This window comes from Streptomyces sp. NRRL S-31, from assembly GCF_000718775.1.
Lineage (GTDB): Bacteria > Actinomycetota > Actinomycetes > Streptomycetales > Streptomycetaceae > Streptomyces.
Map to the genome: position 1 here is coordinate 1 of NZ_JOCB01000125.1, position 42,931 is coordinate 42,931.

The 42,931-nt window shown below is 73.7% G+C and carries 22 protein-coding genes and 1 pseudogene; 17 read left to right on the plus strand and 6 right to left on the minus strand.

Annotation, left to right across the window (positions count from 1 at the left end; genetic code table 11):
• From IF37_RS0134300 to IF37_RS0134330, 7 genes are all read left to right on the plus strand, one after another.
• Positions 1–260, plus strand: a 260-nt coding sequence (locus tag IF37_RS0134300) for an alpha/beta fold hydrolase (RefSeq protein WP_030751971.1), incomplete at its 5' end; no start/stop codon positions are given.
• A gap of 373 nt (positions 261–633) precedes the next feature.
• Positions 634–1,101, plus strand: coding sequence for an SsgA family sporulation/cell division regulator (locus IF37_RS0134305; RefSeq protein ID WP_052845523.1), 468 nt, complete (start codon positions 634–636; stop codon positions 1,099–1,101).
• A 698-nt stretch (positions 1,102–1,799) separates the two neighbouring features.
• Entirely contained in the window at positions 1,800–2,159 is a 360-nt protein-coding gene (locus IF37_RS0134310; protein WP_052845524.1) for a helix-turn-helix transcriptional regulator, read from the plus strand.
• A 283-nt stretch (positions 2,160–2,442) separates the two neighbouring features.
• The gene (locus IF37_RS0134315; RefSeq protein WP_030751981.1) at positions 2,443–4,137 is read left to right on the plus strand and encodes a cyclic nucleotide-binding domain-containing thioredoxin-disulfide reductase; all 1,695 of its coding nucleotides are present in this window, start codon (positions 2,443–2,445) and stop codon (positions 4,135–4,137) included.
• Positions 4,138–4,251: 114 nt separating this feature from the next.
• On the plus strand, positions 4,252–5,016 hold the full coding sequence (locus IF37_RS0134320; RefSeq protein ID WP_030751984.1) for an MBL fold metallo-hydrolase: 765 nt from the start codon (positions 4,252–4,254) through the stop codon (positions 5,014–5,016).
• Positions 5,017–5,415: 399 nt separating this feature from the next.
• Positions 5,416–6,252, plus strand: coding sequence for an alpha/beta fold hydrolase (locus IF37_RS0134325; RefSeq protein ID WP_030751987.1), 837 nt, complete (start codon positions 5,416–5,418; stop codon positions 6,250–6,252).
• 271 nt (positions 6,253–6,523) lie between these two features.
• Positions 6,524–7,477 (plus strand): GlxA family transcriptional regulator, encoded by a 954-nt coding sequence (locus tag IF37_RS0134330; protein ID WP_030751994.1) that lies wholly within the window; start codon positions 6,524–6,526, stop codon positions 7,475–7,477.
• 11 nt (positions 7,478–7,488) lie between these two features.
• Here the strand turns inward: IF37_RS0134330 and IF37_RS0134335 are convergent, their stop codons facing one another.
• Positions 7,489–9,066 (minus strand): ABC transporter substrate-binding protein, encoded by a 1,578-nt coding sequence (locus IF37_RS0134335; protein WP_030751996.1) that lies wholly within the window; start codon positions 9,064–9,066, stop codon positions 7,489–7,491.
• Positions 9,067–9,532: 466 nt separating this feature from the next.
• The gene (locus IF37_RS0134340) at positions 9,533–12,328 is read right to left on the minus strand and encodes an AAA family ATPase (protein ID WP_052845525.1); all 2,796 of its coding nucleotides are present in this window, start codon (positions 12,326–12,328) and stop codon (positions 9,533–9,535) included.
• 435 nt (positions 12,329–12,763) lie between these two features.
• On the opposite strand from IF37_RS0134340, the pseudogene IF37_RS43990 reads away from it, so the two are divergent.
• From IF37_RS43990 to IF37_RS0134360, 4 genes and pseudogenes are all read left to right on the plus strand, one after another.
• Positions 12,764–13,021, plus strand: a pseudogene (locus IF37_RS43990) (transposase); the annotation flags it as partial.
• A 1,156-nt stretch (positions 13,022–14,177) separates the two neighbouring features.
• Positions 14,178–14,843 carry a response regulator transcription factor gene (locus tag IF37_RS0134350; RefSeq protein WP_079166021.1) on the plus strand — a complete coding sequence of 222 codons (666 nt, stop codon included), beginning with the start codon at positions 14,178–14,180 and terminating at the stop codon, positions 14,841–14,843.
• A gap of 320 nt (positions 14,844–15,163) precedes the next feature.
• Positions 15,164–15,784, plus strand: coding sequence for a GNAT family N-acetyltransferase (locus IF37_RS0134355; RefSeq protein WP_158727435.1), 621 nt, complete (start codon positions 15,164–15,166; stop codon positions 15,782–15,784).
• Between the two features lie 289 nt (positions 15,785–16,073).
• Complete coding sequence (locus IF37_RS0134360; RefSeq protein ID WP_030752008.1) at positions 16,074–17,036, plus strand: LysR family transcriptional regulator; 963 nt, start codon at positions 16,074–16,076, stop codon at positions 17,034–17,036.
• 278 nt (positions 17,037–17,314) lie between these two features.
• On the opposite strand, the gene IF37_RS40075 is transcribed toward IF37_RS0134360, so the two are convergent.
• Positions 17,315–17,809, minus strand: coding sequence for a sigma-70 family RNA polymerase sigma factor (locus IF37_RS40075; protein ID WP_253915934.1), 495 nt, complete (start codon positions 17,807–17,809; stop codon positions 17,315–17,317).
• A 959-nt stretch (positions 17,810–18,768) separates the two neighbouring features.
• Between IF37_RS40075 and IF37_RS41065 the strand changes: the two genes are divergently transcribed.
• On the plus strand, positions 18,769–21,951 hold the full coding sequence (locus IF37_RS41065) for a hypothetical protein (RefSeq protein ID WP_030752014.1): 3,183 nt from the start codon (positions 18,769–18,771) through the stop codon (positions 21,949–21,951).
• Positions 21,952–22,031: 80 nt separating this feature from the next.
• Positions 22,032–23,663 carry a hypothetical protein gene (locus IF37_RS41295; RefSeq protein ID WP_063886435.1) on the plus strand — a complete coding sequence of 544 codons (1,632 nt, stop codon included), beginning with the start codon at positions 22,032–22,034 and terminating at the stop codon, positions 23,661–23,663.
• Positions 23,664–23,860: 197 nt separating this feature from the next.
• Here IF37_RS41295 and IF37_RS0134385 read toward each other — a convergent pair whose 3' ends face one another.
• Positions 23,861–24,796 carry an NADP-dependent oxidoreductase gene (locus IF37_RS0134385; RefSeq protein ID WP_037857762.1) on the minus strand — a complete coding sequence of 312 codons (936 nt, stop codon included), beginning with the start codon at positions 24,794–24,796 and terminating at the stop codon, positions 23,861–23,863.
• A 70-nt stretch (positions 24,797–24,866) separates the two neighbouring features.
• Between IF37_RS0134385 and IF37_RS0134390 the strand changes: the two genes are divergently transcribed.
• The 3 genes from IF37_RS0134390 to IF37_RS0134400 all read left to right on the plus strand — a co-directional run bounded on the left by IF37_RS0134390 (position 24,867) and on the right by IF37_RS0134400 (position 30,608).
• Positions 24,867–25,862 carry a GlxA family transcriptional regulator gene (locus IF37_RS0134390; RefSeq protein ID WP_037857753.1) on the plus strand — a complete coding sequence of 332 codons (996 nt, stop codon included), beginning with the start codon at positions 24,867–24,869 and terminating at the stop codon, positions 25,860–25,862.
• A 161-nt stretch (positions 25,863–26,023) separates the two neighbouring features.
• The gene (locus IF37_RS0134395; RefSeq protein WP_030752025.1) at positions 26,024–26,872 is read left to right on the plus strand and encodes an MBL fold metallo-hydrolase; all 849 of its coding nucleotides are present in this window, start codon (positions 26,024–26,026) and stop codon (positions 26,870–26,872) included.
• A 394-nt stretch (positions 26,873–27,266) separates the two neighbouring features.
• Positions 27,267–30,608, plus strand: a complete 3,342-nt coding sequence (locus IF37_RS0134400) for a right-handed parallel beta-helix repeat-containing protein (protein WP_030752031.1) — start codon at positions 27,267–27,269, stop codon at positions 30,606–30,608.
• An 817-nt stretch (positions 30,609–31,425) separates the two neighbouring features.
• Here IF37_RS0134400 and IF37_RS0134405 read toward each other — a convergent pair.
• Positions 31,426–33,462 carry a BTAD domain-containing putative transcriptional regulator gene (locus tag IF37_RS0134405; RefSeq protein ID WP_052845529.1) on the minus strand — a complete coding sequence of 679 codons (2,037 nt, stop codon included), beginning with the start codon at positions 33,460–33,462 and terminating at the stop codon, positions 31,426–31,428.
• Positions 33,463–34,054: 592 nt separating this feature from the next.
• Between IF37_RS0134405 and IF37_RS0134410 the strand changes: the two genes are divergently transcribed.
• Positions 34,055–35,440, plus strand: coding sequence for an NAD(P)/FAD-dependent oxidoreductase (locus IF37_RS0134410; RefSeq protein ID WP_030752037.1), 1,386 nt, complete (start codon positions 34,055–34,057; stop codon positions 35,438–35,440).
• 53 nt (positions 35,441–35,493) lie between these two features.
• On the opposite strand, the gene IF37_RS0134415 is transcribed toward IF37_RS0134410, so the two are convergent.
• A complete protein-coding gene (locus IF37_RS0134415; RefSeq protein ID WP_216725869.1) occupies positions 35,494–42,810 on the minus strand; it encodes a hypothetical protein in 7,317 nt (2,438 codons plus the stop codon).
• Between the last annotated feature and the right edge of the window lie 121 nt (positions 42,811–42,931).

The following is a 42,931-nucleotide window of genomic DNA, read 5'->3' on the forward strand; positions in this document are numbered from 1 at the left end:
CCGGCGGCTCCCACGCCGCCGCCGCCGCACCCCTGACCTGGTTCACCGACTTCCGCGAGGACCTCCCCAAGATCACCGTCCCCACCCTCATCCTGCACGGCACCGCCGACCGGATCCTCCCCATCGACGCCACCGCCCGCCCCTTCCACAAGGCCGTCCCCCACGCCGACTACGTCGAAATCGACGGCGCCCCCCACGGCCTGCTCTGGACCCACGCCGACGAGGTCAACAACGCCCTCCTCACCTTCCTCGCCAAGTAACCCGCGCCGGCCGTGCGCATCCGACGGCGTGCCGTCACTCCCCCCGGAGGAGGGCCCTCGGACGCGTACGCCCGCGGGCCCTCCTCCGGCAGCCGTCCGGGACGTCCGGACGGCTGCCGGCGAAGGCGGGGACGCATGTCGCGGTCCGGCGTGTGACGGTCTCGCGGCGGTCGCCGAGGGCGCGTGCCGCACAGGGTCCGACCGGTGAGGCGGCCCTCCGGGCGCTCTCCTGCTCCGCCCGGGTCCGGTGGACCGCGCACGGACACCGCGGGCAGTCGTTCCACCGCTGCGTGACCGGGTGGTCACGCCGAACATGACACCGTCCGGCACGCAGGCGGCCGGCAGACCAACCATCGCAAGGGAAGTCCGCCCCATGAACAGCGACAGATCGCATACCGGCCACGAGGCGTCGGCCCGGTGTGGCCCGCCCGCGCTCGTCACCACGCTCTGGCGCCTGTTCGGCCCCGACGGCCCCGCACCCCTGCTGTGCCGGATGCGCTACACCGTGGACGACCCGTACGCGGTGGCGCTGGACCTCTTCGGGGACCCGGACACGGACGTCTGCGTGACCTGGGTGGTGGCGCGGGACCTGCTGGCCGGGGGGACCCGGCGGCCCAGCGGCGAGGGCGACTTCCGCGTCTGGCCCTCCTGCCGGCGCGCCGGCGAGCCCGCCCGCCTCTGCTTCAGCCTCATCGGGCCCGGGGGGTACGCCACCTTCGAGGCGGATCTGACGGACGTCCGGCACTGGCTCGACGCCACGTACGCGCTGGTCCCCTCCGGCACCGAGCACCGGATGATCGACTGGGACGCCCTGACCGCGCACTGGTTCGACCGGACGTGACCTCCTCGCGCCGTGCGGCTCCGCGCGCGCCCTCCCCGCTGCGCGCCCTCCCCGCTGCGCGGCCGCCCGGACCGGGCTGCGCGTTCGACCCGTCGGCCGTCCGGCTGTCGCGAAACAAGCGTCGGCCGGAATCAAGACTGATTCAGGTCGAATGACTTATGCGGGCACCATAGGCGCTGCCTAGCTTGGGATGACCCGCTGACCTATGGCATGGTTCGCACCCCGTGGACCGGGTTCGCACGCCACACCGCGCCATCGCGTCGGCAGCAGGATCACCCGGGCTTGGGAGTTGAGCGCGATGCCGGTTGTCTCCACGGACAGGACGAGCGAGCCCGGGCAGGGCTCCGCACCTTCCCTCCGTCCACCGCGCGGGAACGCCGCCGCCGACGACGCCGAGACCGACGCCTCCGCCGTGGCACCCGCCGGGTCGGCCGGACGCCCGGCACCCCCTGGTGGCCGCCTGGGGCGCTGGGAGACCTGGTCGCGGCCGCGGTCGCCTCCGGCCACGAGAACGACGTACGCGACACCGTGCGACGGGCGGCGACGGCGGGCCGGCGCCCGGGTTCCGTCCTCGTGGAGCACCTCGTGACCCGATCGCGGGCCATCCTGAGCGACGGTCCCGAGGCCGAGCGGCTCTTCACCCTCGCGCTGTCGGTGCCGGGGGCGAGGCCGTCCGCTACGAGCGGGCTCGCACGCGCATGGCGTTCGGCGAGTGGCTTCGCCGGCACCGGCGGGTGCGGGAGGCGCGTGAGCAGTTGCAGGGGGCACGTGATGCCTTCGACTCGCTGGGTGCGCGAGCGTGGGTGCGACGCGCGGACTCCGAGCTGCTGGCGGCGGGAGACGCCGCGCCGCCCCCGCAGCGGATCTCGGCCGGGAAGTTCGGGCTGACCCCACGTGAGGCCGAGATAGCGTGGCTGGCCGTCAGCGGGCTCGGCAACCGGGGCATCGGCTGGCAGCTCGGGCTGACCCACCGGACCGTGGCGAGCCACCTCTCACACGTATACGTCAAGGTGGGAGTCAGCTCGCGCAGGCACCTGCCGTCCGTGCTCGAACCGTGAACGGCGGCATCGCGTGGCCCGCGGAAGGCTCCCGCCAGGGCCCCGTGGCGCCGGACGCGGCCCGCCCGGCCGCGCCCCCGCGGCGCCCGCTCCGGCACCGGAGCCGTCGATGTCGGGCGCGGTCAGTCAAATCACCGATGCCGCGCCCCCTCGCCGGTGGCAGGCTGAGTACGGCGGACCGCCGACGGACGCACATGCGTACCCGCAGCTCCGCCCAGGGTTGCGCCGGCACGCGTCGGACCGTGCCCCGACCAACCGCACCCGGACGAAGGGAAACCCGGAGATGACCAGCCCGGCCACCGCATTTCCTGAAATAGGCGACCGTTCCGAGGATCTCGAGACGGCCGCGGCCTCCCGGCTGACCGCGGAGCAGCTCACCCGGGCCCTGCGCTACGCGAAACCGGAAGAGGTGGCCGTCGGCCAGGTCCTCTTCGACTTCGGGGACGACTCCGGTGACCTGGTGCTGTGCGGCACGGCCCATCTGGAGGCTCTGTGCCCCTCCGAGGCACCCGACTGCGAGGACGTCTTCTTCAGCTACGGTCCCGGACAGTTCGCCGGGGAACTCGGTCTGCTGACCGGGCAGCGGCGGGGCTTGACCATCCGGGTGACCACCGCGGGCACGATCCACCGGGTGGACGCGCAGTCCCTCCGGCTGCTGATGAAGCAGGAGACGGAACTGTCCGACCTCTTCCTGCGCACGTTCCTGGCCCGCCGCCGGCTGTTGCGCCTGGCCACCGAGCAGACGCTGCGGGTGGTGGGCGACGCCGACTCCGCGACGGGGATGGCTCTGAGAACCTTCCTGGCCCGCCAGGGAGTCCCCTACTCCTGGGTGCCGGAGGACTCCCCGGAGGGCGAGGAGATCCGGTCGGCGAACGGCATGGCCCCGGCCGACCTGCCGATCGCCCTGGTCGGCCGCGACGTGCTGCCGCGGGTCACCCCCGGGTCCCTCAGCGAGCGGCTCAACCTGGCCTACCGCCGCACCGGCCGCGGAACGTCGGACCTGGTCGTCGTGGGCGCCGGCCCGGCGGGTCTGGCGGCCGCCGTCTACGGGGCCTCCGAAGGGCTGGAGACCGTGCTGCTCGACGCGGTCGCCACCGGCGGCCAGGCGGCCACGAGCGCGCGCATCGAGAACTACCTGGGCTTCCCGTTCGGTCTCAGCGGCGCCGACCTCGCCGCGCGCGCGGCGGTCCAGGCCCTGAAATTCGGCGCCCACATCGCCAGTCCCTGCCCGGTGGTGGCCCTGGAGACGAACCGGGACACGCACGTGCTCACCCTCGTCGACGGCACCCGGATCCGTACCCGGGCGGTGGTGATCGCCACCGGCGCGGCCTACCGTGCGCTGCCCGTGGACCGGTGGGCCGAACTGACCGGCAACGGCATCTACTACGCGGCCACCGATCTGGAGGCCCAGTCGGTGGCCGGACGCCCGGTCGTCGTGGTCGGCGGCGCGAACTCCGCCGGACAGGCGGCACTCCATCTGGCGCGGCACGCCGCGGGCGTCACCCTGGTGCTGCGCGGCGCCGACCTGGGCGCCCGCATGTCCTCGTACCTGGTGGACCGCATCGTCAGCGACCCCCGCATCACGGTCCGCACCGGTACCGAGGTGACCGCACTGCACGGGGACTCCCGCCTGGACGGCGTGTCACTGACCGAGCGCGGAGGCGGGACGCGCCGGATCCCGTGCGCGGGGCTGTTCTGCTTCATCGGCGCCGAGCCGGCCACCGGCTGGCTGAGCCACGTGGCGCGGGACGACAAGGGTTTCATCCCGACCGACCGCGCGCTGACACCCGCGATGCTGGGTCCGTCGTGGGAGAGCCTGGGCCGCGCCCCGCTGCCGTTCGAGACGAGCGTGCCGGGGGTCTTCGCCGCGGGGGACGTGCGGACGGAGTCGATGAAGCGGGTCGCGGCGGCCACCGGCGACGGCGCCAGCGCCGTCCGCTCGGTGCACCAGTACCTCGCCCTGGTCGCCCGGCCGTGAGACGGCGTTCGGACCCGAGCGGGCGACGGTTCACATGTGCGTCACCGGGGACGGGCCGAGCGCGCAGCCGGCCGCTGCGGCTCGACTAACATGTGTTTCAACGAAGGGATGAACATGTCGCAGTCACTGCGCGACGAGGACATCGTCCGCGTCGACGATCAGGTGTTCCTGGTGACCGGCAGCAACACCAACTGGGTGATCGTCAAGGAGGGCAGCGACGCGACACTCATCGACACCGGTTACCCCGGTGATCACGCCAGGGTTCTCGCCTCACTGGCCGCCGTGGGGCTGGAGCCGCGGGACCTGACCGCCGTCCTGGTGACCCACGCCCACAACGACCACATCGGCGCAGCCGAGCGCATCCGCTCCGAGTACGGCACCGCTGTGCTCATGCACGAGCAGGAGGTGCCTCACGCCCGGCGCGAGTTCCTGCACCAGGTGTCGGTGGGCCAGGTGCTGGCCAATGCCTGGCGCCCGGGAGTCGCGCCATGGGCCGTGCACGCCATCCGCTCGGGCGGGACGGCACATGTGCCCGTCGCCGACCCGTCGCCGTTCCCCGCCCCCGGCGCCCTGGACCTGCCCGGCGCGCCCGTACCCGTCCACACACCGGGGCACACCGGAGGTCACTGCGCCTACCACCTGCCCCACCTCGGCGTCCTCGTCAGCGGGGATGCTCTGGTGACCGCCCATCCGACCTCGCGCGTCCACGGGCCGCAGCTCCTCCCGGGCATGTTCCACACCGACCGTGAGCAGGCGCTCGCCGCCCTGTCGCTCCTGGAGCCGGTGGACGCCGACGTCGTCCTGCCGGGGCACGGGCCGCTGCACCGCGGCACCGTGAAGGAAGCCGTCGTACACGCCCGCGAGCGGGCCACGTGGTAGCCCGCGGCCGGTCCGCCGGGCCGGCCGCGTGATCGCGCACATCCACAAAACATCCACAACACCCCGGGACGCTGGGACGGCGGCGCAGGCGCGACGGACGGCCGCGCGGAAGACCAGACCCCCGGTTCTCCGGTGAGCGGGGCAGTCGTCGTCCACCGTCCGTCGCCGTCGTCGCCGGCCCGGACCCCGGCCCGGGAGCTGCCCATGGACACGTACCGGGCCCGGGAAACGCCTCCGCCGGTGCGGCTGGTGCGGCCGGGTTTCCCACCGGCACACCGGCCGGGAGCCGAGCACGGACGAGGCCCGGCCTCCGCACGGACACCCGGCCCGACGGCCCGTCGTCCGACCCGCCGGGGCAGGCGGACCGACCACACACCACCCTGATGACAGGAGTCACCCGTGACCACCTATCTGGCCGACTCGGCCGAGACGCGCTACGTCGACGGACCCGAAGGCGAGCGTTTCGCCTACCGCCGTTTCGGACGCGAGGGGACCCGCCCGCTCGTCATGCACATGCGTCTGCGGGGCACCATCGACCACTGGGACCCGGCGTTCCTCGATCTGCTGGCCGCGGAGCGGGAGGTCATCGTCTTCGACAACCGCGGCACCAACTTCTCGACCGGCAGCGCGCCGGTGACGATGGACGAGCTGGTGCAGGGCTCCCTGGCCTTCATCGGCTCCCTCGGCCTGACCGACATCGACGTGCTGGGCTGGTCCATGGGCGGCATCGTCGCCCAGGGTGTCGCCCTGGCCGCGCCGGAGCTGGTGCACCGTCTGGTGGTGGCCGGCAGTTCCGCCGGCGGTGTGCCCGACCTGCCCGCCCCGCCGGCGCGTGTCGCCCAGACCACCGGCAAGCCGGACAACGGTGACGAGGACTTCCTCTACCTGTTCTACCCGGAGACCGAGAAGGCGCGGGCGGCCGGCCTGGCGTCGCTGCGGCGGATTGACCACCGGCTCAAGCAGTCGAACGCCGCGGTGAGCGCCGACGCCTTCCGCGGTCAGCTGGCCGCCCTCGGCAGCTTCAAGGGGTACTGGGAGCGGCAGGAGGAGCTGACCCTGCCCGTTCTGGTCGCCAACGGGGCCCACGACGTGATGATCCACGCCTACGCCACCTACGCGATGTCGCAGCGGCTGCCCGACGCCAAGGTCATCCTCTACAGCGACGCCGGGCACGGGTTCCTCTTCCAGCACCCCGAGGACTTCGCCCACGAGGTCAACCGCTTCCTCTCCCTCTGAGGGCCCGCGCCGCCGCCCGGCGCGGGGAAGGTCGCGGCCGAGCCTCCGCGCGCACGGCATCCGCATGAGCGTTCAGCGGCGACCCGCCGTGTCCCCTACCGGTCGGCTCCCGCGAAGGACACTGTGGCGCACGGGCCCCGGCCCCGACAGCTCCGCCTCCACCCCCTGGTCGGAGGCGGAGCTGTCCTCTCGTTCCGCCGCACTCACCGGGCCGGCCACCGGGGGCGCGGCCGGACGACGACGGCTGCGCGAACGGACAGAGGACGACGCCATGACACCCACGCTGAAGGTCGCGGTCCTCGCCCTGGAGCACGCCAGCGCCTTCGACCTCGCGGTCCCCCACGAGGTGTTCGACACGGTGCGCCTGCCCGACGGCCGGCGGCCGTACGAGGTGCGTCTGTGCGCACCGGGGTCCGGCGCGTCCACACGGCGCCCGGCCGGGCACGACCGGGGCGGGTGGGGAGCGTGGGAGGACTCCGACACGGTCATCGTGCCCGGCCGGCCGGTCGACGCCGAGCCCGCCTCCCCCGACGTCGTCCGCGCCCTGCGCCGGGCGGCCCGCATGGGCAAGAGGATCGCGGCGTTGTCGACGGGGACGTTTCTCCTGGCCGAGGGCGGGCTGCTGGACGGCATTCCCGTGGCCGCCCACTGGTCCCTGGCGGACGAACTCGTCCGGCGGCACCCGTCCGTGCAGGTGCGCCTGGACGCCCTGTACGTGGACAGCGGGTCCATCGTCACGTCCGCGGGCGCGTCCGCGGGCCTGGACCTGTGCCTGCACCTCGTCCGGCGCGACTTCGGTGCGGAGGTCGCCACGCGTGCCGCGAGGCGGTTGCTTCTGCCCCCGCGACGGCCCGGGGGGCAGGCACCCTTCGCCGTCCCGGACCATCCGGCGCTGCCCCGCGGCTCGCGTTTCGCGGACCTTCTGGGCTGGATCGACGACAACCTGGCCGCGGACCTGAGCCTCGACGCCATGGCGCGACGGTGCGGTCTGAACGTGCGCACGCTGAGCAGGCGGTTCCCCCAAGAAGTCGGAGCCACCCCCCAGCAGTGGGTGACCCGGGCTCGCGTGCGCAAGGCGCGCGAACTGCTGGTGTCCAGCGACCTGCCCGTCGAGAGCGTGGCACGGGCGGCCGGGTTCACCTCGCTTTCCACCTTCCGGGCCCGCTTCCACCAGGTCGTCGGCCTGACGCCGAACGGGTACCGGGCCTCGTTCCACGACCGGTGAGACGGGACCGCTCAGGCCTTGTACAGCTCCCAGAAGCGGAAGATCGTCGAGGGGTCGAGACAGTAGTCGTAACCGCGGACGTCGTCGCGGACGACCGCGTACTGCTTGCCCTGCCACACCGGCAGCACCGGCAGCTGCTCGGCCACGATCTCCTGGAGCCGCGCGAAGTCCGCGGCGGTGTCGACCCGGTCGCTCCGGGCGGCGGTGCGGGGCAGCAGCGTGTGCGTGATCTCGCGGTTGGAGTAGTGGTTCTCCAGCACGTTGCCCTGGCCGAAGAAGGGCGCGGTGAAGTTGTCGGCGTCGGGGTAGTCGGGCACCCACCCCTTCACGTAGACGCCGAACCTGCCCGCGGCCACGGCCTTCTCGTACTGGTCGAAGGGCAGGGAGCGCACGGTGGCCTGGAACAGACCGCTCGTGTTCAGCTGGTCGGCGATGGCGGAGAGCTCCTGGTCGGTGGCCGGGCCGTAGCGGGAGGGGGTGGACCAGAGCGTCAGCCTCACCTTCCCCTCGATGCCTTCGGCGCGCAGCGCGGCGGCGGCCTCCTTCGGCGAGGGCGAGGAGCCGTAGCGGTCGAAGAACGCGGCGTCGTGCCCGGCGATCCCGGCGGGGACGAGGGAGTACAGCGGGATGGCCGTGCCGTGGTAGACCTGCTTGATCAGCGCTTCCCGGTCCAGGACGAAGGCGATGGCCCTGCGCACCCCGAGCCGGCCCGCCACCGGGTCCCTCATGTTGAAGACCAGGTGCTGCACCTCGGCGCTGGTTCCCTCGACGACATCGACGTCCTTCTCGCCGGTCTGCTCGTCGATGCCGGCGATGTCCTCCGCGCTCAGTCCCCGGTAGGCGATGTCCACCGTGCCGTCGACCACGCTGTCCTTCAGCGCCGTCCGGTCGCCGTGGAAGAACCTCAGCGTGACACCGGAGTTCTTGGCCTTGGCCACTCCCTTGTAGCGCGGGTTGACGGAGAAGACGGCCTTCCTCCTGTCGAAGGAGTCGAGCTTGTACGGCCCGGAGCCGATCGCCGTCGCCTCCTTGCTCAGCCCGTCCGGGTCGTAGACACGGTGGTCGACGATGGATCCCGCACCGGAAGCAATCTTGCTGGGGAAGGTGGCGTCCGATGTCTTGAGACGGAAGACGACCGTCCGGTCGTCCGGGGTGTCGACCCTGTTCAGCGACTCCAGCAGCACCGCCGGGCCGGCCGGGTCGTTGATGCGCAGCACCCGTTCCATGGAGAACTTGACGTCCTCGGCGGTGAGCGGGTCACCGTTGCTGAACTTCAGGCCGTCCTTCAGGGTGCACCGGTAGGTCCGGGCCCGGGCATCGGTGAAGGAGCACTCCTTCGCGGCGTCCGGCTCCGGCTCGGTTCCCCCGTTGGGAAAGGTGAGCAGGGACTGGAAAACGTTGTTGAACAGCAGCCAGGACCCCGGGTCGTAGCCGGAGGCGGGGTCCACCGCCAGTACGTCGTCCGACATGCCGATCACTATGCGCTGACCGCTGTGCCAGTCTCCGAGCCCGGTACCGCATCCCGCCAGCGGGAAGGAGGCCAACAGCATGAGGGAGGGCAGGACGAGCCACTTCTTGGGGGGATTCACTGCACGTGCCTTTTCTGCGGGAGGAGGACGGACGGGGTCGATGGGAAGGTGTCTCACCGACACTCGTGAGCGACTGTGCCGTACGGCGTCCGAGTCTCCCGGTCGGGGCATATGAGACGCACATGTCAGAGGTCGCGTCCCAGCCAGACTAGTCAGCCGGTGCGAGTCCGCGACGCGACGGCGTCGTGGCGCCGCGTGGGGAGCGAAAGCCCCCTTAACGGTGATAACCGGTCGAACATTTGGAGGGCTATGGGCGTTTTGATCTTTCTTCGCAAGGCGCAGGCGCACCCACACCCAGCGATTTCACGCCAATCTCGCTGCCCCAAAAGGCAGCGATGTTGCACTCGCCGTCCGCAAACGCGCGCGCACCGCGCGACCCGTCGCGCCGGTCACACATGTGAGAAGTGATGCCATGCCCGCGCCTCTTCACATGTGTGCGCACCCTGGGATATGATCCACCCGAGGGCTACGAGGAGGCTCCCATGCTGCTGAGAGCGTCGCGGAGCTGGGCCCGGTTGGTGATCCCGAGCTTCGGATACGTCTGGTAGAGGTGGAAGCCGATGGTCCGCGCGGACAGGAGCAGCCGTTCGCCGATCTGCCGATTGGTCAGTCCGGTGGCCGCCAGCCGCGCGATCTGCAACTGCTGCGGGGTGAGCCGCTCGATGCCCCGCGAGGCGCCGTCGTCGCCGCGGACGCTCACCCCGCAGGCGCGCAGTTCCGCCGCGGCGCGCTCGACGTACGGGCGTGCCCCCAGCTGCTCGAAGACGGTGAGCGCACGTGCCAGTTCACCGCGCGCCTCACTCGTGCGGCGCCTGCGGCGCAGCCACTCCCCGTACTCCAGCAGGACGACCGCCCGCTCGAAGGGCCACGTCTCCCCCGCCGGATCGCCCAGCGCGGCACCGAACAGGTCCTCCGCCTCCTCGTCGGCCGCGAGGACCGCCCTGGCGCGGCGCACCAGCAGCAGCACCCGCGGGGACATCCGGCCCTCCAGCTGCCGTCGCACCGCGTCCACCACCCGGGCGGCGTCGTCCTGCTTGCCCACCCGCAAGGCCGCCGCGGCCAGGTCACCGATGCCGTAGTAGGAGGCGTGGTAGTGCACCGGCCGGGGATCTTCTCCGACCGTGAAGAGTCTGCGCAGCAGTTCGTACTCCAGAGGATGGTTGCCCTCCACACCGGCCACCATGGCGCGCACCCAGCGCGCCCGGGCCCCCAGGGCGCGGCTGTCCGCCGGGTCCACCCCGGCCACGGCCTGGTCGATCAGCTTGCGCGCGTCGGCGGCCTCGCCCTTCAGGGCGAGCAGCGCCGCTCCCACGAACATCGCGGAGCGGCCCGCCATCTCCAGTCCGTTCTCCGCGGCGATCCGCCGGGCTTCCTCGGCCGAGGCCCACGCCGCTTCCCAGGCACCGGCCTCGAACTGCGCCAGCGCCAGCGCCTGCCCCAGCGTGGCGTTGGAACCGACGGTCGTGGCGGCTCGCAGGTGCTCCGCCGCGGCGCCCAGGAGCCGGATCGCCGTGGCCGTCTCGTCCAGCACCCAGGCGGCGCCACCGAGGATGGTCAGCTGGTCGACGTCACGGTCGGGATCGGCCAGGCAGCTCCGCAGCAGTTCCAGTACGGTCTCGCGGGCCTCGAAAGGGTCGCAGCCGGCCCGGGTCCAGGCTTGGTCGAAGTCCCGGCCGGCGTCGGAGGGGATGCGGGCGAGCAGGGCTCGCATCTGCCGGCGGTAGGTGTCGTCGCCGGTGCTGTAGACGACGAAGGCCGCGTGTCCCACCGCGGTCAGCGCCGTGATCGGATCCTCCTCCACCACGTCCTCGGCCAGCGGGAGCAGGTGGGACAGCGCGGCCTTCTGCCGCGTCGTCGCCGCCAGGGCCCAGCCCGTCCACAGTTTGGCCGCCATCAGCATGGCCTCGTCGTCCGTCGCCGAGATGACGCCGCCGGCCAGCTTCTCGACCCACAGCGGTTCGCCCGCGTTCATCGCCGACTCGATCGCGTCCAGCAGCCGTCGCGCCCGCTGCCTTCCCTCCGGGCTGAGTTCCGCGGCCCGTTGCAGGGCCGCCGCGGCCACCCGGTACCCCCCTCGGCGGCGGGCCCGCCCGGCGGTCTCCTCCAGCGCCGCGGCGATCGCCTCGTCCGGCACCAGTGTCGCGGCGGCCATGTGCCATGCCCTGCGGTCGGGATCGCCGCCGAGGACCTCGGCCAGCGCGAGGTGCGCCTTCCGCCGCTCGGCGAACGAGGCGGACCCGTACACCGCCGACCGCATCAGCGGATGGCGGAACGTGACGCGCCCGCTTTCCAGACGCACCAGTCCGGCCTCCTCGGCGACGGACCAGGCGTCCACGTTCGCGGAGGCCGCGGAGGCCGCCAGCAGGGCGGCGGGCACGTCCGGTGCGTCCGCCGCGGCCGCGAAGAGAAGTACCCGTCGTGTCCCCTCCGGCAGCCCCTCCAGGCGCCTGGCGAACACCTCCTCGAGCCGTGCGGTCAGGGGAAGCGCCTCGGCGGACCCGGTCGGCGCGGGCGGACTCGACCCAGCCGTGGCCCGGGCCAGCTCCACGAGGGCCAGGGGGTTGCCGGCCGCCTGCCGGAGGATGTGCTCCCTGAGCTGCCCGCGCGGAGGCCGGGGCTGGGCGTCGAGCAGCCGCTCGGCGGCCGTGTCGTCCAGCGGCCGCGCCGGCAGGCGGACGACGTCCTCCCCGAACTGCCGGGGAGCTTCGTCACCCCGCACGCCCAGCAGCAGGGCCACCGGCTCACCGGGCAGCCGCCGCGCGACGAAGGCCAGCGCATCCAACGAGCAGGCGTCGAGCCACTGCGCGTCGTCGACGAGGAGCAGCACCGGCTGCCGGACGGCGGCGTCGGACAGCAGTGTCAGCACGGCCAGGTTGATCAGGAGGCGCTCGGGCCGGTCCTGATCCGTCCGGTGGTCCGTCTCGCCGAAACCGAAGGCGCCCAGCAGGGCGCGCCGTTGTGCGGCCGGGAGGTCACCGGCGCCGGCGAGCACCGGTTCGAGCAGCTGGTGCAGCCCCGCGAAGGCGAGTTCGCGCTCGCCCTCGTGTCCTGAGCAGCGCAGCACCCGGAAGCCGCGTTCCAGGGCCTCCTCCGCCGCCGCCTTCAGCAGGGCGCTCTTGCCTGAGCCCGCCTCACCGAGGACGACGAGTGCCGGAGGTTCCTCCTGGCGGACGGGTGTGAGGAAGGCCCGGAGCCGACGCAATTCGGCCTCGCGCCCGACGATGCCCGTCCTCCGCGGAACGGCACCAGCCTCAGGACCCATGCCTCCTCCTAGCCGGACACCGTCGCAGAGCCGAGCACTACCCCGAACGGGAGCCTAGCAGCCTGTTTCATTTGGCTGCGCCCTCGCTCGGGAGCACGGCCGTCCCTGGGCCGGGCGCCTCGCGACCGGCCGACGGGCTCGTCCGCCGCCCGTCCGGCCGGACCCGGACCCTGCACCGCGCACCCGGAACGAGGCGTCCCGGTGTCCGGAACACACCCTTGTACGGTCATGCCGTCCCGCCGTACCGGACCGTCCGCCGGTACCCGTACCCGCGTTCGCCGCGGACACCGGGCGGAACCGGTGCGCCCGTCCCGCCGGGCGCGGTCATCGGACCGAAGCGGGGCCGGGTGTCCTCTTTCCCCTCTCGTCATCCCATCGGGGCGCACCGCACCAGGCTGCCTTTGCATCGGCCTGCGGGTAGGGCACACTCCGGGTGTGTCGGGCGAGTTGGTGGAACGGTTGGTCCCTGAGGATCTGTGGCACCTCTTTCAGCAGGTGGCGCCACCCGCGCCGGTACGCCCGCAAGGTGGTGGCAGGCGGCGTTACGGCGACCGCGAAGTACTGGCGGCCATCGTGTTCGTCGCGCTGGCGGACTGCTCCTGGAACCAGTTGCCTCCCGGCTTCGGACTGTCCGGTGTCACCGCGTTCCGGCGCTTCAGCGAATGGTCGGAGGCACGCGTCTGGGACAGGCTGTGGGTGCTCGTCCAGCAGGACACCGGGCTGGAGAACGAGCACTGGTGCCGGAGCGCCGTCGGGAGTGTCAGCGGTCGGGTCGCACGGTCCGGCACGCGGCAGGAGACGGTCCCGGGCGGGCCGCGGTCCCAGCCCTGACCCCGAGGACGACGAAACAGGCGGACAGCGGAGCGGACACCGCGTGGAGCAAGCAGCCGGCGGACAGCTTCCACCGCGCGAGGGACGGGAACGGCCGGCGCGAGGGAGACCGCCATCCCCGGGGAGCCGGACGGCGAGGGATGCGGCCGCCGCACACCCCGCGCGGCCCCGGAAGGAGCGGGTCGTCGCCGCGCGGCGGGGGCGGTGCGGGGGCGGGGCGGTGTCGAGGCGGACTGGGGGATGTGCCGGGCCGCTTCACACGGCCTGCGAGCCGGTGCGGTGCGGAGGCGAGGGCCGGCTACGGGACGGGGAGACGGTGGGGGGCAGGCGGCCGCATCAGCTCCGGTGCTCCGCCGCGGGCTGTGTCGTTTGACGGATGCCGGGGACCTCCGGCGCGGCCTAGGGCGTGTCTGACAATTCCCGTCTGCCGCGCGGCGCCATGCACGCACTCTCGCCGCACCGGCCCCAGACCCAAGTACGTCCAGTACGAGGGCCTGGGGCCGGCACGCCGAGAGCACGCACCTGACGCCGCGCGGCCGCCCTTCGGGCGACGACGCGAATTGTCAGACACGCCCTAGCCTTGTGCCGTCCCGATGCGCGGGCCGCGGCGGCCTCGTGACTCACACGTGTGACGTATCTTTGCGGCCCGGCACGATGACGAACACCGGCCGCCTCCACCAGGCCGGTCAGCGGCGGAAGGCACGGCGTGCATACCCTACTCGACAGGCAGGCCCTACCGGACCGTTGGAGTCGTCCGTTCCGGCACACGCGGTATCCTGCTGCGCGGCCGGCTCCGGTCATCGCGCGCGGGCAGACCTCGGACCGGCGTCGCTCGCCCGGCGAGCGGCCTCCCTCCGTACCACACGTCCCCGCCATGCGTCCGCGGACCGCTTGGGTGGGGCTTCGACGGCGCACAGCAGGAACTCGGTGATGGCTCATGCAGGGCTACTTCGCGCAGGCCCCGGAAGCAGCGGACATCCTCGCGGGCGGATGGCCCCGCCTGACATCGGGAGCCACCATGCCCGCAGCGCACTCCGGGACCCGGGTGAGCGGCCCGCCGACCCGGGCGCTCCCCGTCACCCTCACGCTGACGGCCAGTGACGCGCTCACGGAGGAGGGTGCGCAGGTATGTCTGAAGGCCATGGAAGGTGTGCGCGTGCTGCCCTGGGGCGAGCGGCAGGGAGCCCAGATCGCCCTGGTGCTGGCACACGACGTCACCGGGGACACCCTGCGGGTCATAAAGGAGGCTGCCGGCAGCCCGGGCGGCCGTCGGCTTCCCGTCCTGCTCGTGGCGGACACGGTCAGCGAGCGGAACCTGGTCCGCTCCGTCTCGCTCGGCGTGGTCGGTGTACTGCTGCGCGCGGAGGTCGGCTTCGCCGACCTGGTGGCGGCCGCCCGGGACGCCCTGCTCGGACGGTCCCCCATGCCCGCCGCCATGACGCGCACCGTGCTCGACAGACTCCAGGTCCTGGAAGCGCAGCGCTCACGCGCTCCCGAGCTGAACCCGCGGGAGGTCAACGTGCTGCAACTGGTGGCCGAGGGCCTGAGCACGGCGGAGGTCGCGTCCCACCTCAACTACTCCGAGCGGACCATCAAGAACATCCTGCACGAGATGATCACGCGGCTGAACCTGCGCAATCGCACCCAGGCGGTGGCTTGGGCCATCCGCAGCGGGCAGTTGTAGACCAGGTGGAACGCCCGGCTCGCCGAGCGGCCCGACCGAGCACCGCCAGTGCACGATGGACGACCGTGGCCTCCCGGAAAACACGTGTGTCCCGCGACCGCTAGGCTGGGGGTGCACGGGCGTCCCGGCCCGGCACGCGGGAAACCCGCCGTGCCCGCCACCCTCGCGGCACACGACACCCGGGAGTGCACGCCCAGGTCCGTGCCGGACGACCGAATCCCCCGTTTCCCGCCCGATTGCCCCGGCATCCACCCGTGCGCCCCACAGTGCCGCGCAGGCCGCTGCCAACGGGGTGCGACGAACGACAGGAGCCACCCACCGTGTCGACTCCCGCACCGGCTGCCGGTGCAGTCCCTGCCGGCTGCCACACGATCACGACGCGTGGTGGTGCGCAGACCACCACCCGTGCCGCCACGCCGGACGACCACGCGCTCGTCAGTGCGATGCACGCGCGCTCCAGTCCGCAATCGCGCTACAGCCGCTACCAGAGCGCCCGACGCGACCTGACCTTCGCCGAGTGGGCCCACCTCGTCGACCCCGGTCGCGGCCTGAGCCGGATCGCCCACGCCCGTCACTCCCCGTCACACGTCGTCGCCGTGTCCCATCTGCTGTTCACGGCCACGGCCGGCGTGGGCGAACTGGGCATCCTGGTGGAGGACGCCTGGCAGAACATGGGGCTGGGGACGGCTCTGGTACGGCATGCCCTGGTCCAGGCGCAGAGCCTCGGTCTGCACACCGTCCTGGTGATCACCGAGTTGTCCAACCACCGGATGCGCGGTATCTGCCGCACCCTGGGGTCCCGTACCCTGCGTGTCGACGGCGACGTCATGGACCTGGCCCTGCCGGTCGCCGACCCGCCCCTCGTCCAGGACGCCGACCGCCGCTGCCACCCGTCCGCCCAGCATGTGGTCATTCCATGCCCGGCCCGGTCCAGAAGGTGACACGCCTCGGCCCGCCGTCCCCCACGCCGTGGTGGCCGGACGGCCGCCGGCCCCGGTCATCTGCCCCCTCCCGGAAACGACAACGTCCCGGCGACACACGCCCTGGCACACACAAGGACTCGTACATGACAGCATTCCCCGCGCGGGTGCACCCTGTCCCGTCGGTGCGGCCGCACGACGGTCACCGCGCGAGCGGGGCGCCCCTGGGCGCCTTCGGGCGTCGTCTCCGTGACCGCGGTGGACGCCCGAACTCCCCGGGCACGCCGGCAGCCGTCCGGACACCGCGCCGATGACCGCCGCCGGTGACCCACGACCGGGCCCGGATGTGGACCCGCGCTGGCTGCGGGCCTTCCTGGCGGTGGCGCAGGAACGTCACTTCGGGCGGGCCGCGGCCCGTCTCTCCATGGGACAGCCCTCGCTGAGCCGGCATGTGCAGCAGCTCGAACGCGCCCTGGGCATACAGCTGTTCCACCGGTCCCCGCACGGTGTGACGCTGACCGAGGCCGGTCGTCTCGTCCTTCCGGACGCCGAGAGCATGCTGGCCCAGCAGAGCCGTCTGCTGCGGATCGCACGCGCCTACACGGACACGGCCCGGTCGGCCCTGACCGTCGCGGCCCCGCTGCCGAGCGCCGCCGGCGGGCTGCTCGCCGAAGCGATCCGCCGGTTCCAGATCACGCGGCGACACGCCCGGATCGCCGTCCTGGACCTGAGCGACGAGGAACAGGCCGGAGCCCTGGCGCAGCACCGGGTGGACGCGGTGCTCACCTGGGGTCAGCCCGCGCCGGCCGGTCTGGCGGCCCAACCGCTGGTGGAGGAGCCGGTGATGGGAGTGGTCGACGCCGGTCACCCGCTGGCGGGCGAGGCCCTGATGCCCTGGTCGGCCCTGGCGGAGACTGCGTTGCTCTTCCCCGTGCGGGAGCGGCAGCACTGCTGGTCCGTCCTCAGCGCCACGGCGAACGCGGCCGGTACGGAACTCAATCCGGTGCCCACCGCGCCGGCCGCCGTACTGGACCTGGTGGCCGGTGGGCTGGGCAGCTCGGCTGTGCCGGCGTCCCAGAGCCTGGGCGTTTCCTCCCGGCTGGCCTTCGTGCGTCTGCCGGAGCTGTCCGTACGGATGAGCGTCATGTGGCGGCAGGAGGACCGATCGGCGGCCGTCTCCGCTTTCGTCGCGGCCTGCCGGTCCGCCGCCGTGCACCTGACGCGTATCCACCCGGACATCTGGTCCCCGGTCCTGTCGTCGACCGGTGGCTGACAGCTCGGTGCCGTCTTCCGCGGTCCCGGGAGAGGGCCGCGGTCCCGGGAGAGGGCCGCCGGCCCGTGGGCCGCGTGACGTGCCCCCTGCCGTCACGAACGGGAACGAACGACCCGGGGGTGGTGCCACCGGGGCCATGGGGTGCCGTCACACAGCGTGTGAACCGTTCATCGTCCCTCGTCGTGTATCCAGTAAGGCGAACCAGCCACCACGGCATCAAGAGGAGGGACATGCGCGCACCGACGGGGACGCCGTCCGCCGGGGCCTTCGGACTCCGCTCAGCCCGTCGCGGCCTGGGCCGGCGGCTGATGGGCGGGCAGCAGGCCGACACGGCGCCGCAGGATGTTCAGGGCGTAGTGCTGACGCGATTTCACCGTACCCATCGGTATGCCCAGCCGGTGGGCCGTCTCACGCAGCGTGAAGCCGTATAGACACACGTGGACAAGCACTTCACGGTGTTCGCTGGACAGGCCACGCAGCAGCGTGAGGGCCTCCTGGGACGCCAGTACCTCGTCGGTGGGGTCGGGCTCCGGGAGGTCCCGGAACTCCTCCATGACGCTCTCGTACCGGACGGCCGCACTGCGCGTACGGTCGATGACCAGGTTGCGCGTCACCTTCAGCAGCCAGTTGCGCACGGAACCGTCACCCGTGCGCAGCCTCTCGGCATGGCGCCACGCCCGGATGAAGGCCTCCTGCACGATGTCCTCGGCCAGGTGACGGTCCAGCAGCATCCGCTCGGCGTAGGAAACCAGAGCGGTTCGGTACTGCGCCATCAAACCCTGTACGTAGAGCTGTTGAGCGAGGGACGGGGACGAAGGCGACGCCTTCGGAGCCGGGTTCATCTTCATGCTCGTCTTCTCCTGCGTGAAAGCGGCAGGCGGGTCGGAGGTCGACCGTCTCGGGCCGAAGGGCAACCGGCGGTACGGCTGACGGGAGCCGTCCGGTTCGGGTTTCCGCGCCGCCGTCACTGCCGGCGCCGGCCCGGGTGCGCGCACGGTCCGGGCGGAGGACGGCTCCTCACGAGCTCGCCTCCTCCCCGGGAGGCGGCACGGAGACCTGCCGTCCGCCCATCCCATCAGCCAGGTCGTCCGACGTCCAAGACGGGTTCGGCATCGGTCGATGCGCCGCGTGCATCGCCGGGGCGGCGCCGTCACCGGTCGCTCGGCGCCGGTGCACCGTGGTCCGCGGCGTTCCGGGCACCAGCTCACGCGGACCCGTTCGGGAGCGGTGGGGCGAGTGTGCGGCAAGCCCCCGTCCGGCAGAGCCACGCTCTCAGCGCCGACACTGCACACGTGTCGTATGAGCCGCGACAGGCCCCGGACCCGGAAGCGCATACGTACCCGTGCCACCGCGCGCTCCGGACGCCCGAGTTGGGCGTGTCGGTTCGGTAAAGCCCTGGCGTGGACGGCGGTTTCACTACCGGCCACCTGTTAGGTTTGTACAAGCACATGTGCCACTGTGCGAAGACGCGGGTGTGGCCATGCGACTGTAGTATCCGGCGCTGGGCGACACCTTCCCCGTCCTCCCAGCGCCGGTCCGTCCCAAGACGGCGGGCGTGTACCCGCCGCGCGACACGCCCGCCGACCACGGGCGCACTGGCACGGAGCACCTGCGGATGAAGGCGAGTTGAGCCGACCATGACCGTTTCGTTCGGCCGAGCACACCGGTTCACGCTTCGCGGCACACGACCGCGTCACTCGCACCCCGCAGCTCCGTCGACGCGGACCGCCTGATGGTCCGGCGGGTCAACAGGGCGCAGGAGAAGAACCCGGACGCCCCCGCCGGCGCGCAGGCCGCCGCCTTCACGGTGACCGGCGTGAAGGGCGTCCACCTGGTGCACCGCGAGGAGGACCTCCCGCCGGCGCTCGCCCAGGCCGCCGAAGCCCTGCACGATGCTCCCGGGCAGGCCACCGTACTCGTCGGCGCCCTGCCCGCGGACGAGGAACTGGACGCCTTCGCCCGCGCTCTCGCCCCCCTGGTCGGCGGACTGCGGGCGAGGGGCGTACGGCTGCTGCGGCTGGTGATGTCCCAGGGCGCCCTCGATCGCCGGGCGGCGCCCTCGCCGGCCCGGCGGCTGTGCGAGGACTGGGGCCTGGAAGTGATCGCGCCGAGCGGACCCGCGCTCATCGTGCCGGGGGGTTCGCTGTTCTCCCCCGACGGCAGCACCTCGCCCGGCGGCTGGTGGCTCTTCACCCCCGGTGCGGTGCCCCGCCGGATCGGCGCGCGCCTTCCGCGCCCCGACTGGGAGAGCCACCTCGCACGGGTGCCGGCCGTCGTGGCCGAGGACCACGTCGTACAGCAGGTGCCCGCGGGGCTGCTGGTCCGCCCGGCGTCGGCGCCGTCCGGCGGCCCCGAGTCGCTCGGCTTCGCCGTCCCGGTCGATCCCGGCAGGCCCCTGCTGCTCGTGGGGGCGCCCGACGCGCCCGACGCGCCCGAAGTGAGCGCCGACGCCATCGCCGATGTCCTCGCGGCGATGCGGAGCCGCGCACGTACGAGCGTGCGGCTCGCCCCGGCGGACGGACGCGATCTGCTCGCCCTCGGCCAGGAAACCGCGGACACACTGGGGCTGGAGGTCGACGTCACCAGCGGCCTGCCGCTGCTGCTGACCGCGGACCCGCTGGACGGCGACGCGCGCACCGTGATCGTCGGCCCGGACGGCAGCCCGGCCTGGGAGCCCTACGTCGAGAGCGTCACCTGCTTCCCGGCCGGAGCCGACCGGACGCCGGAGCCGCGCATGGGCGGCCTGCGCTCCCCCGCGGCCTGGCTGAGGGAGGGTCCCGAGCCCGGCGTCTTCCTCCTCGACGACCGCTGGCAGACCACACTGACCTGGTCGGGCCTGTGGGTGGGGCGCCACGGCGACCGGCCGCCCCTGACCGCCGCCGGGCCGGCCGACGGCGACGTGGTGGCCATCGGCCTCGGCGTGCCCGGCCGGGCCATCGACGACTCGCTCTGGCCGTCGCTCGACCGGTTGTTCGCGTCCCTGGAGGACGAGGTACGGGAACGGGCCCTGATCCAGGTGCACGGCAACACCGGGGCCACCGGCCAGCGCACCCTGCGGCGCCTGGCCGTACGGCACGGCATGGTCCTCGCGCCCAGAGGCTGGTCCGGCGCGGGTGCGGACACCGCCCATGTGCTGCGGGCCCCTCTCGCGGACCACCCCCGGCAGCCCGCCGTGCCGGTCTCCGGCCCGCCGGCCGAGTCACCCGTGCCGGAGGCCCCGCCGATCGCACCGCCCGTCCAGTACGTCACCACCACGGGCGGGGCCGGTCCGGCCGAGTACTCGCTGAGCGGCGCCCCGGGAGCCGGCGCCCCAGGAATCGGCGTCCCGGGAGCCGGCGCCTCCGAGCCGGACGCGCCGCGGTCGACGCACCTCCCCGAGGCGCGGCACGCCACCGCGTCGGCGGCGCCCGCCGCCACGCCTCAGGCGCCGGCGTCCTCGCCGCTCCTCGACCCGTACCCGGGCGGCACCGCCCGTCCGGGCGGCGGCGAGGCGGTGCCGGCCCGGGCCACGGCCGGTCCCCCCGTGCCGCACCCCTCCGGCGGCGACCCGCACACCGCGGACCGGCCGGCTCGGGAAGAACACCCTCCGTCCCAGGCGGCCCTACCGGCCGAGCCCTTCGCCGCACGGGCCACCAACGGTGACACGGGCGACGCAGCCGAGCCCTTCGCCGCACGGGGCACCGACGATGACGCTGGCGACCTGCGAGCCCATCCGGACCCCACCCCCGGCGTGCCGACCACGACCACCCCACGGACCACGCACCCCACCGACGGTGACACGGGCGACGTACGGGTGAGCCCGGGACCGGAGACTCCCGGCCACGGCCCGGCCGGTTCCCAGCAGGGCGCCGGGCCGGCGGAGCCCGTGGCCGCGTGGCCGCCGCCCGCCCCCTTCTTCCCGCCTTCCGCACCGCAGCCCACCGGGCCGCTGCCGGAGCCGGAGCCCTTCACCCCCCTGTTCACCGCCTCCGCCGGCCTCGAGCCGGGCGGTGCCTCCCGGTCCCCCGGCGGCACGGTCCCGCGGACCCCGGGAACCGCCCCGGAGGAAGCGCCGACCGCGCCGTCCGAGGCGCCCGGCAGCGTCTCCGAGGCGCCCGGGCAGGCCGTTCTGCGCGAGGTGACCTACGTGCCCGTACTGCCCAGCCACCGCAGCAGCGCCGCCGAGCGGCAGTGCCTGCGTTCCTACGTGGGCGCGGACTGGGAGCGCCACGCCAGCGCTGCCCAGCGGACCCTCACCGCACTGCCGGGCCTGCGCCCGGCCGGCGGCGAGGACGGCGAACCGCTCGACGATCTGGCGGCCCTGTACGCCTACCTCGGCGCCGGCGAGGGACGCCTCGGCGAACGGGAACTCGCGGCAGCGCTGGACCGCCGGGATCCCGACGCGGTGGCCTACCTGGCCTGTCTGGCCTCGGGACTGCGCAGGCTCCCCTCCTACCGGGGCGCGACCGTGCTGACCGCCGGCGTCTTCGACGACAGCACCGCGATGCTGCTGCCCGGTGAGGAGGTCGGCGCCGCCGTTCCAGTGATCGCCCGCGCGGTGGACGAGCCCTGGTACCCCACGCTGGCGGACGACCACTACCTGATCTGGTCCTCGACCGGGCGCAGGGTCGGATCGCTGGTGGAAGCCGGCCCGGCCGCGTCGACCGACGTGGTCTTCGGTCCGGGCACCCGGTTCCGGGTCCTGGAGGTCCGCAGCCGCGGCGAAGTGAGCGTGGTGGTCCTGCGGGAGATTCCCCCAGGCGCCCCGCCGACCGCCCCCGGCATGCTCGGCACGGCGGACGTCCCGGTGCTGGAGCGTCTGCGCGCCCTGGCCGACGAGCCCGCCGGGCCGGACGGCGGCCCGGACTGGCCCGCGGGACGACGCGGCGTCCTGGGAATCATGCCGGACGCCTCGCCCGCCGCCCCCGGCCGGTGACCCTTTCCCGAACCCCGTCCCCACCGCGCCGACGGCCAGGTGCGGACGGTCTGCCCCGAACCCCCTTCGAAGGAGCACGGATGTCATCGACGTACCCGGCGTCCTCCGGCGCCCCGCCGTCCGCGGCGACAGCCGACGCGCGCGGGATCCGGCGCGCCGTGGCCCTGCCGTCCACGGACGGCATCGCCGCACACCCGCCCCTCCCGCAGAGCGCACCGGCCCGGCCCGGGACCGTCTCCGGCGGCGACCCGGGCACGTCCCGGTCCCTGTCCGCGGTGGTTCCCGCCGCATCCGGCCCCACCGCCGGTGCCGACGCACGCGGACGGCAGGCGGACCACGCGTCCACCGGCTCCGGCCGGGCCGCGCCCGCCGCCCGTGCCGCGGCCGCCACACCCGGTGACGAGGAGCCGGAAGCCACGGCCGAGCAGGGCCTGGGCGGCACGGCCGGCGCTCACGGACGCGCCACCGGCCCTCGCGCGGGCCGCGCGGCCGCCGCCCACCGCACCGGCAAGCCGTTCCTGATGGCCGCCGCCTTCGCCGGTGCCGTCCTGGCGTCGGTACCGCTGATCTCGCATCACGGCGGCCGGACCTCCTACGAGGGTCTCGGGAAGCAGGTCCCCGTCGCCTCCGAGACTCAGGGCGCGGCCGGCGACGGGGCGGCGACCGTCACCGACGGAACGCCGGGCCTCGTGCCGCTGCGGGACCCCGCACAGGGCACCGCCGGCCCGGTACTCCCCCAGGTGGCGCCCTCGCCTGCCGCGGAGGGGGACGACACTCACGGTGCCGTCCACGCTCCGCCGAAGACGGCCGGGCCCAGGATCGAGCACGAAACCTCCGAGGGCGCCGCACCCCGCCCCACCCCCGCCGCCTCGGGCACGCACGGCACGCACGGCGGGCACGGCACGCACGGCGGGCACGGCACGCACGAGGGGCACGACGGGCGGCCCGGCACCCTGGCCGGTCTGCCGCGTCCGTCGTCCGGCACGGCCGCGGCCCCCGCGTCCCGGCCCTCCGGTGCCGGGCTCGGCCTCCTGACCGGCGCCGGGAAGGACGCGTCGGCACCGGCTACGCGGCGTGCCGGGAAGCCGAAGCCCTCCGCGGCCTCGGTTACGGCCACGGTTCCGGCGGCGAGCAAGCCGGCGACGACGACGGCCAGGGCGACCGGCGCCACGACGACCAGGGCCACGCCCGCCAGGACCGGAACCACCACGGCCGGGACCACCACGGCCGGGACGACTACGGCCGGGACGACTACGGCCAGGGCCGCCAGGGCCGGGACCAGCACGGCCGGCTCCGCCGCGACGCCGGTGCGGGCCGCCGCCAGGACCACGCCCGCGACCGCGGCCGCCGCCGCGCCCGCGACCGTCAAGCGGGAGTGGAGCACGCGCGTGGTGAGTGCCACCACCGTCCTCGGCCCCGGGGAGAGCGTGGCGTCGGACCGCATGAAGATCACCATGCGGACGGACGGCAACCTCGTCATCACCGACGAGAACGGGACGGTCCGGTGGTCCTCGCACACCGAGGGCACCGGGCACAAGGCCGTCTTCCAGGACGACGGTCATTTCGTCGTCTACACCGAGGCGGACGGTACGGCGTGGTCGTCCGGCACCGCCGGCAACCCCGGCGCGCAGTTGGTGATACAGGCCGACGGCAACGTCGTCATCGAGTCGGCCGGCGGCGCCGTCCTGTGGTCGGCCGGTACGCAGCACTGACCCCGGAACGGGGCGTCGCTCCGCACCAGGCGGGCCCCCCGTCCGCGGCTCTCGCGGACGGGGGGCCCGCGTGGGCGCCGGAGGACGACACCCGGCCGGCTCTGCCCGGCCGGGTGTCACCGCTCCTTCCCGGGCACGGCGTGTTCGAGGAGTGCGGCACCGTCCGTGCCGCCTCCCGCGCGGGACGGACAGAGGCGTCAGGCGACGGTGACGACCGTCTTGCCGCGGCCCGTCCTGGCGGCCTGCGCGGCACCGGCCTGCTCCAACGGGTAGGTGGCGTCGACCGTGGGGACCAGCCGCCCGGACGCGGCCAGCTCGGCCAGGGCGCTCATGCCGATCCGGTCGGCCTCGACGAACAGTCCGGCGGCGCGGACGCCTCGGCGGGCCGCCTCCGGCAGTGCGTCGGCGAGGGTGTGCGGCAGGGTCGTGACGATGATGCCGCCGGGCTTGAGGCAGTCGAGAGCGCGCACGAGGTAGTCGCCCCCGACGGCCTCCAGTACCGCGTCCAGGTCACGGACGGTCCGCGTGAAGTCGGTGGTGGTGTAGTCGATCACGTCATCGGCGCCCAGCGAGCGTACGAAGTCGGCGTTGCGGGCGGAGGCCACGGCGACCACATGCGCGCCGTGTGCCTTGGCGATCTGGACGGCCAGGTGGCCGACGCCGCCGGCCGCGCCGTTGATCAGGACGCGGCTGTCCTTGCCGATACGGGCGGTCTCCACCAGGGCCTGCCAGGCGGTCAGCCCGGCGAGCGGCAGGGCCGCGGCCTGCACATGGCCGAGATTCTCCGGCTTGGGCACGAAGGCGCGGGTCGGCGCGACGACGTACTGGGCGAAGGCACCGTGGCCGTGCGGGAAGGGCAGCATCCCGAACACCTCGTCGCCCACCCCGTACAGGGTGACGCCGGCACCGACGGCCTCGACGGTTCCGGAGACGTCCCAGCCGAGCACGAACGGCGGTTCGCCGATGAGCGCGCCGGCCTCGCGGTTGTAGGTGTCGACCGGGTTCACACCCGCCGCGTGCACCCTGATCAGGATCTCGCCCAGGCCGGGCTCCGGAACGGGAACGGTGACGGGCTTCAGGACCTCGGGGCCGCCGAACTCGTCCTGGCTGATGGTGAGCATCGTGTCGTTCATGCCCTCCACCGTCTGCCCATCGACGATCACCGGCAATGGCCGACAGGTCAATAGTCGATAGAATTCTGCCATGAACGATTCCGGGTGCGCTCCGCACCACGTAGCCGTCCTCGCCCTGGACGGGGTCTACCCCTTCGAACTGGGCATCCCGGCCCGGATCCTGGGTGCCGCCGAAGGCCGCTACGACGTCCGCGTCTGTTCGGCGGACGGCGGTCAGGTCGCCACCAACGCGGGCTTCACCGTCATGCCCGAGCACGGGCCGGACATCCTGGAGCAGGCCGACACCGTCATCGTCACCCCGATCGAGCCCACGCGTCTGACCCGCGACCTGCCCGCGCCCGTCGCGGCCGCGCTCACCCGGATCCGCCCCGGCACCCGCATCGCCTCGATCTGCACCGGCGGGTTCATCCTCGCCGCCGCTGGCCTGCTCGACGGACGCCCCGCCACCACCCACTGGGAATGCGCTGCCTACTTCCGCCGCTGGTACCCGCACATCCGCCTCGACGAGGGCGTCCTGTTCGTCGACGACGGCACCGTCCTCACCTCCGCCGGTGCCGCCTCCGGCGTCGACCTGTGCCTGCACCTCATCCGCACCGACCACGGCAGCGAACTCGCCAACCGCGCGGCCCGCCGTTGCGTCGTACCGCCCTTCCGCGACGGCGGGCAGGCCCAGTACATCGACCGGCCCGTCCCCGACGACCCGGCCTCCTCCACGGCCGCCACCCGCCAGTGGGCCCTGGAGCACCTCGACGAGGCGCTCACCGTCCCGCGACTGGCCGAACACGCCCACATGAGCCTGCGCACCTTCGCCCGCCGCTTCCGCGAGGAGACCGGCCTGCCACCCCGTCAATGGATCATCAAGCAGCGCCTCGACCGTGCCCGCCACCTGCTGGAATCAAGCGACCTCGGCATCGACCGGATCGCCACCGACGTAGGCTTCGCCACCTCGGCCTCACTGCGCCAGCACATGGGCGCCGAACTCGGCGTCTCCCCGCTCGCCTACCGCCGCACCTTCCGGGCCGCCGCCGCGACCGCCCGGTCGGTCCGTGCCGAGGCATCCGCATAGCACGCCGGCCCCGATTGGCAGAGTCCTGGCGCTACTTGGCCGTCGCTCCGTTGCGTGACGTTCCGTCAGGCCGGACCGTGGACCCATGAACGATACGACGTCGACATACCGTTGCGGTGGGTTCCAGGCGACCGGCACGACGCGGCAGGGGCGGTGAAGTGATGACTCTCGGCTATGACGTCCTGGTGACCCTCCCCCCGCCGGCGGTGCTGCCCGACGGCACCTCCGTACGGCCGGTCCCGGCCTGGTCCCCGATCTCCTCCACCCTCATCCACGGCGAGCGCGACGCCATCCTGATCGACGCTCCGCACACCGAGGAGCGGGCCCGCGAGGTCGCCGACTGGGTGGCAGCGTCCGGCAAGAACCTGCTCGCCATGTACGCCACCCATGGCCACGGCGACCACTGGTTCGGCTTCGCGGAGGTGGCCAAGCGGTTCCCCGATGCGCGGATCCTGGGCACCAAGGGGACCGTGGCGCTCGCCCAGTACCATGCGACCAGCCTCATGGACTACTGGAAAGGCCAGTTCCCCGGCCAGCTCGTCAAGGACATCCTCGTGCCGACGGCGATCGACGACTACACCTTCGACCTCGAAGGCCATGAAGTCCGCTTCGTGGAGGCAGGCGACAGCGACACCCAGGACACCACCTTCGTCCACGTCCCCGACCTCGGTCTCGCGGTTGCGGGCGACATCGTCTACAACAGCGTCCACCTCGCCCTGGCCGGGGGCGATGCCCAGCGCCGCCGGGACTGGGTCACGGCCATCGACAAGATCGCGGCGCTGCGTCCGCAGGCCGTCGTCGCCGGGCACAAGGCCCCCGGAAGCGATGACGACCCCCGCCACCTCGACGAGACCCGCCGGTACCTCCGGGACGTCGAAGAACTCAGCGCGGTGGCACGGGACGCCAAGGAGTTCGCCGACCTGATGACGGCGCGGCACCTCGCCCGGATCAACCCCACGATCCTCTTCCAGTCCGCCGAGCACATCTTCCCCGGCACCTCCGTCACCTGACACGGCGCCCGTCGCCGTCCGAGGGCCCGTCACGTCGTGAGCGACTGCGCGGCGGGCCCTCCGCCCGGCGCCGCGGAGGTCTCCTGCCACCCGCACGCGCACCCGCCCGGCCACGGCGCCAACCGCACATGTGTGGTGTATCCGGTGCAACATGTGCAGCAGATACGTACGACGAGGACATTCTGTCGGCCCCTCGTGCAGGTAAGCTCGTGGCCACACGTGTTCCTTGGATACCCTCAGAGGTGCACCACCCGAACTGCCGCGCGCAACTCGGCCGCCCAGGGCGGCCCGGCGGTGATGCGGGAGTCCGGACACGCACCACCGCATCGGTCCGGTTGCCGGCCGGCAGCCGGAGCCGGAACGACCTGCGGCTGCACACTGAGGAGGATCGGCCGTGGCACGCACGACACTGACCGTGAGCCAGGACGGCGCCGGTGACCACTCGACCATCGCTGCCGCCCTGTCACGTGCCCGCGCGGGCACGGTCATCCGGCTCCGACCCGGCGTGTACGCCGAGAATCTCACCATCCGCGCGCAGGTCACGATCGTGGCCGACGGTCCGAGGGGGTCGGTGGAACTGGCGCCCCGCAACGGCACGGCGGTGACCCTGGCCGCGGACGCCGTCCTCCTGACCGACCTGGTGCTGCGCGGCAACGAGGACGACCTCCCGGTGGTCGACGCGGTCCGCGGGCAGGTGGCCCTGGACGGCTGCGAGGTCGTCGGGTCCGGCTGGACGGCACTGCTCAGCCGGGGCACGGGGTCCCTGGCGATGCGCAACTGCCGGGTCACCAACCCGGACGGCGCGGGCGTGGTGGAGACCTCGGCGGTGGGCAGCGTCCTGGAGGACTGCACCCTGGAGCACATGGGCACCTCCGCCATCGTGATCAGCGAGGACGGGCGCATCGTCGTACGGGGCTGCACCCTGCGCGACGCCCGCGGCAACGGGGTCCTGGCCAACGGCCGCTCCGTGGGCCGGCTGGAAGGGTGCGACATCTCCTCCACCGACCGGCCCGCCATCGCCCTGGAGGACTCCACCGGTGTCGGTGTGACCCGCACGACCGTGCACGACTGCGCGCTCGGCGTCTACCTGGCGAGTGCCGCACGGACCGAGCTGACCGGCGTACGGGTGCACGACACGACGGGACACGGTTTCGCCGTGGCCAACCGCTCGGACCCGCAGCTGTCGCGCTGCTCGACCATCCGCACCGGCGGCAGCGGGCTGTTCCTGACCGAACGTGCCCGGGGCCGTTACGCCGACTGCGTCTTCGCCGAAGCCGCGCAGGCGGCCGTGCACATCGGGCAGTCCAGCGCGCCCCACCTGCTGAACACCGAGGTCGAGGGCGGCGGCGAGTCCGGTTTCCTGCTGACCGACGAAGCCGAGGGGGAGATCGAGGGCGCGCACGTGTCGGGCACGCACGGTCCGGGTGTCGTCCTGCGGTCCGGGGCACGCCCCGTGCTGCGACGGGTACGGGTGACGGCCGCCCGCGACGCCGGCATCGTCGTCGGTGACCGCGGCAAGGGCCGCTTCGAGAACTGCGAGGTCCAGGAGAGCACGGGGCCGTCCGTACGGGTGGAGCCGGGCGGGCACCCGCAGTTCGGCGGCTCTTCCTTCAAGACGGCCGGCAAGGCGGGGGTGTCCGTGGCGCAGGGCGGCAACGCCTCCCTGCGCGACTGCGACGTGACCGGCAGTGCCGGTTCGGGAATCGCGGTGGACAACGGCGGCGACGTCTCCCTGACGCGCGTACGGGTCAGCGGCGCCCGCGCGCACGGTGTCCTGGTGTCGGCCGGCGGCAAGGGCTCCCTCACCGACTGCGTGCTCACCGGCAACACCGGTGACGGCATCCGCCTGGACGGCACCGCGCCCATCACGGTCACCGGCTGCACGGTGCACTCCAACCAGGGTGCCGGACTGCGGCACACCAGGCCGGGCCCGGCGCTGACGGTGGAGCGTCTGGACAGTTCGGACAACGGCCTGCCGGACGACTGGCGACCGGCGGAACCGGCCGCGGGCGGCGGCGAGACGGCGGGGGGAAATCCGGCCACGGCACCGCAGAGCGGGCCCCCGGCGGAGGGCCCGTTCGCCGAGCTGGACGCCCTGGTCGGTCTGTCGGGGGTCAAACAGCAGGTGAACATGCTGGTCAGCCTCGGCCGGCTGACCCAGCGCCGCGCCCAGCTGGGCATTCCCGCACCGCCGATGAGCCGGCACCTGGTCTTCGCGGGCCCGCCCGGTACCGGCAAGACCACGGTGGCCCGGCTGTACGGTTCGATCCTCGCCGGCCTCGACATGCTGCCGTCCGGGCACCTCGTCGAGGTGTCCCGGTCGGACCTCGTCGCGCAGGTCATCGGCGGCACCGCCATCAAGACCACCGAGGCCTTCCGCAAGGCGCTGGGCGGCGTGCTCTTCATCGACGAGGCGTACACCCTGCTGTCGGACAGCAAGGGCTCGGGTGTCGACTTCGGGCAGGAGGCCATCGACACCCTGGTCAAGCTGATCGAGGACCACCGGGACGAGGCGGTGGTCATCGTCGCCGGCTACTCCAAGGAGATGGAGGACTTCCTCTCCGCCAACCCCGGTCTGGCGTCCCGGTTCACCCGGACCATCGAGTTCGACAACTACTCCGTGGACGAACTCGTCACCATCACGGAGAACATGTGCACGAGCCACAGCTACCGGCTCGCCCCGGAGACCCGGCAGGCGCTGCACGTGCACTTCTCCGGCATGCGCCGGGACGCGACCTTCGGCAACGGCCGGGCCGCACGCAAGGTGTTCGAGGAGATGGTGGACCGCCAGTCGCTCCGGCTGGCGTCCCTGCCGGACGCCGGCGAGTCGGACCTCACCCTGATGCTGCCCGAGGACGTGGGGGACGAGGAGGCGGCACAGATCCGCTCCGGCACCAGTGGGCCCGGTGAGAGCGACGTTCTCGCGGTGATCCGCGCCATGACCGGTCTGGAGGCCGTCAAGCGCGAGGTGGGCGGCATCGTCGACCTGCTGTCCGCCTACCGGCAGCGGGCCGCGGTCGGGCTGCCCACCCCCCGTATCAGCCACCACCTGATCTTCTCCGGGCCGCCCGGCACCGGCAAGACGACCGTCGCCCGCCTCTACGCCGACCTGCTGCGCTCCTTCGGTGTCCTGCCGCGCGGCCAGCTCGTCGAGGTGGCGCGGGCCGACCTCGTGGGCCGCTACATCGGCCACACCGCCCAGCTGACCACCGAGGCGTTCCAACGAGCCCTCGGCGGCGTGCTGTTCATCGACGAGGCGTACACCCTGACACCGGAGAACTCGCCGCAGGACTTCGGCCGGGAGGCGGTGGACACGCTGCTGAAGCTGATGGAGGACCACCGGGACGAAGTGGTCGTCATCGTCGCCGGCTACCCCGACGAGATGGGCCGCTTCCTGGAGTCCAACCCCGGACTGGCCTCTCGCTTCACCCGCAGGATCGAGTTCGAGAACTACTCCACGGACGAGCTGCTCGCCATAGTCCAGGAGCAGGCCGGCACGGCCGGGTACGAGTGCGCCCCGGAGACGCTGGAGGCGCTGCGGGTCCATCTGGACGCCCTGCCGCGCTCGCGGTCCTTCGGCAACGCCCGTCTGGCCCGGCAGCTGGTCGAGCAGATGATGACGCGTCAGGCGGGACGGCTGGGCGGTGTGGCGAACCCGGACATGATCACGCTCACCCGGCTGCTGCCGGAGGACCTGCCCTTCCTCGCGGCGACGGCCGCCGAGACGCCGGCCTGAGAAGGCGGCCTGCGAGGTGTGCCCGGGACACCCGCGGACGGGCGAGGTGAAGGTCTCGATGCCCTGAGGCCCCCGGGCCCGCCCGCGGCGCCCTGCGGCAGGGCCGGGCGACCGCCTCGGCTGCGGGGCGACCTCGGCTGCGGGACGGCCCCGACGCTCCTGCCGGCGGGTGAAGGGGCCGGCGGGAGCGGTCCGACGGCGGCCGCCCGTCCGGGTGGGAGGCCGGCCCCGGCGCCCTGTCCGCCGCGGGCGGCGCGGTCCGTGACAGCCGCCGGCTGTGCGGCACACCCGACGGTCACGAACCGCGCCGTGGACGGGCCGTCGGCCCGCCGGCGCCCGCCGTAGGGGTGACCGTGGCCGGCGATGCCGGACCGGCATCGAGTGATGACGGATCTGTCTTGGACAGCCGGCGACGCCTTCTGTTCTGATGGGCCTGACCGGCCGCACGAGAAGCCACTCCCCGGCCCGGCCACTTGCCGGGCCCGGCGTCGGGCGGCTCACGCACGGCGTACCCCCGACGCCGGCGGCTTGCGCACCCCCCGACCACGGGTGCCCGAGCGCGTGAGCCGTCCCCGCCGCCGTCCGGTCCCGCTCCGGCGCCGGGACCCTTCCGGCCGGCAACCGCATAGGCGCGGGCCGCCGTCCACGGTTCCGGCGGAGCAGCCGCCGGTATCCGGAGGCCCGGCGCCGGCGATGTGCGCCCGCTTCCCGCGCCGCCACCGGCGGCACTCCCGGCACCCGCCACCGGCGGCAGCGCGAGCGCCCACCGGGGTGCCGGTCCGGGCCGGCCGGCGTCCCGGGCAGCCGGGACGCCGGCTCACGCGGCCGTCATCATGCGCACGTCGTCCACGCCGGGGTGCGCCACCTCCACGTGCTCCGCGGCCCGGCGGGCGGTCGCACGCGGAACTCCCGCGGGCCGCTGCCGCGCCCCGCGGTCGAGTTCGGCGGCGTAGGCGAGGACCAGGCGATGTGCCCCGTACCGGTCACGCCGTAGAGGGGTCAGGAGCCCGGAGCGTACGAGCTCCCCCAGCGCCGCGGTCGCCGCCTGTAGCGGCAGACCCGCCACGGCCGCCAGCTCCCCGGTGCCGAACTCGGCCGTTCGGTACGCGGGCAGCAGCCGGAAGATCCGCGCCGCGTCGGGACCCAGCGTGCGGTACGACGAGGAGAAGACGGCACGCAGGTCGTTGCCGCGGTCGTCGTCGCTGAACCCGTCGAGTCCTTCCCCGGCCGCGGCCAGTTCGGCCGCCGTCCGGCTCAGCGGCTGGTCCGGACGGCCCAGCACGCGGGCGGCCACGATGCTCAGGGCCAGGGGCAGGCGACCGCACAGCTCGACGATCTCCTCGACCGCGCCGGCGCCCTCGTCGGGGCGGCCTACGCCGGCCCGTCGCAGGAAGCACCCGATCGCCTCCGTGGTGGAGGGCACGTCCAGACCGGTCAGCCGGGCCCCGAAGGCGGCGGCGAGTCCGCTCAGCCGCCGACGGCTGGTGATCACCACCATGCACTGCGAGGCACCCGGCAGCAGCGGGCGGACCTGCTCCACGTCGGAAGCGTTGTCCAGCACGACCAGGATCCTGCGGGTGGCCAGCACACTGCGGAACAGGGCCGCCCGGGAGTCCGTCGTCTCGGGGATGCGCCACCGCGGCAGCCCCAGTGCCTCCAGGAACCCGTACAGCACCGCGCCCGGGTCCGACGGGCCCTTGCCGGACGTGAAGCCCCCGAGATCGGCGAACAACTGGCCGTCCGGGAAACGCGGCGCCACCCGGTGGGCCACGCGCAGCGCCAGCGCGGTCTTGCCGACACCGGGCATGCCGTCGATCGCCAGCACGGGCAGGGCCCCGCCGGTCTCCCCGGCGAGATCCAGCGCCTGCCGCACGGCATGTTCCCGGCCGGTGAAACAGGGCAGGTCCGCCGGCAGTTGGGCGGGCACCGGGTGCGCCGGTGGCGGGGTCCGGCGCTCCTCTTCCCGGGCGGGCCCCGGCCGTACGGCGCCACCCGTACCCGTTCCCACCGCGGTGCCGGGGGCCGTTGCGACGGACGGCGACGGACGGGGGTCCTCCGTCCGGCCGCGCAGGACGCGCTCGTGCGCGGCACGCAGCTCCGCCCCCGGCTCCACGCCGAGTTCGTCCCTCAGCATCGTGCTCACACGCCGGTACATCAGCAAGGCCTCGGCCTGTCTGCCGTCCGAGGCGAGCAGGAGCATCAGCCGCGCCTGTAGTCGCTCGTCCAGGGGGTGACGCCGCGCCGCCTGGCGCACGGCCTGGAGGACGGAAGGAGGGGCGGCGCTGCACAGCGCGGCGTCCGCGGCCTCCGTCACCGCCGCGACGTACTCGAACTCCAGGGTGGCGAACAGCGGGTGGTCGCCCACGACGGTCTCCAGATCGGCCGCACACCGTCCCTGCCACTGCTCCAGAGCCGCACCGAAGCAGCTCACCGCCTCTTGCGCGCTCCCGGCGGTGACCGCGGCCCGGGCCCGTCGCAGCGAGGCGCGGAACGCCAGCAGGTCGAGTTGGTCCGGGCCGACCCGCATCAGGTAGCCGCCGCCCTGCCGCACGAGCCACCTCCCAGGCGCCCTGGCCGGCAGTCCCGGTTCGAGCAGGCGCCGCAGCACACCGACGTACCGGTGCACCGCGTTGGCCGCGCTGCGGGGCGGGTCCCCCTCCCAGAGAAGGGCCACCAGTTCCGCCAGTGAGACGGAACGGCCCGCCCGGGCGAGCAGCGCCGCCAGGACGAGCCGCTGCTGGCGGGGACCGAGCGGCAACTCCACCCCGGCCCGCCACGCGCGTACCGGGCCGAGGACGCGGAAGCGGACGTCGTCGCGCGGCTCGCTCCCCGCGGTGGGGTTTGCTGTGATCATGGCAGTCTCCACTCGTTCCGCGGGTTTCGGCGTCACGCTGCGTGCCGGCCCGCCGTCGGACCCGGCCGTGGCGACAGTGCGGCACGGACGCTCGTCACGGTGCGGAGCCCCCGGGCCGGACGGGCGGACCCCGGCGCGCCGCGGCCCGTTTCCGGGCAACCAGGAGCGCCCGCACGACGGGATCCGGACTGATGCGCCGACCGGCCGGTCCCGTGGCACAAACCTAGGGTCCGCCGCGACGTCGGGCATCGGTCGGATGACTCACTCCCGCGTGCGGGGCCTCGTGCGTCGGCCGGGGCCGGGCGGGCACGGCGGCGGCCGTGGCGGGCACGGCGCCCGACGGGCCGGGAGTGCCGGCACCCGTCCGTCGACGGGCTCATCCCGGTGGAGCCCGTTCCGGCGGAAGAGGCCTGGTGCGAGCCGTTACGGCGGCCGGGCGGGACGGCTGCCGCCGGAGCACCAGCCGATTCGCGGATGCCGGGCGCCCGGGAAGGGACGATGCTAAGGCGTGGGGGTGACCGGGCCGGTGCACCATCGTGGCTCCGGTCACCGCCGGCCACAACCGGTTCGCCTCTGCGAAGGACGTACAGTCATGATCGATTCCCGGGACGTCGTCGAGGACGTCGACCTGCTGGTGGTGGGCGGCGGCAAGGCGGGAAAGACCCTGGCCATGGACCTCGCGCGAGCCGGTCGCAGAGTCGTCATGGTCGAGCGCGGCATGATCGGGGGCACCTGCGTCAATGTGGCGTGCATCCCCACCAAGTCCCTGGTGACGAGTTCCCGGCTCGCCCGCCGAGCCGCCGCCGCCCAGTCGCTCGGACTGAGCATCGGCAAGCTCGAGGTGGACGTGCGCATGCTGCGCTCCCACAAGGACGGCGTGGTCGCGGACATGGTGGCCCTCAACCATCACCAGTTCCTGGACAGCGGGATGGATTTCGTCCTCGGCACGGCGCGCTTCGTGGCGGAGCGGACGGTCGGGATCGACCTGAACGACGGCGGACGCCGGGTGGTGCGTGGCGCGGACGTCGTGATCAACACCGGCACGGTCCCGCACCTGCCCTCGGTGCCGGGGCTGGCCGGCGCGGCACCGCTGAACAGCGAGACGATCATGGATCTCGAGCGCATCCCGGAGCGTCTCGTGGTGATCGGCGGCGGCTACGTCGGCCTGGAGTTCGCGCACATGTTCGCGGCCTTCGGGAGCGAGGTCACGGTACTCGACCGCGGTCCGCGTCTGCTGCCGCGGGAGGACGCCGACATCTCCGGGGTGCTCACCGAGTGCCTGCGTGAGGACGGTGTCGAGGTGCTCACGGGGGTCACCGTCAAGGATGTCGCCCGCGAGGACGCCGTGCGCCTCACACTCGAGGACGGCCGGACACTCGTCGCCGACGACGTGCTCGCTGCCACGGGGCGCGACCCGGTGACCCGGGATCTGGGTCTGGACGCGGCGGGGGTGCGGACCGACGAACGCGGCTTCGTGCGCGTCGACGACACCCTTGCCACCGACGCCCCGCACACCTGGGCGGTGGGCGACGTGGCGGGCAGTCCGCAGTTCACACATGTCTCGCTGGACGACTACCGCGTCGTGAAGGCCGGTATCACGGGCGGTACGCGCACCACCGCCGGGCGCCTGGTCCCGTGGAACCTCTTCACCGACCCGGAACTGGCCCGGGTGGGACTGACCGAGGAGCAGGCCCGCGCCACGGGCCGCGACGTCCGGGTCGCGAGGCTGCCCGTCAAGGCCATTCCGCGGGCCCGCACCATGCGCGAGACCCGCGGCCTGTGGAAGGCGGTCGTGGACCGGAACACCGAGGAGATCCTGGGGGTGGCGCTGCTCGGCCCCGACTCGTCCGAAGTCCTCACCGTGGTGCAGACGGCCATGTGGGCCGGCCTGCCCTTCACCCGGCTCCGGGACGGGATCATCGCGCATCCGACCATGGCCGAGGGACTGAACGCGCTGTTCACCAGCTGGGTGGACTGAAGCGAGTGCGGGGCGGGGCGGGCATCGATGGCCCCGCCCCCGTGGGGATAGTGCTACGAACCCAAGGCGTTCGCGTCGCCGGTGCCGTGTGCGGCCTGTTCGTCGGTCGGGTGGGGGTCGGGATACGGGGTGCGCCGGGGCCGGTCGTCTCCCCGCAGGATGTCGAGGATCCGCTGTTCCACCGCGCGGGTGCCGGAGGCACCGTCGCGGCCGGCCCCGTCGCTGTCGTCGGTGGCGATGTGCTCGGTGCCGCTCTCCTCGGTGCCGCTCTCCTCGGTGGCGATGTCTTCCGTGGCGATGTACTCGGCGCCGCTGTCCACGGTGGCCCGGTCGCGGGCGCCGGCCGCGTCGGCGGCCTGGACTCCGGCCACGGCCTGCGGCCGGGTGGTGCCGGTGTGGGACGCACCCGTCACGTCGTCGGGGTGCCTGATGGGTACGCCTGTCCGGTCGAACAGGGCGACGACGGTGTCGTCCCCGGGGACGGTGGCGTCGTCGGGCAGGAGCCGGCCGCCGTCCCGGACGTCGAGGGCGGTCCACAGCACCCCGCCGTCCCGGGTGTGGTAGGCGGCCAGGGCGTGGGGGCCACCGGTCCGCGGGGAGGTGTCCAGTACCAGCGCGAAGGTGCCCTCGCCCCGTTCCCGGAGAACCCGGGTCACCGCGGTCCGGCTCCCGTCGAGCCGCTGCCACTCGACGCTCTCCGGGAGCGCGGCGGGTCGCGTGCCCGCCCGGTCGGGCAGGAGGACGGCGTCCCGCAGCTCCGCCAGGAGCCGCAAGGCCGGGTTCGGCGTCTCCGGTCGGGTGTCGGGCATGCGTGCGACGGCCCGGAGAGCGTCGTCCGCGGCCGCCGAGAACTCCGCCCGGTTCAGTGCGGTGGACGGCGGCCGGTCCAGGGTGCGCAGGTGGATGTTGCCGAGGACGTACCGGTGGGCCCCGTCGGGACCGCGCACGGTGACCTTGGCGACGGCCGCGACCTGGTAGCCGGTGACCCCTGTGCCGTCCGGTGACGGCTGCGTGGTGCCGGCGCGGAGGTAGAGGCGTTCCTGCCGGCCGATGCCCGCGGTCCGCCCGCGTTGCGGCCGGTTCCCGGCCGAGGCCCCGAGGCTGAAGCCCTGGCCGCCGCTCAGGCCGGCGGTCGGGGCCGTTCTGGCGGTCACGCCGGACGTGGCGCCGGAGGAGGTGACCTCGATGTCGTCCTGGGAGAAGTCCACACCGGCGTAGACGGTCACGGGGTCGTACAACTGGACACGCAGCGCCGGGCCGTCGACTCCGGGGCCGCCGACGAACGGGGCGACGTTCTCGGCCTTCAGTTCGACCAGCCGGTCGGTGCGGATGAGTTCCCGCAGCCGAATCAGCAGGCCCTCGGTCGACAGCGTCTGTGCGGACGGCCCCTCTCTCCGTTCCAGTGCCGGTGCGACCTCGCGCAGAGCCCGTGCGAGGTGGGGCAGGGCGTCGAAGTGATGGATCTCCAAGGGTCCGCGCGGTCTCCAGGCGCCGGTGCGCAGGATGGGCCCGAAGGAGACGGTGACGCTGTCCCCCGGGGCCGCCGTTGCCTCCGCGGGGTCGTCGGAGACGACCACTGGTGTGACGACGGGGCCGGGCCAGTGTTCCGGACCGGTTGCCTCGTTCACGCCGCCGAAGCGGATGGTCGCGGTGATCGCGGCCACCGCGGACGCGCGCAGCGGGGCTCGGACCGCCCCGTCGAGCCGGCTCGCGCGCAGGAGCGCGTCCGCGAGAACGGCGGCGCCGTCGTGGACGACCCGGGGCAGGAGCAGGCGGGGCAGCATCCCCAGGACGTTCTCCAGTGACCGGGCCGAAGCTTCGACGTGGACGGTGTAGGGCACGCCGGTGGCCTCCAGGACGGTGTGCTCGCCGGCGTGCAGCCACACCCGTCGGTCCCGGGTGTGCGTCCGTCCCCAGGTGTTGCTGTGCTCGTTGCCGTCGCCGAGCGAGGCGCCGACGAGGCCCTTGACCGGGAAAGTGACGTTGACGGCCCTGCTGCGGCTGTCGGAGGAGCTGTGTGCCGTGGCGCCCGGTCCGGCGAGTGCCGAGCCCTCGCCGGTGGACCGGAGGAGCTGTGTCTCCAGGCCTTTGCCGGACACGGTCGGCCGGCCGCGGACCTTTTCGAACCCGGGCGTCGGATCGGCTCTGACCGACAGGGTCACCAGATAGGGGCCGAGCCATCCCGTGTAGGGGAAGGACACCGACATGTGCCGTGTGGCGACGGCCTGGGCCAGGCCGCGTTCGGACGTCATCTCCTGCACGGCCTTGGCGGCCTGCGGGGTGTAGGAGGTGCTGCCCGGGGTGAGGGCACCGGGGGCGACGGCGTTCACCGTCCGCCGTACCTCGTCGATCAGATGAGGGTGTCCGGGGTGGGGGGCGATCTCCGTGACGGCCGCCAGACCCAGGTTTCCGCTCGCGACGAAGGAGGCGGGCAGCGGCCTGTCGGGCACGGCCGCCGGTGCGGGGCCGGACGTCGCGGCGTCGGCGGCCGTCGTGGTGTGGGCCCCTGACGTGGGGCCGGCCGCTGTCGCCGGTTCGGGGGCGCTGGGGGGCGCCGCGTCGGTGCGTGCGACGAGTGCGGACAGTCCGGCGTCTTTGTGCAGGTCCGTGGCGTGCACGAGGAAGTCGACGGCCTCCGCCGCCTCGACGGCGACGGTCCGCTCCGGCCGGCGGGGCAGCAGGCCGGCCAGCAGCCCGGGCCGGCCGGGAAGCACCTTGGCCGTCACGACCAGGCCGGCCCGGAAGTGGTGCCCGGGCAAGGGGCCTTCCTCGGTGGTGATGCGGTAGCTCGTGCTGCGGTCCGAACGGGTCGTGCCCGCGCCGCCGCTGAAGCCCTCGCCGTAACGGGCGGAGAACCCGATCGGGGCAGCGACCGTTCCGAAGGTGCCCGAGGGGGTGTGCCCGGCGCCGTGGGAGCCGGTGACGTCCGTCCCGCTGCCGGCCATGTGCCACCGCTCGGTCACCACGCCGTCGGAGGCGCGGGGCAGCCGCCGCACATCCGTGAGATAGGCGTGCAGCTGCACCTGGACGTCACCGAGGGGGACCAGGACACCACCGGGGTCGCGGATCATGGCGGGGAGCAGGTCGAGGAGATGGGAGAGCGAGAGCGCGCTGCGGACCAGGACCGGAAGCATCGAGGCGGGGTTCCGGGGGTCCTCGCCGACGGTGGCCTCCCGCAGCCGGCCGGCCGCCAAGGACAGGTGCGAGGGACGGCGCGGCTCCCGGTCCGTGTCGCCCCTGTCGTCGTAGGAGCCCGGCATCCTGGGTCCCAGGTCCGCCATTTCGTGGGCCGGGGCCTCTCCGGCGTCGCCGGCCGCCCCGGCTGCCCGGGCGTCCGGTCCGGCACCGACGGCGCGCAGCACCGCCTCCTGGACGGCCTCGGCCGCCGTCAGCCGCTCCAGGAACGCGGCCCGGGGGTAGAAGCGGGGTTCCTCCCCGGCCGCACGGCGGGCCAGCGTCGTCTCGTCCTCCGCGGTGACGTCGCGGATGCGGGGCCGGGGAGTGGCCCCGTCCTGCCCGGGTTCTTCGAGCATCCGGTAGTCGGGGACGGCCATGCGCACCCGCACCTCGGCGGCCAGGTCCGTCATGTTCTCGTACGAGAAGCGTGCCCGGAGCAGCCCGGGTCGCTCCGTGATGTGCACACCCGGGGAGCTGATGAAGTACTGCTCCTCGCCGATCGAGGTGGCGGCGGCGTCGGTGACTCCGGACTGCCGGCTGTAGCCGTATCCGACTTCACCGCTGAGGCCGGCCGAGGCGCTGACGGGGCCGCCGCCCGACACGGAGAGACCCGCGCTGAGTGCCGCCGTGCTGCGGGTGCGCTGCTCGGTCGCCTCACCGAACGACGCGGTGAAGTTGAGGACCCTGATGTCCGGGGCGAACAGCAGGTGGGAGACTTCCGCGTCCGGCTCACCGGTCCGGAGCGGTTCCACACCGACCCTGACGGCCAGCCGCGACACGCCGATCGGCCCGGGCAGTTCGAAGACCAGCACCCGCGGTTCGGTCACCAGGTCGCGCAGTCCCGCGGCGGTCCGGGCCTCCTCCAGCAACCGGGCGTTGACCAGCCGGTGCCGGTTCGTCACGGCGTCACCCGAGGCCGCTCCCTCACCCGGCAGGTAGCCGAGCCCGTGGAGTACGTTCCTCAGTTCCCCGAAGAGACCCTCGGCACCGGTCATGCCCACCGGGGTCGACAACAGGCCGGGCGCGTTCTCGCGCACGTCACGCGGCGGATGCACACGTGTCGGCGTCCGGCCGGGAGGCGCCTGTACCGAAGCGGCGGCCGGCACCCGCAGGGTCACCGGGTACGCGGCGTCGGCGGAGGCCAGCGGTCCGCCCCGCGGCTCCAGAGGGGCGCCCTCGGCTCGCACCAGGCGAATCCTGGGCCTCAGCTCGGCCCGCTGGAGCACATGGGGCGCGGAGGAGCGCAGACCGAAGGACTTGAGAACTCCGTGCGAGGTGCTGATGCCGTGACTCTCCCGGTACTGGGTGCCGAGGTTGCCGGCGAGGTGCAGTCCGCCCCCCAGCCAGCCCAGGTCGCCGCTCACGCTCAGTCCGACGCCGTTGGTCACGGACAACCCGGTGGCGGACGACGTGACCCGGATGATGTCGCCGGACTCCAGCACCGTGTTGGTCGTCCGGCCCAGGTATCCCGTGGAGTCGGACCAGACCAGGTCGAACTGCAACGTGAAGAAACCGACCGCCGTGCCCCGGGTGTCGTGCAGGAGGGGCGAGGCGGGGACGACGAAGCCGCCGCGTACGTTCCCCTCGGAGAAGTAGTGCCTGAGCACCTCCCGGGATTCCGGCGCCAGGTCACGCACCTCCGGGAAGCCTTCGAGGACCGCCAGGTACAGCAGCTCATGATGGGGGAAGGCATCGACGCCGACGAGCGGGACCTGCTCCTTGACGACCTCCCACGGCGCCGGCCTCAGCCGGGTCTCCGGGCTCTCCCCGGCCGCGCGCAGCAGGTGGGCGGGGAAGAAGGCCGGCTGCTCCCAGGACAGACCCGGCACACGTTGCCAGGACTGCGCCCCCGGTCCCGCCGAGTACGTCTCCTCGGTGGGCGTCGTCAGCCGGTACTCCAACGTGGCGTCGTAGTGGTAGAGCTCGGAGTGCTCCGCGTGCGCGCCCTGGAGGTTGATCGACCGGGTCGTGACGGACGCGGACACCGTTGTCGCCCGCTGGTTGACGGTGGCGGAGATCCGGGGGCCGATCGCGGCGGACTGCGGGGCGTGTGAGCCGGTGAGGGCCAACGGCCGGGGCCAGGCGAGGCTGCCGGTCCGCACATCGCTGTTCCCGCCCGACACCCCGGAGGCGGTCGTGGGCAGCGTCCAGTGCTGCACTCCACCGGGCCGGTCCGCCAGCCGGAGGACGGCCTGTCGCGGGGCGGCCAGCCGCTGCCGCACCCGGAGCACGTAGGGAATGCCGCGGGAGCGGAACGGCTCTGCGATCTCCACGCCCCCGCTGCCCAGGAGGTCGCGCTGGCGTGCCGCGAGAGCGGCGGGGGTGAGGCGCTCGGCCAGGGCGTCCTCAAGGCTCCGGTGGCCACCGGCGAGTTGCCCGGCCCAGGCGCTCATCGTGCCCAGGAGGCCCGGGCGCCCGCCGGGACGGTCGGCTAGGTCCCGGATCACCTGGGCCCGCAGCAGCGCGACGGGCTCCTCGGGGATGGGTGCCAAGTGGACCAGGCCCAGCTCACCGGCACCGTCGTCCCGTGCCAGGCGGGCGACCGCCTCGGGCAGGGAGGGCTCGGTCACCGGGTGCGGGGTGACGGTACCGTCCGGCCTGGCGGGAGCCGGACCCCCGCCTTCGGAACCGGTCGCCCCGGACGTCTGCTCCTCGGCGGACAATGCGTCACCGTGCGGCGCCGCGTCACCGGGTCCGCCGCGCCCACCGGCACCCGGCACCGCTCCGGCTGTTGTCCGGGCGAACTCACGCGCCTTGGCCTCGGCCGCCGTCGTGCCGTGCTCCGTCAGCGCCAGGGCGACCTGGCGCACCTCGCCCCACCACCGCTCCCGACGCAGTCGGGTGCCCGCATCGTCGCCGATCGACACGGTGGTCGGGTTCCAGCGCTGCTGGATCCCGACGGCTTCGCGAACCACGTCCGGCGACAGTCCCGTGAGCAGGGGCTCCTCCCGCACCGCCGCGGCGAACGCCCCCAAGTCGGCCCGGGCCGGCGTCGGCCCGGCGGCGCGACGACCGCTGCTCCGGGACCCTCCGGGCACCGGCTGCTCCGCCACCTCCCTGTCGGCGGCCTCATGCGCGGGTGCTCCGCCGAGAAGTCCGCCCGGGGTCCTGCGCGCGCCCTCCGCCAGGGCCCCCGCGCCTTCCTGCCGACGGGCATCTGTCCTGGGCGGGCCGGACGTGAGACGCACCTGCTCCCCGTGCGGTGCTTCGCCGTCCTCGCCGGCGCGGTCCACTGTGCTCGTCCGGCGGGTCACCCGGACGTCCGGGGCGTCCTCCCCCGCGGCCCGTACCGGCCCCGGTTCCGTGGTCCGTTGCGGGGTCCGCGCCGGAGAGCCGGGAGCCGTGCCGGGCGTGGCCGGCGGTGGGTCGACGGGTGCGCCGGCCGGGTCCGCGGCAAAGGCTCCGGTGTGCGGGCCGGGCCGGGTGCCGGTCCCGGGGAGGGCGCCGGCGGCTGCGTCGCCGCGGGCGTCCGGTGCGCCGGGGTCCCCGGAGGTTCGGGGGTGGGGTGGGGGGGTGGTGCGTGCGGTGGTGTAAGCGCGGTGGAAGGCGTTCTCGTGGCGGGCTTCGTGGTGGAGCCAGGCGGCGAGTCGTTCCTCGCTCGCGGGGGCGAGGGCGGGGTCGGCGTCGGACTGGATCCGGTCGTGGACGCGCAGGGTGTCCTCACGGAACTCCTCGCCGAGGCGTTCCAGGGTGGGTTCGTCGACGTCGTAGTGGTGGGCGGGGCTGTCGGGGTGTCCGGCCAGGGCGTGGAAGTCCCGGCCGGCCCGCTCCAAGAGGTGCTGGCGTTCCGCTTCGTGAACCATGCGCCGGGGCAGCGCGCTCCTCAGGGCGTCCAGGGCCTCCTGGTAGGAGGTGCCCGGCGCCTCGCCTCCACCGGCGGCCGGCCGACCGCCGTGCTCGGAGCCCGCACCGTCCTCGCCGTGCTCGGCGCCCGCGCCGTCCTCGCCGTCCGGGCGCGGGGGGCGGCGGAAATCGACGTGGCCCGGGCGACTGAACCAGTCCGCGTCAAGGAGGTGTTCGACGTCCTCGTCGAACGCCCGGGCCAGCCGCTCACGTCCTTCCTCGCCCAGCGGCGGCCCCTTCGTGAGACTGCCGCTGTCCTCGAACTCGTCTGCCGCATCGCGGAACACGGCCCGGCCCTGCCGCAACCGCTCCTCACGGGCTTCCGCGTACTGAAGGCGCTGCTCCAGCACCCGCGCGCTGGTGGTCTCCCGTACATGCTGCTGCCAGCGATCCTCGAAGAGGCCACCGTCACCATGCCGTTCGCGCAGCACGGCGTGCGCGGTGCGCAACTGCTCGGCGAGATCCGCCCGG

Coding starts and splice junctions, on each gene's coding strand:
- IF37_RS0134305 (WP_052845523.1), top strand. CDS start 634: ATGAACAGCGACAGATCGCATACCGGCCACGAGGCGTCGGCCCGGTGT.
- IF37_RS0134310 (WP_052845524.1), top strand. CDS start 1,800: ATGGCGTTCGGCGAGTGGCTTCGCCGGCACCGGCGGGTGCGGGAGGCG.
- IF37_RS0134315 (WP_030751981.1), top strand. CDS start 2,443: ATGACCAGCCCGGCCACCGCATTTCCTGAAATAGGCGACCGTTCCGAG.
- IF37_RS0134320 (WP_030751984.1), top strand. CDS start 4,252: ATGTCGCAGTCACTGCGCGACGAGGACATCGTCCGCGTCGACGATCAG.
- IF37_RS0134330 (WP_030751994.1), top strand. CDS start 6,524: ATGACACCCACGCTGAAGGTCGCGGTCCTCGCCCTGGAGCACGCCAGC.
- IF37_RS0134340 (WP_052845525.1), bottom strand. CDS start 12,328: ATGGGTCCTGAGGCTGGTGCCGTTCCGCGGAGGACGGGCATCGTCGGG.
- IF37_RS0134350 (WP_079166021.1), top strand. CDS start 14,178: ATGCCCGCAGCGCACTCCGGGACCCGGGTGAGCGGCCCGCCGACCCGG.
- IF37_RS0134360 (WP_030752008.1), top strand. CDS start 16,074: ATGACCGCCGCCGGTGACCCACGACCGGGCCCGGATGTGGACCCGCGC.
- IF37_RS40075 (WP_253915934.1), bottom strand. CDS start 17,809: ATGGCGCAGTACCGAACCGCTCTGGTTTCCTACGCCGAGCGGATGCTG.
- IF37_RS41065 (WP_030752014.1), top strand. CDS start 18,769: ATGGTCCGGCGGGTCAACAGGGCGCAGGAGAAGAACCCGGACGCCCCC.
- IF37_RS41295 (WP_063886435.1), top strand. CDS start 22,032: ATGTCATCGACGTACCCGGCGTCCTCCGGCGCCCCGCCGTCCGCGGCG.
- IF37_RS0134385 (WP_037857762.1), bottom strand. CDS start 24,796: ATGAACGACACGATGCTCACCATCAGCCAGGACGAGTTCGGCGGCCCC.
- IF37_RS0134390 (WP_037857753.1), top strand. CDS start 24,867: ATGAACGATTCCGGGTGCGCTCCGCACCACGTAGCCGTCCTCGCCCTG.
- IF37_RS0134395 (WP_030752025.1), top strand. CDS start 26,024: ATGACTCTCGGCTATGACGTCCTGGTGACCCTCCCCCCGCCGGCGGTG.
- IF37_RS0134405 (WP_052845529.1), bottom strand. CDS start 33,462: ATGATCACAGCAAACCCCACCGCGGGGAGCGAGCCGCGCGACGACGTC.
- IF37_RS0134410 (WP_030752037.1), top strand. CDS start 34,055: ATGATCGATTCCCGGGACGTCGTCGAGGACGTCGACCTGCTGGTGGTG.